The organism is Bradyrhizobium sp. LB14.3, from assembly GCF_040547985.1.
Classification (GTDB): Bacteria; Pseudomonadota; Alphaproteobacteria; order Rhizobiales; family Xanthobacteraceae; genus Bradyrhizobium.
Window position 1 is genome coordinate 112,847 of record NZ_JBEPQT010000009.1, and the last position, 54,034, is coordinate 166,880.

Sequence of the window (54,034 nt, forward strand, 5' to 3'; positions counted from 1 at the left end):
CGGCCTCGACGGCGACGAGCCTGCACGCGCCTTCATCATGGAGCAGGACCGCGAGATCGCCGAAAAATCCGGCCGGCCCGCGCTTGAGATCAAGAACCTCGAGCGCGTCGGGGCGAAGAAGAAATAGGCTCCGCTCGCGCGACACCTAGAGCATCGGCACAAACAAAAATGGCGGGCCTCAGCCCGCCGTTTTCGTTTGGATGGATGCCCGGATCGAGTCCAGGCACGCCTGAACTAGTTATCCAAAAAGCTCCGCAGCTTCCGCGACCGCGACGGATGCTTCAGCTTGCGCAGCGCCTTCGCTTCGATCTGACGAATACGTTCGCGGGTCACCGAGAACTGCTGGCCGACTTCTTCCAGCGTGTGGTCGGTGTTCATGCCGATGCCGAAGCGCATGCGCAGCACGCGTTCTTCGCGCGGGGTGAGCGAGGCGAGCACGCGCGTGGTGGTCTCGCGCAGGTTCGACTGGATCGCGGCATCGATCGGGAGGATCGCGTTCTTGTCCTCGATGAAATCGCCGAGGTGTGAATCCTCTTCGTCACCGACGGGGGTTTCGAGCGAGAGCGGCTCCTTGGCGATCTTGAGGACCTTGCGGACCTTCTCGAGCGGCATGCCGAGCTTCTCGGCCAGCTCTTCCGGGGTCGGCTCGCGGCCGATCTCGTTGAGCATCTGGCGCGAGGTGCGCACGATCTTGTTGATCGTCTCGATCATGTGCACGGGGATGCGGATGGTGCGCGCCTGGTCGGCGATCGAGCGGGTGATCGCCTGCCGGATCCACCACGTCGCGTAGGTCGAGAACTTGTAGCCGCGGCGGTACTCGAACTTGTCGACGGCCTTCATCAGGCCGATGTTGCCTTCCTGGATCAGGTCGAGGAACTGCAGGCCGCGATTGGTGTACTTCTTGGCGATCGAGATCACGAGACGGAGGTTGGCTTCCACCATCTCCTTCTTGGCCTGGCGTGCTTCGCGCTCGCCCTTCTGCACCGAGTGCACGATCTTGCGGAACTCGATGATCTCGAGGCCGGTCAGCGCCGCGAGCTGATGCACCTCGTGGCGGAGGTCCTTGATCCGGTCCTTCTCGTGATGGACGAAATTCTTCCAGCCCTTGGCCGACAGCTTCGAGACACGATTGAGCCAGCGCGGATCGAGCTCCGAGCCGGTGTAGTTGCGCAGGAAGTCTTCGCGCCCGACGCCGTGGCTGTCGGCAAGGCGCATCAGCCGGCCCTCGTGCGAAACGAGGCGCTTGTTGATGTCGTAGAGCTGCTCGACCAGACTGTCGATACGCGCCTGGTTCAGGCGCAGCGACTTCACCTCGACGATGATCTCGTCCTTGAGCTTGCGGTATTTGCGCTCCTGGTGCGGCGAGAGCGAGGGCCCGTGCGAGGTGCTCTCGAGCTGGTTCTGGATGTCCTGTTCCTGAAGCTTGCGCAGCTTCTTGTAGCTATCGGCGATCTTGTCGAAAATCTCGACGACCTTCGGCTTGAGCTCGGCCTCGATCGCCGCAAGCGACATCTGGTTCTCGAACTCGTCGTCCTCGTCCATGTCGGCTTCGGCGGCGGACTCCGCAGGATCCTTCGCGGCTTCGCCGGCATTGCCGGGCGCAGGCGCGGCGCGGAACGGGGTCGGCGACGGCGGTGCGGCGGGCGGGGCGACATGCGCGGGCGCGGCGCCAGTGACCTGGCCGCCTTCGGCCGAAGCTTCACCGGTCTCACCGCTGGGGCCGGCGATCATCGCAGTGTTCATGCCGGCCTTGGCTTCGGGACCGGCATAGGTCGCTTCGAGATCGATGATGTCGCGAAGGAAAATCTTTCCTTCGTTGAGCTCGTCGCGCCAGATGATGATGGCCTGGAAGGTCAGCGGGCTTTCGCAGAGGCCTGCGATCATCGCCTCGCGGCCAGCCTCGATGCGCTTCGCAATCGCGATTTCGCCTTCGCGCGAGAGCAGTTCGACGGTGCCCATCTCGCGCAGATACATGCGCACCGGATCGTCGGTGCGCTCGCCCGGCTCGCTCTTCTTGACCTCGGTGACGGCCTTCTGGGTGACTTCGACGAGCTCGTTGTCGGTCTCGTCCTCGCCGCCCTCGTCCTTGTCCTCCTCGCCTTCGCTATCGTCGGCTTCGGTGACATTGATGCCCATGTCCGAGAGCATCGACATGATGTCCTCGATCTGCTCGGGCGAGGTCTGGTCGGACGGCAAAACTTCGTTGAGCTGATCGAAAGTCACGAAGCCGCGCTTCTTGGCCTGCTTGATCATCTTCTTCACGGCCGCGTCGGACAGATCGAGCAACGGCGAGGGCGCGTCCTGGGAGTCCTTCTCCGGCGCGTCCGCTGCCTTGTCGTCTTTTTCCTTGTCCTTCGCCTGCAGCGTCTTTGCCTTGGTGGCCATCCATTGCTCCTAAACGCGTTTCACACAGACGTTCGCCGCGCCCGCGTGAAATCACTTGAACCTGTTGCTCGCTGCTCTCGCTTCGTCAGATCTCGACACGGAAAGGGCGGCGCGAACCTCTTGTCGCCACCCCCGACCTTATCTCTCGCCGGATTTGCCTAACGCTTCGTAGAGCCTCTTTGTCGCAGCGGATGCAGGTGTAGTGCCAACAGCAATTGCGCGGATTCATTCCTGACGCGTCTGTTCTGCCTGCGGCCGCCTGGTGGCCAAAGTGCTACAAGACCGTTAAGCCTCGATTAACCCTGTTTTTGCCGCCAAACCTCGGATTTGGCGAGTCTTTTAGCGGTCCCGGCCGCGGCCGTCCGCATGATTCTTTCATCACACGCTCTTCTGGAACCGGCCCGACAGCTCGCCAAAACCCTCGATCAGGGCTTCGGTGCCGTCGACTTCGCCTATCCGAGCCTTGACGTCACGCAGCCACGCCATACTGGCCTCGCTGGAATCCTCCCCCAGGGCCAGCTCGGCGTCTTTCAGCTCTCTAAGTAGTGAATGCCACTGCCGATGCAAGGCAACCAGCTGGTGCCAGGTGGAGAGAACGTCGTCCCGTGCGGCGCCCTCGCGGGCGCCCCACACCGCCGCGGTCGTGATGCTGCCATCAACCTTTTGAATAACCTGCGAAAATCCGCCCTTCTCGAGGTCGCCGCGCATCTTTTCGGCCTGCTCGCCGGGGTCCGGCGAGTGGTGATGGTCGTTGGCAAAGGCGGCGATGATGCCGGCCCTGAGCTTATGGGCCTCGGGATGGGCGAATTCCAGGGCCGCGACCTCTTCGAGATGGTCGTGCAGCAGCCAGGGGTGGTTGATCAGGCTCTGCAGGATCAGGGCTTCCCGGCGCGAGATGGCGCTGCGCTGGCTGCGCATGATCGGGCTTGACGCCAGCTGGGCGCTCGCCGCCTGGTAGGGCCCGGAGGGCAGCTGGATGGGACCGGGCGGGCCTCGGCGGCCTCCACCAAATCCTTGGCCACCAAATCCCTGGCCGCCGAATCGATTCGCGCTTCCGCCACCGCGGGGCTGGAACTGGCGACCGCCGGGGCCGGGGCGGAAATTGCCACGGCCGCCAAAGCCGCCGCGTCCGCCGTCGGGGGCAAAGGCGCGCTGGAGCCGCTCGGCAAGATCCTGCCGATAATAGCGCCGCACCACCTCGTCGCGGATGCCGTTGGAGAGATCCTTGATGCGCGCTTCCAGCGCGGCGCGGCGCTCGGGCGTTGCGAAATTGCCGCCTTCGAGCTCGCGCGACCAGATCATCTCGGCGAGCGGACGCGCCGCCGCGATCACCTCCTCGATCGCGCCGCGGCCGCCGGAGCGCACGAGATCGTCGGGGTCCTGCCCTTCCGGCAGCAGCGCGAACCGCAGGCTCTTGCCCGGTGCGAGGAATGGCAAGGCAAGATCCGCCGCACGATAAGCCGCCTTCTGGCCGGCGCGGTCGCCGTCGAAGCAGAGGATCGGCTCGTCCGCCATCTTCCAGAGCAGCGCGAGCTGGTTTTCCGTGAGCGCGGTGCCGAGCGGCGCCACGCTGCCGGCAAAGCCCGCCGTGACCATGGCGATGACGTCGACATAGCCCTCGACCACGACCAGGGCGCTGCCGTCATGGGTGGCTTTGCGCGCCGTCTGGTGGTTGTAGAGATTGTCGCCCTTGTGGAAGAGCGGTGTCTCCGGCGAGTTCAGATATTTGGCCGGAACGTCCTTCTCCAGCGCGCGCCCGCCGAAGGCGATGACGCGGCCGCGCAGATCCGTGATCGGAAACATCACGCGATCGCGGAAGCGGTCATAGGGCACCGGGATGTCGTCGCCGGCCACCAGCATGCCGGCCTCGACCATGTCGTCGACGGAGACGCCGAGCTTGCCGAGATGCTCCTTCAGCGCAAAGCGATCGGGTGACGCATAGCCCAGCCGAAACTGCAATTGCGTCGCGGGCGAGATCGCACGGTCGGCGAGATAGCCGCGCCCCTTGGCGCCGGCACGTGAGGCCAGCGTCTCGGCATAGAACTTTGCCGCGAGATCCATCACGTCATGCAGCGACTTCCGCCGCTGCTCGTGCCTGGCAGCATCGGGCGTCACCGCCGGCAGCGGCAGGCCCGCCATGTTGGCGAGCCGCTCCACGGCCTCGGCAAACGGCAGGCCGTCGGTCTCCATCACGAAGCTGATGATGTCGCCGTGCTTGCCGGAGGAGAAGTCATGGTAAAAACCCTTCTGGTCGTTGACGAAAAACGACGGCGACTTCTCCTGCTGGAACGGCGACAGCCCCTTCCACTCCCGCCCGGCCTTCTTCAGCTTGACGCGCTTGCCCACGACTTCGGAGACCGAAAGCCGGGCACGCAGCTCGTCGAGGAATTGGGGCGTGAAGCGCATGGGCTCTGGGTCTAGCGCGAATCAGCATGAGTCAGGGTGAAGGATCAGGGATATAGGTGCGACAGGGCTAGAAGTCAGGTTTCTCCGGGTTATGCAGGTTATTCGACCTATGCACAGGGCAGAAAATCTCTCACGCGAAGGAATGCCCACCCGGAACCCTAGACTGCTCTCGACGAGCAAACAGATTTTGGCTTTTCCAGTGGAATCCGAAATCGTTGACATCCGACGATTACGTTTGTATATACAGAAAACGATGAAGTCGCGGCTACGGCTTCAGACGTCATAGCAAACCTCATGCGCGGCAAGATGCGGTGTCATTTGGATGATTTGCCATGACGGAAGACTTGCAGCTGCTGTTCGCAGGCGTTCGCGACTTTGGATGGGATCCGAAGAAGCGCGCGTCCAACCTGCGGATTCACGGAATCGACTTCGAGGACGCGCGCGGAATTCTCGACGGCTACACCTTCATCCGCCGGTCGGATCGCAATGACGAAGTCAGGTACCAAATCTTCGGTTACGTCGCCGGGCGGGAAGTCGCGGCAGTCTGCGCGATCCGCGGGGCGGTCTGCCGGTTCATCTCGGTCCGGCGCGCGCGCGAAGACGAACGAAAGAAATATTATAACCGTTTCAAGGGACTTCCCAAGGAAGGGCAAGACTGACTGGGCCCGCGTCGACGCACTGACCGACGAGGACATCGCCAAGGCCGTCGCCAATGATCCCGACGCAGCGCCGATTGACATCGATTGGTCGGATGCCGTGCTGGTGATACCGCCGAAAAAAAAGGCCATCTCCATCCGCGTCGACGAGGATGTGCTCGACTTCTTCAAGCGCGATGGCGAGGGCTATCAGCGGCGCATGAATGCGGTGCTGCGCTCCTACATGGAACAGAAGTCGAAGCCGAAGAAGCGGGCCTGATCCGAGTAAATCCCGTAGAGATAAATCCCGTAGAGATAATGACGAGCCACTTGAACCCGACCCGGTTCCACGCTTCCATGGGCCATGTTCAGGACCTTTCGAGGCGGCCAGAGCGGGGGTTGGCGCATCACCTCGATTTCGCCCGTGACGGGCGAGCCCCTCGCCTTCATGCCGGCGCTGTCGGTCACCGACAGCGAGGCCATCTCGTTGCCGCTGGTGCCCTCGCGCAATGCCTGGCGGCTGGTCGGCGTCGCGAGCACGCTGCGCTACACCGAGCGCGCCGAACAGCAGCAGCTCACGTCCGTGCAGGCCGGCCTCGGCCGCCTGGAAGCAACCAGCGCGGCGCTGATCCCGATCCGCAAGTCGCAGGCCTGGTGGGAGTTGACCCAGGAAGAGCGCCGCAGGATCTTCGAAGACAAATCGCACCACATCGCGAGCAGCCTGCGCTTCCTGCCTGCGATTGCGCGGCAGCTCTATCACAGCCGCGACCTCGGCGAGCCCTTCGATTTCCTGACCTGGTTCGAATTCGCGCCCGCGCACGCCTCGCTGTTCGAGGAGCTGGTGGCGATGCTCAGGCGAACCGAGGAGTGGACCTATGTCGAGCGCGAGGTGGACGTGCGCGCGGTGAAGGAAGTGCTGTCGGCTTAGTGTTGAAGAAAACGACCGGTCTCGATGCGCGGCAGATCGGTGACCGGCCAGTTGTAGATGTAGGTCCAGGCCGGTGCAGTCGCGCCGTCCGCGCCTGTCACCTCGACCAGCTTGCGCAGATATTCGGTCGGCTCAGGAAAGCCCTCGCCGCAGGCCTCGTACATGTCGAGCTCGCTCAACAGCTCGTCGGGCACGTGAAGGCGAAAGAGCTCGCCGTGCACGATGTCCGAGGCCGCATCCGACAGCAACAGCCCAGGATAATGCTTCACCAGGATGAGCCGGCCGCGGCAGGTCGCTTCACTCAGGAAATCCGCGTGGCCCGCAAGCAGCCGCGCCATCGGATGGTCGAAGCCGCGCATCAGCGTGCCGTAAACGAAAAGACGATCGGAGGTCGTGGCCTTCTATAACCGTCAATCAGCGGCATGCAAATCGCAGCAGATCTACGAAACTTCCGCCTTCAGCTCCCGGCCGCTGCGCTGCTCGTCCGACACCACCCTGATGTTCACTTCCATGACGTCGAAGGCGTCCTGCGAGCCAATATAGGTGCCGTGCAGCGGGATCGCCTGGCGCGGGTCGCGGGCGACCGCAACGCGGATGAGGTCGCGGGTGCCGACGATGCCGTTGGTCGGATCGAACTCGATCCAGCCCGCGGTCGGCAGATAGACCTGCACCCAGGCATGCGTCGAGCCGCCGCCGACATGACGTTGCGCGATGTTTTCAGGCACGAAGATGTAGCCGGAAACGAAGCGCGCGGCGATGCCGAGCCGGCGCAGCGCCTCGATCATGAACAGCGCATAATCGCGACAGGTGCCGGTGCCGGACTGCAAGGTGTCGAGCGGATGCTGGGTGCCGGGCTCGTGGCGCTTGCGGTACTTGAACTGCTTGCGGATGGCGTGCGTCATGCCGCTCAGGATCTTGAAGGTCGGCGTCGGCGCGTCCTCGTCGAGAAAGCCGCGCGCCCATTCCGAGAGCTCGCCATCGGGATCGGCATAGTGCGGCGTCGTGTACTGGACCAGATCGGGATATTCCTCGTCGTCATAGACAAACGGGTAGAAGTAGGCCGCATCGTCCGCCGTCAGCGCGAACTCCTCCACCGGATTGTGTTCGACGGTGACGGACCAATCGAAGGTCAGGCAATCCGTGCGCTCGTCGAAATCGGCGATCGCGACCGAATTGCCGAACACGTCGTGGATCCAGCGCAGCGACATCGGCTCCGGCGAAATCTCGAGCTGAGAATCGAGCACGCGCAGATCGTGCCCGTCGCGCGGACGCAGCATGATCCTGTGCTCGCCGAACGCCACCGGGCGCTTGTAGCGATATTTGGTCTTGTGATGAATCGTCAGCAGCGGCATCGTCAGGCAATCATGGTGATGTCAGGCGGACCAATCTATAGCGATTCTCGTCCGATTTTTCGGGGTGACTGCTTTTTCCATAGGCAACCTGGATGGCTTTAGACACAATCAACGCGACCGATCAACTCCTCGGCGGGGGTGACATTCCGCCAGTGCATGAGGTGAATGCGCAAGCGACATCGCCCTTTTTGCTCACTTCGGATCACTACGGACGGATTTTGCCGCGCGCGCTCGGCGACCTCGGCGTCACTGAGGCCGAGCTGACGCGGCACATCGCCTGGGACATCGGCATCGCCGGCGTCGCCGATCGGCTGGCAAAAATGCTCGACGCACATCTGATCGCGCAGCGCTATTCGCGGCTGGTGATCGATTGCAACCGCCCGCCAGCCGCCGTCAGCTCGATCCCCGTCATTTCCGAAGCGACCGCGATTCCGCGCAACGAAGGCATCTCCGAGGGCGAGCGCGCCGCGAGGCACCGCGAGATTTTTGAGCCCTATCATCACCGTATCGATGCCGCGATCGACCGCCGCCTGCACGACAAGCGGCCGACGGTGCTGGTGTCGCTGCACAGCTTCACGCCGGTCTATGCCGGCGTCGCCCGTCCCTGGCACATCGGCGCGCTGTATAATCGCGACACCGTGCTGCCGCATCTGCTGCTCAGGCACCTGCGCAGCCAGGGCGATCTCGTCGTCGGCGACAACGAGCCCTATGCAGTGAGCGACCTCACCGACTACACCATCCCTGTTCACGGCGAGGCCCGCGGCCTCGTCAACACCGGCATCGAGATCCGCCAGGACCTCATTGCCGACCAATCCGGCCAGCAACAATGGGCCGAGCGGCTGGCAAGGATTTTTGCGGAGATCGAGGTGGAGCTGAGGGCGGAGCGGCTGGTCGATTAGCCCCGCGTCGCAACGATATCCTCGCCGATCGAGATGCGTATCGCCGCCGCAAAGGGTTCAGGGCCAACCGGCCCGATGGAGCTATTTCGCCCTGGTCAGCGCCAGCCAGATGCCGCCGCCGATCATGAGGCCGCCGGAGACGCGCGACATCAGCCGCGTGCGGCGGGCCGAGAAGAATTTCCGGGCGCGCCCGGCCGCGATGGCGTAGAGCGCATCCGTCATCGCAGCGGTGACCATGAAAGTCGCCCCCAACAGCGCGACCTGCGGGAAGTGGTCGCGGTTCATGTCCATGAACTGAGGAATGAAGGCGCCGAAGAAGATCAGCACCTTTGGGTTCGACAACAGCACCAGGAAACCTTGCAGGAAGAACCCGCCGCGCGGCGGCGCCGGCGGCTGGTCGACATTGACGCCCTCGACCGGCGCCCAGATCAGCTTGACGCCGAGCCAGATCAGATAGGCGGCACCGGCAAAGCGAACCCAGTCGAACCAGTAACCCATGGTCGCCATCAGCGAGGTCAGGCCGACCGCGACGATCCCGATGACGATGGCGAGGCCTACTTGCGCGCCGGCGACATTGGTCAGCGCCGCACGCGTGCCGTGGCGCAGGCCATTGGCGATGACGAGGGTGACGATGGGACCCGGCAGCAGCGCCAGCGCAATGCAGGCGGCGACGAAGGCGAAATAGGCTTGCATGGACATCATGGGGAGGACTCGCTGAGGGCAGTTTGCGGCATTAATGCATGGCACTCACTTTCCGTCCAGCGCCGCCATCACCCACGTCTTGATCTCCTGGGTTTCGAGGAACGCGAGTGCCGCGCGCTGCATCACGCCTGCTTCCCCACGTCCCTGCGTCGCTGCAACGAAAAGATCGCAGCGCCGCGAGACGGCGATGCCGATCGCGGCATGACGAGCGCCGTCGGGCATATCCAGATCGTAGCGCCTGGCACGGCCGTGCATCGCTCCGACGCCCACTTCCTCACCCGGCGCGACGGCCGCAAAGCGCGGACTGATCAGATCGATATCGGCGACACGATCCACCTCGTCGTCGTCAGCGACACCGCGGTCGCAATTGCAGAAGCCGCGTTTCGCGCGCAGGTACAGCTCAGCGCCGGCGCAGGCGCCATCGCAACGAAACGCGCGGCCGGCGGACCAGCCGTCGTGGGGGAACGGCCAGGCGATCTCGCGCCAGCGCGCTGTCTGTTCCGCCGGTGCCGGCGCGAGCTGATAGGCCCCGACACCAGACGCGCCGAGCGCAAACACCACAGCTGCGATCGCCGCCCCGCGCCGCATCGTCAGGTCTTCGGCAGACCGGCCGCCGCGCGCGCCGGTCCGGTCAGTTCGAGAATGTGCAGGCCGGTATTGGCGCGATCGACGATGTAGACGTAGCCACGATCATCGGTCTCGACATTGTTGGTCTGGATCGCGACCTTGCAGCGTTCGCCGCCCTCGATCGGGATGCAGCGTTTGTCGGTCGCGCTCGTGATCGACGGAATGAAGTAACCGACTTCCTTTGGATGATAGGGATCGCGGATGTCGAGCGCGCGCACCCCGGCATTGAAGAAGGCGATGAAGGCCATCTTCTTGTAATAGACCGGCGCCATGCTCTCGTTCGCCGAATGCGAGCCGAAGCGCCCGCCGCGCCGGCAGAACTGTCCGCTCGCCTCCGGCACGGTGTAGCTCGAGATCATCATCGGCCGCGTCTCGGTGGTGACGTCGGCGAACCACACCATCTGCCGCGCCTCGCCGCATTCATTCAAAATCGCCTCGTCCACGATCATGACGATGTCGCGGGTCTTGCCGTCCTTGTCCTCGGCAAATTCCGCGACGGGCATGTCGAGCATCGGAAACGTGGTATGCGCGCCGTTGAAGGCGGACATCGGCATGCGCGAAATCTCGGGAAAGCGCAGATTGTCCGGCGTCGGCTCCTTCGGCCCGTTCAAAAGCTTGTCGCGATCGACGATCTGCAGGATGCCGCCCTTGTTGGTGCCGTAGCCGAAATAGACGCGATTGCCCTGCGGCCCCGTCGAAATCGGCCCGTGCAATTCAGTGGGCACCGCGCCGGTCGAACCGGGCTCCTGACCGGGCAAGCCAAAATCCCTGATCTTCTGCGGATGCGCGGGATCGCTGAGATCATAGACCTGCGTCATGCGCCGCGTGCGCCAGTCCGGCGCGCCCGAGACGAGGAAGGCAATGCCGGTGTCGCACTCCCACCAGCTCTTGTGCGTGTCCTTCAGGCCGTCGATGCGCGTGACGAGCACCGGGCTTGCGGGATCGGCGACGTTCCAGATCTCATGCGCCTGGCTGCCGAAGGTGCGCAGCATGTAGACGGCGTTGGGATCGCCCTTCGGCAACGACTTGCCGTCGCAGATGCGCACCATTTGCGCGCCGCCGGATTCATACTTGCCTTCCTGTCCCGGCAGGTGCCGCAAATATTTCGGGCGCGCGGGATCGGTGACGTCGACGATCGAGGTGCCGTTCGGTTCGGCCTGCCCGGTCATCGGATTGACGGGAGCGGGCACATCGTCGGTGCCGCCGTGATGGCCGATATAGGCGATCCAGCGGTCGCCCTGGTGATGGATGGTCGGCTGATAGGCGCTACGCGCCTGGAGGTCGCTCGCACCGACCAGCTTCATGTTGGAAGCTTCGGGCGGCGCGCCGATGGTCTGCTTCTGCGCATGTGCCGCGGTGCTGCAGGCGAAAAGGACGAGGCCTGCGGCAGTCAAGACGCAACGGAACATCAAAGTCCTCCCGGAACCAATCTACGTTGGCTGAGATTTAATTCTAGCACAGCCATTTGCGCGCGCCAAAGACATCATCTTGACATGCAACTATTTGGTTGCCTATTATCCCCGCCATGGATGACGTCTTCAAAGCGCTCGCCGATGCGTCACGACGGTCGCTGCTCGACAGGCTTCACGCCAGGAACGGCCAGACGCTGAACGAGCTCTGCGAAGACCTCGCGATGACGCGCCAGGCCGTGACCAAGCACCTTGTGATTCTGGAAGAGGCCAATCTGGTCACGACCATCAGGCATGGCCGCGAGAAGCTGCACTATCTCAATCCGGTGCCGATCCATCAGATCGGCGAACGCTGGATCAAAAAATTCGAGCGCGGCAAGCTCGCCGTGCTGAGCGAGTTGAAACGCCAGTTGGAGAAGCGCGATGAGTAAGCCGCAATTCGTCTATGTCACCTACATCGAGACCACTCCGGAGACACTGTGGGAGGCGCTGACGTCGAGCGAATTCACGAGGCAGTACTGGTTCGGCGCCGAGGTGCAGTCGGACTGGAAGGTCGGTTTCCCCTTCGCGCTCCTGCTGGAGGGCGAGACCACCGATTCCGGCGAGATCCTCGAGGCTGATCCGCCGCGGCGACTGTCCTACAGCTTTAAGCACCAGAAATACGAGGAGCTGCGCGGTGAGCCGATATCCCGCGTCGTGTTCACGCTCGAGCCGTTCGGCTCGCTCGTCCGTTTGACCGTGCTGCATGACGGATTCATCGAAGGCGGGAAGTATCTCGGGGCCGTCTCCAATGGCTGGCCGGCGATCCTATCCGGGCTCAAAAGCCTGCTGGAAAGAGGCAAAGTGCTCGCCATTCCGCGCGCAGCCCTCAACAAGGGATTCGATGCAAAATGAACCTTGACCAATTCAAGCCGCTCACCGTCTACACCATCTACATTGCCTCGACGCCGGAAAAGGTGTGGGAAGCACTGACTTCGGCCGAGTTCAGCATGCAGTACTTCTTCGGCAATGCCGTGGAGGTCGAGTCGCGACTTGGCGGCGCGTTCATCGTTCGCACGCCCGATGGCGCCCTGCACATCAGCGGCGAGGTGCTCGCATACGATCCGCCGCGAAAGCTCTCGGTCACCTTCAACGTCAATTGGCCCGAGCTGATCGAAAAGCTCGGACCGACCCTGGTCACCTACGAGATCGAACCGGTCGGCGAAGCCGTTCGCCTCACGATGAGCGAAGGCCACGACCGTCCGCTCAGCGACGACATCCTCTCCGGCGGCCGCACCGGCTGGCCCGCAATCCTGTCGGGGCTGAAGAGCCTGCTGGAAACGGGCAAGGCGCCGCAGATCAAGACGGCGCCGCCGGTGCAGATGCTGGAAGCGTTGAAGGCGATGGGGATCAAGACACCGTAGCGGGCGGGCTCTGCGCCCTCATCGCTTCTTCTTCACCGCCGGCGGATTGATCTCGTCGATCTTGCGATTGCAATCCGCTTCCGAGTCGTGCGGTCCCGAGACAAAGGTCCCGCTGACCTTGATCGCGTACCAGCCCGACTCTACGCCGAGCCGAAGCGCTTCTTCTGTCTTGACGTGCCGTGGGGAGAACGTTTGCATCAGGGGTGCTTTCGGTTGGCGTTCGATCTCATGATCGAATCGCGGTGGAACCTTCAGGCGTCCGCGGCATGAGCCTGCCGCGTCCAGCTCACCCGCTGGAATGGGCAGTATGCGCAACGACCGCTGTTATGACGTCGGCGACGAGTCGACTTTACCGGTGCGAGGGAGTGAGGCGCTTCACGTCGCGCGCGAATAGTCGTGGCGCTGCGTATGCGCAGAGAAGACAGGCCTTTCCGACATTCCCGCACCGTGCGCGCAATCGCTGCAATTAGCTATCGCTTTCTCGCCCGCGCCGCGCTTTTGGAGCGCCAAATGCCGCTTTCGATCCAATAAGCGGTCGAAAGCCTTGTGTGCGACCGCTCAGTAGCCATGTTGGGAGCTTAGCCAAGGGAAAAACGTATGAAGCTCCGCGTCGGGTTTGAGATGCTGTACGAATTCCCGCAGCCCACGCCTATGCTCATGGTGTTGGGCACGCACTTCACGCGCGCCTCCGATGTCATCGTGCCCGACCTGCTGACCACCAGACCCTCGGTGGCGATCAGTCCCTATCGTGACCTCTTCGGCAATTGGTGCAGCCGCATCGTGGCGCCGGCCGGCGCCTTTCGCCTTGCCGGCGACGGCGTCGTGAGCGACAGCGGCCTGCCCGACCCGGTGTTTCCGAACGCGTCTCAGCACGCCGTCGAAGCGCTGCCGGCCGACACGCTGGTCTATCTGCTCGGCAGTCGCTACTGCGAGACCGATCGCCTGTCGGATATCGCATGGAAATTGTTCGAGCACACGCCGCCTGGCTGGGCGCGGGTCCAGGCCATCTGCGATTTCGTTCACCGTCACATCGCTTTCGGCTATGAACACGCGCGCGCAACCAAGTCGGCGCGGGAAGCCTACGACGAAGGCAAGGGTGTGTGCCGCGACTATGCGCATCTTGCCATCACGTTCTGCCGCTGCATGAACATCCCGGCGCGCTACTGCACCGGCTATCTCAGCGACATCGGCACGCCGAAGCCCTGGGCCGTGGGAGATTTCGCCGGCTGGTTCGAGGCTTATCTCGGTGGAAGCTGGCACATGTTCGATCCGCGCAACAATACGCCGCGGATCGGCCGCGTGCTGATCGCACAAGGACGCGACGCCGCGGACGTCCCGATCACCCAGACATTCGGTCCGAATACCCTGCTCAATTTCAAGGTATGGACCGACGAGGTTGCCTGATGACCGGCAGCAGCGCCGCCCTCAGCGCCGATGAATTTGCATCATTGGCCGAGATTAACTCGAACCGACCTCATCCGGCGCTCGCCGCCTAGCAACGGGCGAATAGCTCGCTGCCATTGCGTCCGGCTCCTGTTCCGCCACCGGCACCCGATCCGCCGATAAAGATGCCAGTTCGCGTGCCCGAGCACGGGCAGCGTCGCCACCGGGGCCCAAGAAATACGGCAGCGCCGAGACGATCAGCAGCATCACGATGACGGCGGCCCAAATCCGGTCAAGGCGCCCGACGGGGTCGGCAACGCCTTCATCCTGACCAAGCCGTTCCGGGGACGAGACCTCGCAGCGATGCTGCGGTCAGCGCTGTCGGCGCCGTCGCGATGAGATGACGACGTGCTCTACCCGAGCGCCCGCAGTTCGCGCCGCAGCACCTTTCCGGTCGCCGTCATCGGCAGTGTCTCCGCGAACTCCACGAAGCGCGGGTATTCGTGGGCGGCGAGCTGCACCTTGACGAACTCCTGGATCTCGCGCGCGAGCGCATCGCTGGCGGCAAAGCCCGGGCGCAGCACGATCCAGGCCTTGATCGATTCGGTGCGGATCGGATCGGGAATGCCGACCACCGCTGCCATCGCCACCGCCCGGTGCTTCATCAGCGTGTGCTCGATCTCGGACGGGCCGACACGATAGCCGGCGGTCGTGATGACGTCGTCCTCGCGGCTGACGTACCAGAAGTAACCGTCCTCATCCTGGATGCCGAGATCGCCGGTGAGCAGGAACTCGCCGGCATATTTCTTCGCCGTCGCGTCCGGATTGCGCCAGTACTCGATCATCGTGCACGGGCACGGCTGGCGCACGCCGATGATGCCGCGCTGCCCCCTCGGCTGCTCCTCGCCTGTGTCGTTGACGATGCGAACATCGAAACCCGGCGTCGCCTTGCCCATCGAACCGGGGCGGATCGGAAACAGATTCGCGTTGCTGCCGATCACGAGATTGCATTCTGTCTGGCCAAACACCTCATGCGCGTCGATGCCAAAAGTCTCGCGCACCCAGCCGAGCAGCTCGCCGCCGAGGGATTCACCGCCGGTGAAGATGCTGCGCAGCTTGACACCGGAATGCGTCACGCCGGCCTGCCGCATCAGTTTTAGCGCAGTCGGCGGCAGGAAGACGTTGCGGACACCGAGATCGGCCATCATCTGCATCGCCGCCTGCGGCTCGAATTTTCGCGCGCGGTGACCGACCAGGGGAATGCCGTGATACCAGAACGCGAACAGGCCGTTGACGAGTCCACCGATCCAGGCCCAGTCCGCCGGCGTCCACATGAGATCGCCGGGGCGCGGCAGGAAGTTGTGGCACATCTCGACATTGGGGAGATGGCCGAGCACGACGCGATGCGCATGCAGCGCGCCCTTCGGATTGCCTGTCGTGCCCGAGGTATAGATGATCAGCGCGGGATCATCCGCAGACGTGTCCATCAGCGCGAAGTCGGGCGATGCGGCCTTGATCGAATCCCAGAACGATTTCGTGCCCGCGGCTGCGCGCTCGCCGACGACATAGACGTTCTTCAGGTCCGGCAGGCGGTCGCGAATCTTCGAAAGCTTCTCCCAGCCGCCCTCGTCCGTGACGATCGCCTTGGCCTGTGAATTCGAAAGCCGGAACTCCAGCGCGTCCTCGCCGAACAGTGCGAACAGCGGGATCGAGATCATCGCCGAACGGAATGCCGCCATGTGCGCGATCGGCAGCTCCAGCGATTGCGACAGGAACACCGCGACGCGGTCGCCGCGAGCAAGGCCATCCGCCTTCAGCACATTGGCGAAGCGACGCGACATCTCCGCGACCTCGTCGAAGGAGGTGCGCGTGGTGACGCCGTTCTCGTCGACATAGACCAGCGCGAGGCGGCCGGTGCCGTCGGCATGGCGATCGCAGCAGGCCTCCGCCATGTTGAAGCGCGCCGGGACGTCCCAGCGGAAGTTGCGATAGAGCTCGTCGTAGGTCGCGGCTTCAGTGAGCATGAACTTGATCCTACCTCACGGTCGCGAAGAACTTGCGGACCTCGCCGACGTACAGCTCCGGCTGCTCGAACGCAGCGAAATGGCCGCCCTTCTCCATCTCGCTCCAATGCGTGATGTTGTGGAAGTTCGGCTCCATCCAGCGCCGCACAGGCGTGATGATCTCCCTGGGGAAGACAGCGACGCCGGTCGGCACCTTGACGACCGGCGTGGTGCGGCGCTTGCCAAAACTTTCCCAATAGAGCCGCGCCGATGAGGTCGCCGTCTCCGTCGCCCAATAGAGCATGACATTGTCGAGCAGTTCGTCCCGGGTGAAGATGTTTTCGGGATGGCCGTTGCAATCGGTCCAGGCCCAGAATTTTTCCAGAATCCAGCCCGCCTGCCCGCTCGGCGAATCCGTCAAGCCGTAGCCGAGGGTCTGCGGCCGCGTCGATTGCTGCTTCGAATAGCCGGAGTCGAGATCGACGTAATGCTTGAGGCCGGCGAGCGCCCGCTTCTCCTCCGGTGTCGGCTCGCCATCGACCTTCGGCGCTGCGTTGAAGGCGAGCGTGATGTGAATGCCGGCGCAATGCTCGCCGTCCTGCATGCCAAGCGAGGTCGTCACCGCCGAGCCCCAGTCGCCGCCTTGCGCGCCATAGCGCGCGTAACCGAGCCGGTCCATCAGCTTGGCCCAGGTCGCGGCGATGCGGTCGACGCCCCAGCCGGTGGTCTTCGGCTTCGCGGAGAAGCCAAAACCCGGGAGCGACGGACAGATAACATGGAAGGCATCGGCGGGATTGCCGCCATGCGCGGCGGGATCGACCAGCGGCGCGATCACCTTCTGGAATTCGACGATCGAGCCGGGCCAGCCATGGGTGATGATCAGCGGCAGCGCCGCCGGCTCCTTCGAGCGCACATGCAGGAAATGGATGTCGAGCCCGTCGATGTCGGTGGTGAATTGCTCGAAGCGGTTGAGCTTTGCTTCGCGCGCGCGCCAATCATACTCGTTGGCCCAATAGGTGCAGATCTCCCGGATCCATTTCAGCGGCGCGCCCTGGCTCCAGTCGTCGACCAGCTCCGCCTCCGGCCAGCGCGTGCGCGCGAGGCGCGACTTGAGGTCGGTGAGGATGTCGTTGCTGATGGCGATGCGAAAGGGTTTTATGGCGCCGGTCATCGGTTGCCTCCCGAGTTTCTTTCGTCATTCCGGGCGCGCGAAGCGCGATCCCGGAATGACGGCTCAGCCCGTCAGCGCGGCCTTCACCAGACCGCTGGCCTTGCCGAAATCCATCTGGCCGGCGTACTTCGTCTTCAACACGGCGATCACCTTGCCCATGTCCTTCATGCCGGCCGCGCCGGTCTCGGCGATCGCGTCCGAGATCGCTTTCTTCACGTCGTCGTCCGACATCTGCTTCGGCAGATAGGCCGAGATCACCGCGATCTCCTCGCGCTCCTGCGCGGCGAGTTCGGCACGGCCGCCCTTCTCGTAGAGCTCGACCGATTCCTGGCGCTGCTTGATCATCTTCTGAAAAACGCCGAGCAGGTCTGCGTCCGACAGCGGCGGCTTGCCGTTGCCGCGCGCCTCGATGTCGGCGTTCTTGATGGTCGAGTTGACCATGCGCAGCGTGGACAGCTTGCGCTCTTCCTTGGCCTTCATGGCCTCCTTGACCGCATTGTTGATGTCATCGCGCAGCATGATCGTGCTCCCCTAGAATATCCGACGCCTGATCTAGGCCGTTCGCAGCCCTGAGACAACCGGGGTTCCCAGCCATTCGACCAGCGCTCGCACCGTTGCCTCAGGCTGCTCCGGCTGCGGCAGATGTCCGCAATTCGACAGGACCACGACCTTTGCGCCGGCAATGCCCTCCGCCATCTCTTTCGAGAACGCGTTGGGGATGGTGTTGTCGGCATCGCCCGTCAGCACCAGCGTCGGGCATTTGATCGTCGCAAGCGTCGGCCGTGAATCCACCCGCGCGATGATCGCGGTCTGCTGCCGCAGATAGCCTTCGACGCCGACATCCTCGCCCTGTTCATGCACGAGCTGACGAATGCCGGCATCGTCGCGGCGCGAGGGATGCACCAGTTCGGGAAACATCTCCTCGCGAGCCGCACGCAGCTCGCCGCGCTTGGCCCGCTCCATCAGGCCGCGTCGGCGCGTGGTCGCCTCCTCCGTGTCCGGCCGCGCCTGGGTGTTGATCAGCGCGAGCCTGGCCACCCGCTCGGGCGCCTGGCGCATGATCTCGAGCGCGACGTAGCCGCCCATCGAATGGCCGGCGAGCGCGAAGCGCGGCGGCGCCTCGCTCAGCACCCGACGGGCGATCGCGGCCATGCTGTCGTCACGGATATGGTTGGCGACCATCACCGGGCCGAACCGCCAGAGCGACGGGATCACCGGGGCATAGATCCGGGCCGAGGACGCCAATCCCGGAACCAGCACAATCGGGGTTGTCTGGTCCATTATTGCCTCCCAAGCCCCGGAATTTGCCGGAAATTATGCCACCGAGCTTAAGGGCCCGAGGAGAGCTGTCAAATATGCAAAAACGCATGTGAATCCGCGCTTCTCCGCTTTGACGGCAGCGCCCGCGGGGACTATGAACCGGGCTTATGACACAATCCGAAAACGATACCGCCTGGCCGGACCACAAACCGACCGCGCTGTTGGTGCTTGCCGACGGCACGGTGCTTGAAGGCTTTGGTCTCGGCGCCGAAGGCCAAGCCGTCGGCGAGGTCTGCTTCAACACCGCGATGACCGGCTACGAGGAGATCCTCACCGATCCCTCCTATGCCGGCCAGCTCATCACCTTCACCTTTCCGCATATCGGCAACGTCGGCACCAACGACGACGACATCGAGACGGTGAACATGGCTGCGACGCCCGGCGCGCGCGGCGTGATCCTGCGCACCGCGATCACCGATCCCTCGAACTACCGCGCCACCAAGCATCTCGACCAGTGGCTGAAGGCGCGCGGCATCATCGGCCTCTCCGGCATCGACACCCGTGCACTGACCGCGCTGATCCGCAGCAAGGGCATGCCCAACGCCGTGATCGCGCACGCCAGGGACGGCGAGTTCGATCTGCATGGCCTGAAGGAAGAAGCGCGCGAATGGCCGGGCCTCGAGGGCATGGACCTCGTGCCGATGGTCACCTCCGGCCAGCGCTTCACCTGGGACGAGACGCCGTGGCTGTGGGAGAAGGGCTTTGGCCGGCAGGACCAGCCTGAGTTCAACGTGGTCGCCATCGACTACGGCATCAAGCGCAACATTTTGCGCCTGCTCGCCGGCGTCGGCTGCAAGGTGACGGTGGTGCCGGCAACGACCTCGTCCGAAGATATTCTTGCGATGAAGCCGGACGGCGTGTTCCTGTCGAACGGTCCGGGCGATCCGGCCGCGACCGGCAAATATGCGGTGCCTGTGATCCAGGACGTGATCAAGTCGGGCACGCCGACATTCGGAATTTGTCTCGGTCACCAGATGCTCGGCCTCGCGGTCGGCGCCAAGACGAGGAAGATGCATCAGGGCCATCACGGCGCCAATCACCCCGTGAAGGATGAGACCACCGGCAAGGTCGAGATCACCTCGATGAACCACGGCTTTGCCGTGGACGAGAGCACCCTGCCGACGGGCGCGACCCAGACTCACATCTCGCTGTTCGACGGCTCCAATTGCGGCATCCAGCTCGACGGCAAACCGGTGTTCTCGGTGCAATACCACCCCGAGGCCTCACCGGGCCCGCGCGATTCGCACTATCTGTTCCAGCGTTTCGCGGACCTGATGCGGCAGAACAAGAGCGCGTAAGGACCACGGCTCCCGTGCCCCGGGCGCAGTGCCATAGCGCGTCGAGACGCGCGTGAACGCGCTTTAGGCGCCGCTCTTAGCGGCGTGATGCGCTGCTGAACCGGGGCCCATGCCCGCGGCACTCTGGGTCCCGGCTCTGCGCAGCAACGCAAGAGCGCTGCAGCGCGTCCGGGACACGAGACCTCCAGAGGAACGCCTCCTCCTGCTTTAATGTTGTCTCGACACCTTCGTGCAGCAGGAGCCCCGCCATGCCCGCCGTCCGCGACAATGCCGAGCCGCTCGCCATCGTGTTCGAGGACGACGGGCTCGTGCCGAACAACATCCTCCCGTTCCTGGCCTACCAGGGCGCGGTGAAGCTCGATTCCAGACAGCCGGAAGAGACGATCGAAAGTTTGTTCGAAGCGAACGGCTGGGGCGGGACGTGGCGCAATGGGGTCTTCGACTATCTGCACTATCACGCGACGGTGCATGAGGTGCTCGGCGTTGCGCGCGGGAGCGCGCGGGTCCGCTTCGGTGGCGACCCCGGTCAGGAGCTGGAGATCAAGGCCGGGGACGTCGCGATTCTCCCTGCCGGCACCGGGCATCGATGCATCAAGGCGAGCGAGGATTTCTGCGTGATCGGCGCCTATCCGCCGGGTGCGAAGATGGAGATCACCCGGGCGACGCCGGAGAATCACGCGAAAGCGCTGAAGACGATTCCAAACGTCGCGCTGCCGCCGGCCGATCCGGTGACGGGCAAGAATGGCGCGTTGATGCGGTTGTGGCGGTAGTCGCAACGACGGTGCCGCAGGGTGGGCAAAGCCAAGCGTGCCCACCAAACGACTTGAACTGCAGATAGATGGTGGGCACGGCGCGCGAAAAGCGCGCCTTTGCCCACCCCGCCACAGCGTGCCCTACGCCTCGTTGGCGCCTTCCTGACGTGTGGCTTCGAACAGGAACCAGGTGCGGCGCTCGGTCTCGTCGATGAAGTTCTCGAGGATGCTGGCGCTGGCGACGTCGCCGGCCTCGTCGCACACCTCGTGCGCTTTTCGCATCGCGCTCGCGACGTGCTTGTTGTCCTGCATCAATTCACGCAACATCTCGCGCGGCGGGACGTAGTCCTCGTTGTTGTCCTTGATGGTCTGGAGTTTCGCGACCTGGCCGATCGACTTCAGCGTGGTACCGCCGATCTTGCGAACCCGTTCAGCGAGCCGGTCGGTGGTGGCGAAGATCTGGTCGGACTGTTCGTCGAGCAGCAAATGATAGTCGCGGAAATGCCGGCCGCTGATGTGCCAGTGGAAGTTCTTGGTCTTCAGATACAGCGCGAACGCATCGGCCAGAAGCACGTTGAGCGCCTCCGAAACCTTCTTGACCGCCTGAGGCGACAGATCGGTGGGGGTATCGAGGTCGGGCGAGACCTTGGTAGGGGCTTTGCTCACGGGAAACCTTCCTGTTAGGACGCGGACATTGACGGCGCGCCGTCGCACCCCTAACGCAGGCGGGCAGCGCCGGTTCCTTTGGCGGAACCGTTTGGCCGGGGCCCTCAGATACCATGGACGATTGGATCGATTATTACGACTCGACGCATACGATCTATGTCAGCAAGCTGCATCGCGACTTGCACTTCCAGATCATCGCGCGGGACATCATCGGCTATATCTCCTCGCCCGAGGCGACCGTGCTCGACTATGCCTGCGGCGAGGCGCTGTCCGCGAGCCAAGTGGCGGCGGCCTGCGGCAAGTTGATCCTCGCCGAGCCTGCGCCCGGCGTTCGCGGCCGGTTGATCGCGCGGTTTGCCCCGAACACGAAGATCCGCGTCCGCTCGCTCGACGAGGTCCGCAACATGCAGGAGCAGTCGATCGATCTCGCCGTGATGAACTCGGTCGCGCAATACATGACGCCGGACGAGCTCGATGCCGCGCTCCTCAACTTCCGACGTATTTTGAAGCCCTCCGGCAAGCTGGTGCTCGGCGACATCCTCCAGCCCAACGTCGGCATGTTCAGGGACGTCACAGCGCTGCTCAGCTTCGGCCTGCGTCACGGCTTTTTGAAAGATGCGCTGATCGGGCTGATCAGCACCGCGCTGTCAGATTACCGTCATCTGCGTACGCGCATCGGGCTGCAGCGCTATAGCGAGGACGAGATCACCGCCAGGCTCAAGGCCGCCGGCTTCGCGGTCCAGCGCGCTGACGGCAATATCGGCCACAATCGCTGGCGGATGACCTTCATCGCGCGGCCGCCTTTGGTGCGTTAAGCATAACGATTGCCTGGGGTGGCTTGTCGCACCCCGATCGGCAATGATCGCCACGGCCCGGTGGCGGAAGCGTCTACGCGAGAGCAGTGCATCGCTCTTCATCCTGGTTCAAATCCAGGCCGGGTCTCCAGCCTTCGCTGGCTTCGCCAGCTTCGGCCAGGCGAGCCATTTCGTAGCGAAGGCTGCCTCGACGAAGCCCGAAGGGCGAAGTCGGGCGTTGGCGCGCAATCGTCTCAGCTTCAACCCGCAGCAGGCACTTCGCACTCCGACAGCAGCTGAAGCCGGTCGGCATCCTTCGCTGCCGATTTCACCACCGCATCGAGCAGACCGGGGAAACGGGCATCCAGATCCTCGTAGCGCAGCCGCATGAAGCGGTTGGTGCCCGCCACGCGCGTCTGCATCAGACCGGATTCCCGCAGCTTCGCGAAATGATAGGCGAGATTCGACTTGCCGCTGAGCGCATTGAAGTCGCCGCAGCACAATTCGCTACTGACACCTTGCTGCTGGGCGAGCTGGTAGACGATCGCCAATCGGATCGGATCGCTCAGGCAATCCAGAACCATCGGCAGCTCGATCTGCTCGCGGGTGGGGTGGGGAGGCGTGCGGCTCATGGTCTGACGATCATAGCGAAATGGCCTCGATGTTCAATAGTTCTTGAACCAATTGACTCCTGCACCGGTCCAATTGATAGTTCAATAAACATTGAACATGGGGATTTTCCGATGAGCGTATTCTGGTTGGCCTTGGCGGCCTTTGCGATCGGCACGGAAGGCTTTGTCATTGCAGGACTTTTGCCGGCGATCGCAACCGACCTGTCAATTTCCGTCTCCGCCGCCGGCCAATTGGTCACCGCCTACGCCCTCACCTATGCCGTGGCCTCGCCAATCCTGGCGGTGACGCTGAACAATATCGACCGCCGCACCGTGCTGGCCCTGGCGCTATCGACCTTCATCGCCGGAAACCTCGCGGCGATGGTGGCGTCCAATTACGGCCTGCTGCTGGCCTCGCGCATGCTGATGGCGCTGGGCTCCGGGCTGTGCATGCCGACCGCGCTGGCCGTATCCGTGGCCGTCGCCTCGCCGGAGCGGCGCGGCCGCGCGGTGGCGCTGGTCACGTCGGGACTCACGGTTGCGACCGTCATCGGCGTTCCCCTCGGGAATCTCGTCGGCAGCCTCTTCGGATGGCGTGCGACCTTTGCCATGGTCGCCCTGATCGGCGCCGTCGCGCTCGTCGCCCTCCTGTTCGGCCTGCCCCGCGGCCTGCCGCGCAACACGGCCTCGCTCAGCGAGCGGCTGGCGGTGGCGCGTCACAGCAATGTCCTGATCGCGCTCGTGATCACGATTTTATGGGCGCTCGGCGGCTTCACAATGTTCACCTATTTCGCGGTCCCGCTGCGCGCGCTGGGCTTCGATGCCTCGCGCATCAGCCTCGCGCTCCTGGTGTTCGGCGCGGCCGCGGCGATCGGGAACATGCTCGGCGGCCTGTTGGCCGACCGGCTGGGCACCATCGTCACCGCGGCGCTCGGCCTGACCGGCATGGCCGGCGCGCTCTTCCTGCATTCGCTGGTGCTGAAATTCCTCCCCGGCCAGGCGCATTACGCGATCCTGGGCCCGATCTTCCTTCAGGGCCTTTCGGGCTGGGCGTTCTATCCGGCCCAGGTCGCCAGCATCATCCGGATCGACCCCAAGGCCTCGATGATTGCGCTCTCCCTCAACGCCTCGGCCATGTATCTCGGCTTCGCGATCGGCGGAGCCTTGGGAGGCGCCGTGCTTGCTTCATGGAGCCCGGCTGATCTCGGCTGGGTCGGCGGATTGAGCGTTTCGGCTGCCCTTCTGGTGCACCTTGCCCGTGGCTGGCAGGCCCGACCAAAACCGGTCAAAATTGCCGGTTGATGGGCGTTTTTCGGGGTTTCGCCGCCCCGAAAACTGGTCTAAGACCCACCCGCGCGCAGGGAGACCACCGCGCTCTCGGCCAAAGGGACGCGCAGCAAGCGCGCCCTTTTTTTGTGCCCAAATTCCACTTCGGCGAGAGTTGATGCCCAAACGTACAGACATCACCACCATCCTGATCATCGGCGCCGGTCCCATCGTGATCGGACAGGCCTGCGAGTTCGACTATTCGGGCACGCAGGCGGTGAAGACGCTGAAGGAAGAGGGCTACCGCATCGTCCTCGTCAATTCCAACCCGGCCACCATCATGACCGATCCGGAATTGGCCGATGCGACCTATATCGAGCCGATCACGCCCGAGATCGTCGCAAAGATCATCGAGAAGGAACGTCACGCCATCCCCGGCGGCTTCGCGCTGCTGCCGACCATGGGCGGACAGACTGCGCTGAACTGCGCGCTGTCGCTGCGCCGGCAGGGCACGCTCGAAAAGTTCGACGTCGAGATGATCGGCGCCACTGCGGACGCGATCGACAAGGCCGAGGACCGCCAGCTGTTCCGGGAGGCCATGACCAAGATCGGGCTTGAGACGCCGAAGTCGCGGCTCGCCAACGCCTCCGCTCTGAAGAAGTCCTTCCGCGACAAGTACCAAGCCGAACGCGCAAAGGCCTCGGGCGCGGCGCTCGCAGAGCTCGAGCAGCAGTGGACCCTCGGCGAAAGCGACCGCCGCAAGCGCTATCAGGAACATGCGCTCGGCCAGGCGCTGATGGCGCTGTCCGAGATCGGCCTGCCCGCGATCATCCGCCCCTCCTTCACCATGGGCGGCACCGGCGGCGGCATTGCCTACAACAAGGAAGAGTTCCTCGACATCATCGAGCGCGGCCTGGATGCGTCTCCCACCAACGAAGTACTGATCGAAGAATCCGTGCTCGGCTGGAAAGAGTACGAGATGGAGGTGGTGCGCGACAAGAAAGACAATTGCATCATCGTCTGCTCGATCGAGAACCTCGATCCGATGGGCGTGCACACCGGCGATTCCATCACGGTGGCGCCGGCGCTGACGCTGACCGACAAGGAATACCAGATCATGCGCGACGCCTCGCTGGCGGTGCTGCGCGAGATCGGCGTCGAGACCGGCGGCTCCAACGTGCAGTTCGGCGTCAATCCCGAAGACGGCCGCATGGTCGTCATCGAGATGAACCCCCGCGTGTCGCGTTCCTCCGCTCTGGCTTCGAAAGCCACCGGCTTTCCGATCGCAAAGGTCGCCGCCAAGCTCGCGGTCGGCTACACGCTCGACGAAATCTCCAACGACATCACCGGCGGCGCCACGCCGGCCTCGTTCGAGCCGACGATCGACTATGTCGTCACCAAGGTGCCGCGTTTCGCCTTCGAGAAATTCCCCGGCGCCTCCACCACGCTGACGACGTCGATGAAGTCGGTCGGCGAAGTCATGGCGATCGGCCGCACCTTCCAGGAAAGCCTTCAGAAGGCCTTGCGCGGGCTCGAGACCGGTCTCACCGGCCTCGACGAGATCGAGATCGAAGGTCTCGGCCGCGACGACGACAAGAACGCGATCCGCGCCGCGCTCGGCACGCCGACACCGAACCGGCTGCTCCAGGTCGCCCAGGCGATGCGGCTCGGCTGGTCGGACGAGGAGATCTTCAATTCCTGCAAGATCGATCCGTGGTTCCTCAGCGAGATGCGCGGCATCGTCGACATGGAAGCGAAGGTCCGCAAGAGCGGCCTGCCGGGCAACGCGTTCGGCATGCGCACGCTCAAGGCCATGGGCTTCTCCGATGCCCGGCTTGCGATGATCGCGGAGACGACCGAGGCGGAGGTGACGGCGAAGCGCCACGCGCTCGGCGTCCGCCCGGTCTACAAGCGCATCGACACCTGCGCGGCCGAGTTCGCTTCGCCCACCGCCTACATGTACTCGACCTATGAGGCGCCGTTCGCGGGTGCGCCTGCGGACGAGAGCGCGCCGTCCGACAAGAAGAAGGTCATCATCCTCGGCGGCGGGCCGAACCGCATCGGTCAGGGCATCGAGTTCGACTATTGCTGCTGCCATGCCTGCTTCGCGCTGCATGACGCCGGCTACGAATCCATCATGGTCAATTGCAACCCGGAGACGGTGTCGACCGACTACGACACCGCCGACCGGCTCTATTTCGAGCCGCTCACCGCCGAGGACGTGCTGGAGATCATCGCGAAGGAGCGCACCAACGGCACGCTGCATGGCGTGATCGTGCAGTTCGGCGGCCAGACCCCGCTCAAGCTGGCGCGCGCGCTGGAAGCCGCCGAAGTGCCGATCCTCGGCACCTCGCCCGACGCTATCGACCTGGCTGAGGACCGCGACCGCTTCAAGCGGGTGCTCGACAAGCTGCGGCTGAAGCAGCCGAAGAACGGCATCGCCTATTCGGTCGAGCAGGCGAGGCTCGTCTGCACCGATCTCGGACTGCCGCTGGTGGTGCGCCCGTCCTACGTGCTCGGCGGCCGCGCGATGCAGATCATCCGCGAGGAGAACCAGCTCAACGATTACCTGCTCGGCACGCTGCCGGAGCTGGTGCCGTCTGACGTCAAGGCGCGCTACCCGAACGACAAGACCGGGCAGATCAACACTGTGCTCGGCAAGAACCCGCTGCTGTTTGACCGCTATCTCTCCGACGCAACCGAGATCGATGTCGATTGCCTCTGCGACGGCAAGGACACCTTCATCGTCGGCATCATGGAGCACATCGAGGAAGCCGGCATCCATTCCGGCGACAGCGCCTGCTCGCTGCCGCCGCATTCGCTCGATGCCAAGATGATCGAGGAGCTGGAGCGGCAGACCCGCGAGCTCGCGCTGGGCCTCGACGTCGTCGGCCTGATGAACGTGCAATACGCCATCAAGGACGGCGATATCTACGTGCTCGAAGTCAACCCGCGCGCCTCGCGCACGGTGCCTTTCGTCGCCAAGGTGGTCGGCACGCCGGTTGCGAAGATCGCGGCGCGCGTCATGGCCGGCGAAAAGCTCGCTAACTTCAAGTTGAAGAAGGCGGACTTCAAGCATGTCGGCGTCAAGGAATCGGTATTTCCGTTCGCCCGCTTCCCCGGAGTCGACACCGTGTTGGGTCCGGAGATGCGCTCGACCGGCGAGGTCATGGGTATCGACCGCTCCTTCGCGGTGGCGTTCGCCAAGAGTCAGCTCGGCGGCGGCACGCGGGTGCCGCGCAAGGGCACGGTGTTCGTCTCGGTTCGCGAGAGCGACAAGACGCGCATCGCCGAGGCCGTTCGCGAGCTGCATTCGCTCGGCTTCAAGGTGCTGGCGACGTCGGGCACGGCGCGCTTCCTGACCGACCAGGGCATCCCGACCGAGAGGGTGAACAAGGTGCTGGAGGGCCGGCCGCACATCGTCGACGCCATCACCAATGGCGACGTCCAGCTCGTCTTCAACACCACCGAAGGCCCGCAGGCGCTCGCCGACAGCCGTTCTCTGCGGCGCGCGGCCCTCTTGCATAAAGTGCCGTATTACACCACTCTTTCCGGGGCCGTGGCGGCCGCGCAGGGCATCCACGCCTATCTGGGCGGGGACCTTGAGGTTCGGACCCTGCAGAGCTACTTTTCGGAAACCTGATCGCGAGCGGAAGGCCCACTTTCCGCTAAGTGACTGGCGATGAAGCCACAATGACCGGAGGAACTGTCCGGCCATTTGGTTGTTCAGTTCCGGCGCCAAGCCCATATGAACGTCCGGCGTCGAGCCCGGATAGACTGACGAATCAAGTTGCGTGCGCGCTGACATTTCGGGGCGCGCGCGACCGAAGGACGAGAGAAGAGATGGAAAAGGTACCGATGACAGCGAGCGGCTTTGCCGCGCTCGGGGAAGAATTGAAGAAGCGCCAGTCGGAGGACCGTCCGCGCATCATCGAGCATATCGCGGAGGCGCGCTCGCACGGCGACCTTTCGGAGAACGCGGAATATCACGCCGCGAAGGAAGAGCAGTCCCACAATGAAGGCCGCATCGCCGAGCTCGAGGACAAGCTCGCGCGCGCCGACATCATCGACATTTCCAAGCTGTCCGGCGACACAATCAAGTTCGGCGCCACCGTGACGCTGGTCGACGAGGACACCGAGAAAAAGAACGTGTGGCAGCTCGTCGGCGAGGTCGAGGCCGACGCCAAGAAGGGCCGCATCTCCATCACCTCGCCGCTCGCGCGCGCGCTGATCGGCAAGAAGAAGGGCGCCACCGTCGAGGTCAACGCGCCCGGCGGCTCCAAGGCGTATGAGATCACCAAGGTGGAGTGGCGATAGCGATTAGCCGTTGCGTGTGATTTGAAAAAGGCCGCGCACTGCGCGGCCTTTTTTGTTTCTGCATGTTGCTGGGAATGTGATGGGCTCGCGCCCCCACTCTCGTGTCCCGGACGCGCTGCAGCGTTCTTGCGCTGCTGCGCTGCGTCCGGGGCACGGGATCGTGCGAGCTACCTTCTTCCCCTCACGTCGAGCGGCACGGCCGCCTCGTATTTCGAGTTATGCAGCACGAGCGAGGTCCGCACGTTGCGGACGTGCGGGGCGGCGGTCAAATGGGTGACGAAATCCTGGAAGGTGGCCATGTCGGGTGCGACGCATTTCAGGATGAAATCGACTTCGCCCGACAGCATCCAGCACTCGCGCACCAGCGGCTCGGCACGGACGAACTCCTCGAAGGCGCGCAAATCAGCCTCGGCCTGGCTGGAGAGGTGCACTGCGGCAAACACCGTGACGTCGAAGCCGAGCTTTCGCGCGTCCAGGAGCCCGCGATAGCCGTGGATATACCCCTCCTCCTCCAAGGCCCGGACGCGGCGCAGGCAGGGCGGTGGCGAGATGCCGACGCGCCTGGCCAGCTCGACATTCGTGATTCGACCGTCGGCCTGAATCTCGGTGAGAATTTTCAGGTCGATCTCGTCTAGGTTCCGCGACACGTGATTGGAACTCCTGGCCTTTGCGGCGCTATTGGCGCGTTTATCGCAATCCTCATAGCGCAGACGGCCCGACCAGCGCAATTTTATTGCGCGTGCAGCGCAATCGACTTTTGTTCCTTGTTGGAAAAATCCGCCGACAGGGAATGCAATTCTTGCATAGCTCACCAGAAGGCTTAGATTAGCTCTGATATTTCAGCGCCTCCGCGAGGCCTCCCGGCACGTTCCGCGCCCGCGCTGCAATCCCCCGTGAAAGGCACCTGTCGAAATGTCCGCCGCTGTCCATGCAAAGGTCGTCATCATCGGCTCCGGCCCCGCCGGCTACACGGCGGCGATCTACGCCGCGCGCGCAATGCTCGAGCCGATTCTGATCCAGGGCGTCCAGCCGGGCGGCCAGCTCACCATCACGACCGATGTCGAGAACTATCCGGGCTTCGCCGACGTGATCCAGGGCCCCTGGCTGATGGAGCAGATGGAGAAGCAGGCGCTGCATGTGGGCACCCAGATCAAAACCGATCTGGTGGTCAAGCTCGACACCACGCAGCGGCCGTTCCGCCTCACCTGCGATAGCGGCGACGTCTATCTCGCCGAGACCGTGATCCTGGCCACCGGCGCCCAGGCGCGATGGCTCGGCATCTCCTCCGAAGAAAACTTCAAGGGCTTTGGCGTCTCGGCCTGCGCCACCTGCGACGGCTTCTTCTACCGCGGCAAGGAAGTGGTCGTGGTCGGCGGTGGCAATACCGCCGTCGAGGAAGCGCTGTTCCTGACCAATTTCGCCTCGCAGGTGACTGTGGTTCACCGCCGCGACCATTTCCGCGCCGAGCGCATCCTGCAGGACCGCCTGTTCAAGCATCCCAAGATCAAGGTGGTCTGGGACAACGCCATCGACGAGATCTGCGGCGAAGGCAATCCGGGCAAGGTCACTCATGTCCGTCTCAAGAACGTCAAGTCCGGCGCGCTCACCGAGCACAAGGCCGACGGTGTCTTCATCGCTATCGGGCATGCGCCGGCGACCGAACTGGTGAAAGACCAAGTCAAGCTCAAGCCGTCGGGCTATGTCGAGGTCGCCCCGAACTCGACCGCCACCTCGGTGCCCGGCCTGTTCGCCGCCGGCGACGTCGCCGACGAGACTTATCGTCAAGCGGTCACAGCGGCCGGCCTCGGCTGCATGGCGGCTCTCGAAGCCGAACGTTTCTTGGCCCTGCGCGCCAGCGAGCGCGCGGCAGCGGAATAAAGATCATGGCACGAACACGCGACGGATTCACGGATATGGACTGGGACAAGCTGAAGGTGTTTCACGCGGCGGCGGAAGCGGGAAGCTTCACCCATGCCGGCGAGCAGCTCGGCCTGTCGCAATCGGCGGTGTCACGCCAGGTCTCGGCGCTGGAGCAGGAGCTCTCGGTCTCGCTGTTCCACCGCCACGCCCGCGGCCTGATCCTCACCGAACAGGGCGACCTCCTGTTCCGCACCGCGCATGACGTGTTCATGCAACTGCAGGCGGCGCGCGCCAAACTGACCGACAGCCGCGAGCGGCCGAGCGGTGATCTCAAGATCACCACCACGCCCGGCGTCGGCATCAACTGGCTGATCCCGCGGCTCGGCGAATTCACCGCGCTCTATCCGGAAATCCGGATCTCGCTGATCGTCACCGACGAAGAGCTCGACCTCTCGATGCGCGAGGCCGACGTCGCGATCCGCACCCGCAAGCCGACGCAGCCGGATCTCATTCAGCGCAAACTTTTCGCGATGGGCTTCCACGCCTATTGCTCGCCTGATTACATCAAGCGCTTCGGCACGCCGCGCACGCTGGAGGAGCTCGATTCCCACCGCATCATCACGCTCTCCGACGGCACCTTCGCGCCGCATCTTCAGAACCGCAACTGGCTGGTCGAAGCGGGACGCAACGGCTCGGGTCCGCGCGAAGCCTATTTCAGGGTCAACAACATCCTCGGCCTCGTCCGCGCATGTCAGCAAGGCCTCGGCATCGCGGCGCTGCCGGACTATCTGATCGAAGAACAGAGCCGCCTCGTGCAGCTGTTCGGCGAATCGGATTCGATCCAGCTCGATACGTATTTTGTCTATCCGGAAGAGCTGAAGACGGTCGCGCGTGTGCAGGTGTTCCGCGACTTCGTGGTGAGCAAGGCGCAGCGCTGGCCGTCCTAATTTCCGCATGACTGACATGCGGCCTCGGCTGTTGCTGCAGGCCGCTCGTCAAGCTCATACTGCTTGCACGCTGAGCCTTCGCGTTGCGCATTTGTCCCCCTCCTCCAGTGGCGCGGGAGTTCAGTAATCCCTCTTGGAAGGTGATTGTGTCGGCCTCACGTGGCCAATACCTTAAGCCGGGCTCGTTCGAGCCCGGCTTTTTTTTGACCTCTACGGCTTTCGCGTTCCGCGAGTGTTGACAGTTCCATGCGTACCCCGCATCCTTTGCAAATGATCACGAAGTCGTGCGCAATTTCGTTCGAGGCAGCCGTCTCGAAAAAAGGCCCCCATCCGGGGACCTCGGATTTTTGCGCGCGCTAAACAAGCTTCGTCATCGCGAGCCAAACCCCGAAAGCCCCGCCGCCTGGACGGGGTTTTTTCATGTGCCTCGTCTCAGGTTTTTCCCGAGAAGGAGATGGAACATGACCGGACTACAGGAACATTTGCACGGGCTCTGGCTGCCGCTGGTGACGCCGTTTCGCGACGGCGCTCTCGACGAAAGGTCGCTGCGGCGGCTGACACGGCATTACAGCGAACAGGCCGTTGACGGCTTCATCCTGGGGGCGACCTCCGGCGAAGGCATGACGCTGCGCGACGCCGAGCTCGAACGCCTCGTCGCCATCGTGCGCGACGAGATGACCACCGGCCCCAGCAGGCTTCCGATCTGCCTCGGACTATCAGGCGCTGACACGGCGCGGCTGAAGGACCGCCTCGATGAAACCGCGGACTGGCCGATCGACGGCTATCTGATCGCGAGCCCCTATTATGTGCGGCCGTCGCAACGCGGCGTGCTGGCGCATTTCGAGGCGCTCGCCGATCACGCCGCCTGGCCGCTCGCGCTCTACAACATCCCCTATCGCACCTCGGTCAACATCACCAACCAGACGCTGCTGCGGCTTGCCGAGCATCCGAACATCATCGGCCTGAAGGATTGCGGCGCGAGCCGCGAGCAATCCATCGCGCTGCTGCGCGACCGTCCCAAGAACTTTCGCGTGCTGACCGGCGAGGACGCGAACTATTTCGAGGCACTCCGCGACGGCGCCGACGGCGGCATCGTGCTGTCAGCCCATCTCGAGACCGCGACGTTTGCGGCTGTGTATGCCGAGCTGAAGCGCGGCAACCACGATGCGGCGCTGGCGCGCTGGCAGGAGGTCGCGGAACTGACGCGCCTGTTGTTCACTGAACCCAGTCCCGCGCCGGCAAAGTATTGGCTGTGGCGCACGGGCCTCGTCGACAGCCCCGAAGTGCGCCTGCCGATGGTCGAAGTCGGCAGCGAACTCGCCGCCCAGCTCGACCGCGAGATCGAGCGACGGATGCAAGTCGCGGCGTAGAGCTTCCTCTTTCGATCCACGCACGCTCGCCCTTCTCCCTTGCGGGAGAAGGGAAGACGCACCGTGGTTAACCACGCGCCAACGGCCTTCGCTGCTGCCGCATGGCGCATCCACGGCTCGTTTACGCAAACGCGCCTATCGTTTTCATTCACAGTCTTCAAAAGGGGGAATAACCATGGGGCAACGCATCCGCCCGCCGGCGGCAGATATATTCGCGTCCGCCGATCTGTTGCGCGGAATTCTGGTGGTGTCGTCGTTCGGCTTCTGGGCGGTGATGCTCGGCCTGATGCCGGTGCTGGTGTTTCGGGTCTGGCTCGCCTGACACGGAGCACGTCCGGATGGTTAATCCGTGGGTTAGACTTGTGTTCGAATGCGCGCGAGATTGCGACCCGGAATCTTAAAGCATCCCGCCTATCGTTCATGCCCATAAGCGAAGAAATCGCGGGGGCGTTTGTGAATAGTCATAACGAAGTGGCGTCGCATTACGACGCGGGACAGCAGGGTTTTACCACCGAGGACATTCTCTGGGCCGCCGGCATCTGGTCGGTGATCCTCACCCTGTCGCCGGTGATCGTATTCTACATGCTGATGGTGGCCTAGCTTTCATAGTGATCTCCGGAAACGCAAAACGCGCGGAGATCCGCGCGTTTTTCGTCCGGGGAATGATTTATGGAAATTATGCCGCCTGCTTGTGCATTGCGCCGGAAGCCGACGCCGTGCCGCGAATAGCCTTCACCGAACGTTCGATCGCCGCCCACAGCCTTGCGATTTCCTGAGCCGCACGGCTCTCGGCCTGATATTCCCGCGCGCCTTCGCCGTGGCTCAGCGCCATCAGCAAATCCGAACGGTTGGTGATCTGGCCGCCCCACACCGGGGCCCGGAATTTTGCCAGCGCTTCGCGGGCGATGGTGACGATCGGGCTTTCGGACTCGTCGCGGCGCGCCGGCGCGCCGTTGAGCACGACCGCGTAGGGCTTGCGGGCCGCACGGCACATCTGGATCGTTTCCTGCACCGCGTTGACGTCGAACACGCCGGGACGGGCGGGAATCACGACCATGGTGGCATTGCGGATGGCGTCGTCGACGACGGCCGACAGGTTCGGCGGCGTGTCGATCAACACCCATTCATAACCGTCGCGCTTGGCAGCGGAGACGATGCCGCTGACCGAGTTCACCGCGGACTTGATCGGCGGCTCGTTGGTGCCACGCAGCTTGTGCCACAGCGTGAGCGATCCTTGCGGATCCGCATCGACGAGCAGGATCGGCTTGGTCGCCTTGATCTGCGCGGCGAGATGCGCGGCCAGGGTACTCTTGCCCGAGCCACCTTTACGCGATGCAAAAACAATAACGTTCATACCTCTGCCTCCAGATTGACCCCAGGCAGCGAAAATGAATCACCGCGGTGATTCGGGAAAGAAAAATTTATCGTAAGTTATGCTGGAGCCATGAAATAACAAAGCAGGTTGGCTTTTGAGTCACACTGCTGCGTGCGACGGACAGCGACCAACTGCAGCGGACCGCGCTTCACCCCAGCAATCGTGCGTTTTTTGAGCAGGCGGGCGGGAAAATGCGGAATGCAACCTGGCCGCGCAAACCGTTTCGCGATTCGTTTACATCCCGCGTGGTCGCAAGCGTCCGCAAGCGGAGGCGAACAAAAGGAGTCCAGTGGCTGGTGTGGGGCTGATGACCCGGCCATTTTGACTCAAGGCCGTCGAACGAGGGGCCGGAAACGCAAATGCCCGGGACTTCAAATGCAGTGCGCGCTTTGCCCGGGCATGATCGCGCTTCAAAAAGGGAACGCGGTGCCGCGCCCTCAGCTTTCGCTGGGTTTCTTCTTCTTGGCCACCTTCGGCGCCGGCTTGGTGGTCTTCTTCGCGGCTTTGGGCGCGATGCTGGTCGGCTTGCCGGCGCGGGGCGCGGCCGCCATGCCGGGCTCCGGTCCAGGCCGGAAGAACGCCCGGCACTGCGGCGAGAGCTGCGACTTCTTCTGGATCATGCAGGCGGTGATGGCGTCGACGTTCGGAACGAAGTCGCCGCACAGCCGCATCGCATCCGGCGTGCAGGCCTGCTGCTCCTCCTGGGAGTAGGCAAAGCCTGCACCCGGGTGGATCAGGACGGCCAGGGCGATCCCCGAGATCGCAGCAGCCATGTATTTCATCATGGATGTCTTAAAGCGGAACGCCGGCATTGATCCCCCAAAATGTCGAGTCGGACGGAATAGTGGGTGAATGGGCGTTCGTTGGCAACCGAGCGGAGATGCGAAAGCCGGAACGTGTGCGGTCTCGGCAACAGGGTGGCCTCGCGAACAAAAACGCGAAAACAACCCCATGCACAGTAGCCAAGTCACGGCGATTGCTGGCATTTCAAATCTTAGGATTTAGCGAAATGCAGTTTGACTCGTCGGGCAAAACAGGGGCATCATGTCATCATCACAGCATGTGCGTGGGGTGGTCGGCTTGCTCCTGCGCTGGTCGAAAGCGGGAGCGGATTGCATGGAGCGAAATGAGGCGGACCTGCCGCTGTCGGGCGTGACGGTGGTCTCGCTCGAGCAGGCGATTGCGGCTCCTCTGGCCAGCCGGCATCTTGCGGACTGGGGCGCGCGGGTCATCAAGATCGAGCGGCCGGGCGATGGCGATTTCTGCCGCGACTACGATCACGTGATGAACGGGATGTCGAGCCAGTTCGTCTGGACCAACAGGTCGAAGGAGAGCCTCGCCATCGACATCAAAAGTCCGGACGGCCAGAAGGTGCTCGACGCCTTGCTGCCGCAGGCCGATGTCTTCATTCAGAATCTGGCGCCCGGCGCGGCGGAGCGGCTGGGCCTCGATGCCGCATCGCTCGTGCGGAAATTTCCCCGGATCATCGCCTGCGACGTTTCGGGCTATGGTGCGGGCGGACCCTACAGCAACAAGAAGGCTTACGATCTCCTGGTCCAGTGCGAGGCCGGCGTCCTCGCCATCAACGGCACCGAGGCGGAGCCTGCGAAGGTCGGACTTTCGGTGGTCGACATCGCCACCGGCATGTACATCCTCAACGGCGTGCTGATGGCGCTGTATCGCCGCGAGCGGACCGGCAAGGGCACCGCCTTCCAGGCCTCGCTGTTCGATTCCATCACGGACTGGATGAGCTATCCCGCCTTCTACACCCAGAGTGCGGGCCGGCCTCTGCTGCGAACCGGGGCAAAGCATGCAACGATAGCGCCGTACGGCCCTTTCCGCGTCGGAGACGGCAACACGATCTTCTTCGGCATCCAAAACGACCGGGAATGGCGATCGCTGTGCGCCATTGTCCTTGGCGATGCGGCATTTGCCGACCACCCCCGCTTCCGCACCAATCCGCTACGCATGCAGAACAGGGACGATCTGCAAACACATATCGAGCAGCGTTTTGCAGCGATGACCAGCGACAAGGTGCTGCGGCTGCTCGACCAGGCCTCGATCGCCAACGCGCATCTGAATTCGGTGGAGGCTTTCCTGGAGCACGAACAGCTCCGCTCCCGCTCCCGGGTGCAAACGGTTGGCTCACCGTGCGGACCGGTGATGAGCTTCCTGCCGGCTCTCACCATTCCGGGCCTGTCGCCCCGGATGGATCCGGTGCCTGACGTCGGGCAGCACAACCAATCCATCCTCAGCGAACTCGGTCTCGCAAAGGAGACATGACGATGGCCCCTCAGCGGCCGACGCGGGTCTATCTGGCCGTTCCCGCGCATCGCTCCCGTCTCGTCGCCAAGGCAGCTGCCTCGGCCGCGGATGCGGTGTTCATGGACCTCGAGGACGCCGTGCCGCCGTCCGAGAAGAGTGCGGCGCTGGAGGAAGCTGCGCGGTCGCTGTCCTCCCTGGATTGGGGCAACAAGATCGTCGCTGTCAGGATCAACGCCGTCGACAGCCCCTTCATCGCGCAGGAAATCCGCAAGCTAGCTGCGCTCCCCAGGCTGGATTCGGTGATCGTGCCGAAGGCGGAGCGCGCGAGCGACATCGCCGCCATTGCCGATCAGCTGCGCGCGTCCGCGCCCGGTCGACCTTCGCCTGTGACGCTCGAACTGCTGATCGAGACCGCGCTGGGTCTCGTCAATGTCGACGCGCTCGCCGCCTCGCACCAAAGCGTCGCCGCCCTTCATCTCGGTGTCGGGGATTTCGCCGCCTCGATCGGCGCCCGCTCCTCGGAAATCGGCGCGTCGCCGGAAGGCTACCGGCACGTGGGCTCCGCCCTGAGCGGCTATGCCTCCGCCCCGCTCGACCTGTTCGCCTATCCGATGATGCGCCTGCTGGTGGCCGCGCGCGCGTTCGGCCTGCGCGCCATCGACGGTCCGTGCGGCGCGTTCCGGGATGCCAAACTGACTGAAAGCAGCGCGCTCAAGGCCGCCGCCATGGGTTTTGACGGCAAGCAGGTGATCCATCCCGACCAGATCGAACCGACGCTGCGGGCGTTCGTCCCGTCCGACACCGAGCTGGCACACGCGCGGCGGGTCGTCGAGGCCATGGAGCAGGCCGAGGCGCAGGGCCAGGGCGCGGTGACACTCGACGGCAAGATGATCGACTATGCCAATGTGCGGATGGCGCGCCGGATCATCGGGCTGGGGTCTTAGCGGCGCATGGCCACGATGTTGATCGTCGCGCCGGTGTTTGCGCTGATCGCGGCGGGCTATGCCGCGGTGCTGTTTCGCTTCGTCTCCGAGACCGCGCACAAGGGCATCTCCGAATTCGCCTTCAGCATCGCCATACCTGCGCTGCTGTTCCGCACCATCGTCGTGTCGGAATTTTCCGGCGTCAGCCCGTGGCGGATGTGGGGCGCCTATTACGGAGCGCTCGCGCTCACCTGGATCGCGGCGCTGGCCCTCTCGGCGCTGCTGCGGAAGCGGCGCGAGGATCGCGAGGACGGAGTCGTGTTCGCGATCGGCTCGGTCTACGGCAACATCGTGATGCTCGGCATTCCCCTGACGCTGTCGGCGCTGGGCAATGAGGCCGCGGGCCCGATGGCGCTGATCCTGTCGGTGAACACGCCGCTGCTCTGGCTCTGCGGCACGCTGCAGATGGAGCTGGTCGACCGCAAGCAGACCGCCTCGGCCGCGTCGCTGATCCTGCCGGTGCTGCTGGATCTCTCCCGCAACCCGATCATGCTCGCGATCGGCCTCGGCCTGCTCTGGCGTCTCACCGGTCTCGGCCTTCATCCCGTCGTCGACAGGACCGTCGAGCTACTGGCGCAGGCGGGATCGCCGGCCGCGCTGATCGCGCTCGGCATCAATCTGTTCCGGTTCGAGGTCAAGGGCGAGAAGCTCGGCATTCTCGTGATGAGCGCGCTAAAACTACTGGCGATGCCGGCGGCCGCGTTCGTGCTGGCAAAGCTGCTCGACCTGCCGCCGCTCGCGGCCGGCGTCGTCGTGCTGTTCGCGGCGATGCCGACCGGGGCGAACGCGTACATCTTCGCGGTCCAGTATCAGCGGCTGGTGAACCCGGTGTCGGGCGCGGTGGCCCTGGGCACGCTGCTGGCGGCGGTGACGCTGCCGGTGGTGGTGTGGGTGGTGGCGGGGTGAGGTAGCACTTACGAGGCCCTCCTGGCGACTTCAGCCGGGATACCCGGAAAATAGGCCTCCTTCTGGGGTCGGAAAATCACCACCAATCGAATACTTATATATATTCATAAATTTACATTTTGGATATATATAACTATTCGTAGTCTCCTATTTGAATACATATAAGTATTCGAAATGAACCTCTATGTATACGGATGACTTGCCAAATGAGCGTCAAAACCATCGTTCAGCAGCAGTACCGCAACATCGTCGACACGGCCGCCGCAAGCGCTGCCAGTCTGAAAGCACCGCCGGAAGGCTGGCTGCGCACGGTCCGCAGCGCGCTGGGTATGTCGGGGGCCGACGTCGCAAAGAAAATGGGCGTCACCCGCGCACGCGTCACCACGGCAGAACGTGCGGAACTCACGGGCGGCATCACCCTGAAATCAATGCAAGCCACAGCAGAGGCGATGGGGTGCCGCTTCGTCTACGCGATCATTCCGGCCTCAGGACATGTCGAGGATCTCATTACGGCTCAGGCTCGAAAAAAGGCCATGGCAATCGTCGGCACGGCCAGCAAGCACATGGCCCTCGAAAACCAGAAACTGCCGGACGACAAAATTGCTCAGGAAGTCGAACGTCTCACCCGTGAGATCGCGCTGGAAATGCCTTCGAATTTCTGGAGCGATCAATGATCGATCTCTGGTATCCCGAGGGAGCGACACCGCTCGACCCAAACGAGCTTGGCGGACTGAAGCATAAACACATCACAACGCAAGGCGAACTCGATCAATTGGAACAGGCCAACATCGAGTCCGGCTTGCGTTGGCTTGGTCGCCAGAGAGCTCACGTTCTGACCGACGACTTCGCCATCATTTTGCACAAACGCTTGTTCGGCGACGTCTGGGACTGGGCGGGAACGTTTCGAAAGACGGGGAAAAACATCGGCATCGATCCCATCCGTATCCCTGTAGCGCTTCGAACCCTCATGGATGACGCCCAGTTTTGGGCTGATAACAAAACCTACTCGCCTTCCGAAGCTGCCATTCGATTGCACCATGGCCTCGTCAAGGTTCACCCGTTTCCGAATGGTAACGGCAGGCATGCCCGTATCATGGCCGATGCTGTTCTGAACCGCGTCTACAAGGCAAAACCAATCGATTGGGCAGGCGGACATGATCTTCAAAAGATGAATGAGCGGCGTACCGCTTACATCGCGGCTCTCAAGGCTGCCGACCAGGATGACATTGGTCCTTTGATGAAGTTCGTTGGTCCGCGAGGTGATCTCTAAAGCGCGATGTGATTGGGATGAATCGTCATCGTGCTTTGTGCAGTTCAATGCCAGCGGCTGGTGAACCCGGTGTCCGGGGCGGTGGCGCTGCTGGCGACGGTGACGTTACCGGTCGGGCGGTGAGTGATCCGCTCAGGCGGCCCAGTCCACAATCGCGTCAATGAAAGTCTGAGCCTGGCGGATCGCGTCCCCCCTCGTCGCACAGACACCAACCGATACGGTCCGGCCCTTTCCGACCGTCCACTGCCAACCGGATAAATAGCTCATTTCAATGATGGAGAAGCTGACGCCGCGATGTTCCACGGAGGACCTCCGCTGACATGTTGCTGTGCGAAAAGACTGCGCGAAATGATGAATGCGGTCTAGCGGGGACGGCCGACAGACGTGGTTTCGGCTAGGCTTCAGGAATCGTAACAGAAGCTCGGCCCGACAGATCGAGCAGCACTGTCATCGTCATTGTATAACCTTCAGGTGATGAGCCTGATGACTGCCGAAAGGGCTATTGAACACGCTGGCCCGCGCGCCAGGCCATCTCCCAGAAGTCTGCCTCGAGTCGGGTGGCTTCCTTGAAGATCGCAATCAGCTCTGCCTCGCGGGCCGGCGTGGCGTAGAGATCGGCGAGATGCTCCATATGCGCCCGCGCTTTGGCAGCGACCTCCTGGTACGGCACGCCGGCGTACTCGGCGATCCAGACGCGGTAGGCGTTCGTCGCAGCGTCCGCGAGGGGGAGCGAGGCGAGCCGCGTTGCGATCTCCGCGTACCCGATCACGCAGGGGGCAAGCGCCACCTTGAGAGCCAGCAGGTCGCCGCGCATTCCCGCGTCGAGCACGTAGCGTGTATAGGCCAGCATCTCGGCCGCCGGAGGGGCCTGTTCAAGGTCGGTCGGGGACAGACCCCAATCGGCACAGAGCTTCACATGCAGGTTCATCTCGACGTCGAGGATGGCCGAAAGGCCGGCCGCTGCTTCACGCATGTCGGCAAGTCTGGGCGACTTGTAGACCGCGAGCGCGTAGGCGCGAGCAAACTCGATGAGGAACAGGTAGTCCTGAACGAGGTAGTGACGAAACGCCGCTTCGGGGAGCGAGCCGTCTGCCAATCCGTTCGTGAAAGGGTGCTCGGTGTAAGCCCGCCACTCAACGGATGCTTCTGTCTTGAGACGCTCGAAGAAACTCACGATCTTTTTCGCCTGGCTTGCTTGTCCATGAACGCCTTTGGTTCGCTACCGATAGCGCATTGCGATCCGACGAGCTACGGTGACCGCGCACAAAACTGGCTTTGAGCAGCGTTACCGATAGGGCACTCTCCGCGTCGAGAGTTGTGTGCACTGTCAGCGTGATCCGACGGCGCATATCTTCGCGGTGCAGTACCAGCGGTTGGTGGTCGGGCGCGGTCGCGCTGGGCACGCTGCTGGCGGCGGTGACGTTGCCGGCGGTGGTGTGGGTGGTGGCGGGGTGAGGTAGTGGGCTCGCTGCGCAGGTAGTTGAACCCAAGCGAAATTGGAGAGCTATACGCTCCGGACAATAGGGCTCATCAACGCCAAGTCGACCAGAGAGCCCGCTAGTACGAGCTCACGCCTCATTAGCCGATCGTCGCAAAATTTGCCCGAAGCGACGAATATCGGCAATTGTGCGAAGGTAACTACATGACGTGTCTTTGGTTGCCAAGAAAGCTCCACCGGCCTCTTTGTCAAGGTGGAAGCCTTGCCTCACCGCTTCTCGAAGGACATCCCGCACCTCCTCGGTGCAAATCTCGCCGTCCGCGGTAAACCGAAAGCGTTCCATCAAACGGCGATCCTCCGCCTTCGCTGCTTCCTCTTTTAAGCGAGTTACGATGCTTGGGAGGTAGCCCCGATCCTGCTCCAAGGCGAAATACGCATCGCCCAAACGTTCAACCCATTCATCCCCGTACGGAGACAACGCTTCCGCAGCCGCTCGAATTTCCGAGTCGTAAGCAATCACTGCGTGCCATTTGTTCTTGGTTGCTCCTGACAACAGTTCTGTTTTTCGGCTGTCACTACTGCGGGCAGGAGGATTTGACCCGTGCGCGCCTTTTTGCTCATCACTGAGTCTCGGCAAGCGCATCTCGCCTGCTGATGTTGAGCTTTTTCTTCTCACCCAGCGGACGCAAAGCATGACGCCGGACACCAAAGCGACTGCTCCCGAACCAGCGCTATTGATCGAGCCTAGATTCATCAGAGCGATGGTTGTGCTGGAAAGACCAGGGCCGCTTCCCATGATTCCCATCTGGAGAACAACACCGCCGATGATCAGCGTAGCCAAGCTGATAAAAAATACGCGCTTGAGTGTATCCTCTCCAGTCATTCTTTAATCCTTCAAAAGAATGGTTCGTGATCTCCAGTGCCAATCCTGCAAAGCAGCCATAAGAACTCGGTACCATCTCTAAGGCGTACGCTCTTGAGCTACTTCTCGAAAAACTCCTTATACATATCTTGACCTAGACTTCCGTACTGGCTGGACTTGTAGCGAGAAAATTGAAATTTGCCTAACGCGACCGGATCAAGCTTGTTCTTGTACCAATCAAAGGAGTGAAGTTTTTGATGCTGCACGAGCAAGCGCAGGCAAACGATAAAGCCATTTAATATTGTCGTTGTGAGCATCCTGCCCTTTATTTTCTTATCGGCCGTCCATCGGTCAGAAGGGAGGCTTGCCTTGATCGCACTGATAAACAAATTCACTTCTGTCGCGCAGAACTTGACGTACTCGGACGCTAACGGCTCCGTGGGCTCATCCACGAGCTTCTTTTTGTCTGACTTAGTCCAAGCCTTGAATAAGGAATCTTCTCCGCTCAATTTGGTTATAGGTTTGACACCGTAGCTTACGATCGTCGTAGTTTTTATTTTTCCCTTGTCGAAGAAATATCGCTCAAACTCTCCGCCAAGTGCACCCTTGTCATTCAAGGCGTTGACGACCTGACGCGCGATAGAATCTTGAGAGAACGGCTGCAACAGAATGCCAATTGCCTGCTTGAGATCAGATCTCGCATTCGTCTGTGTGGCGTTGATCTCGAGAAAAAGCGTCGCCTCGAACTTCGATCGATCCGGTCGCGATAGGCCAGGGGGATAAATTACGCCAGTCACTAAGAGGTTTTGCTGGAGCCTCAGCAGACTGATGGCGTTCTCATCTCGACCTCCTTCATAGTAGGAAAAGACCCGATGCTGCCCGTCGATTAGACCGATCGAGTTATATTCAAACGGCAGTTGTATATTGCCTGGCTCGGTTTGCGTAATTTGAGCTGGCTCAATCGTTTTGCCATTGTCCCGTGTCAGCTGTGTGCTGCTTGGAAGCGTCACAATGATATTATTTATGAAAACTCGCTTCTTGCCCAAAAGATACTTGCGAATGGCCTCAATTTTCGTGCGACTGATCATTCGCTGATAGAGGCCGTCTTCGTCGCCCCAACCGTCCTTTCTCAAGACGTAGCAACGCTCAAGGAGCGCGGCCGGGGAGACATAAAACGAAACCACTTTGAAGTTCTTGGGAAAATGCGATTGCCCCTCAGGCAAAATTGACCCTTTGTAGGACGCGCTTGAAGTAGCAGCCGGCGAAATCACGCCGACGCCAATATCCTTCTGCGACAGTCCAAGGAAATTGAATAACTCGTAACGTGCAGATTGCTTTACGCGGTCGGTGATAGCTTTGAAGTAGCGAACAATATGGTAGTCGAGATATTTGACGCCAGGCACCTCTTCCTTCAAATCACTTGAGATCGGATAGCGCGCGCAATAGACGATCACTACTCGGAAGTGGTGCGGCTGAAATTTTGGATCTTTGGCTGCCTTGAGATCCGGAAAGGCCGCGTCCATGAATTCCAGAAATGCGGGAACATCCTTGTTGATCTTGTCGTAAAGCACCTTCTTCTTTTTGAGGTGACCAGAGATCTCCCCGCTCTGGTGGACCGTGCATTCGCTCAGAACGATCACGTTCTCACGAATCAGCACGTCGTCAAAATCGCTTGTGGTGCCCCCGTAAGTGAACTCCTTGTCCGATGCCGACGGGACTCTTTCGAAACCGCACGTCGCGAAAATGGACCGAATCTCCCGAAAATGCGTACGCTTTATGCGCAACTGGGATTTCTCTGTGAGAGAGAGCTTTTTCGCCTTCGCCTTTTTCTTCTTTCTTGTCGTTTTGGCCATTGCGCTAGCGCCTACGTTTCGTGGCCTGCTTCCATTCCTCTGGAACGGTAGCAACCTTTTCGCCTATTTGAGGTGTGCGAGTAGGCTTGCCGCTATGCCGGATTTTTAAGGTGCCCTTCAAGAGCTGCTTTACTCGTTCCTTAGCAATCTTCAGGAACGCGCCATCTTTATCGATGCCGACCGCGTGCCGGCTGTGCTTCATGGCGGCGATCGCTGTGGTGCCCGTGCCCATGAACGGATCTAAGACAGTGTCGCCCGGATCGGTTAGAGCGAGCACACATCGCTCAACCAACTCGACTGGAAACTGACAGGGATGGATGGTTTTCTCTGGGTGATTTGCCTTTACATTCGGGATGTCCCAAACAGGATCGTTCTGAAAGTATTCCTCGGCTGAAAACTCCCAATAATCCGAGGGATTCTTGCCTAGCGGATTTCCGCTAGGCTTTCCCGAGTCCTTTGCGCGCGCCTTCGGATGTCGCTTACCCGGATAGAGTTGCGGCACTCGAACGGCGTCTAAATTGAAACGGTGATCATCTGATTTGGTGAACCAGAGGATTGTTTCGTAACGTCCAGAAAGTCGCTTCTTCGAATGGAGGCCGAAGTTGAAGCGCCAGATAATCCTGTTCCGGAGCTTCATGCCTCTTCGCTTGAAGCTGTCGTAGGTGTAAATGTCGATGGGAAATATTTCGCCGTCCTTTACGAACGATCCGACCTGCCAGCAAATGCTTCCGTGATCCTGCAGGGCGTCAACTGATGCTCCGATGATCTTGTCCAGCCATTCAACATACTCTTCGAACGTCAGCTTCTCGGAACGCTCATAGATCTTGCCGATGTTGTACGGCGGCGACGTCACAATTAGATCGAATTTAGTCTTCGGAAGCTTCCGCAAGACTGAGAGCACGTCGCCTTTGTGAAAGGTCGCAGTTGGTATGATTTTCGGTGAAGTGACTTGCAGCAATTGATCAGCCCCGAATCAAAGACGTCGGGGAGTATTGCTGATTGCATCCCAGCCAGGGCGCAATAAGCACTTATTTCATTCCCCTTGCGGGGGCTAGCTTCGCCGATCCCCCGTTCCCTCAAGTGGAGAGAACCACATGGTCAGCAAACTCACAACTTGCAGTCGTATATACTTTCGATGAACGCAAGGATGCAGTCGAGGTGGCGCCCAGATTCACCACTAGCACACGGGGGACAGATCAGACGTAACTGTAAGATTTATCCGCCCAAGGTAAGAGCGAGTCGAACTAGTCCAGTAAAATGGGCACTTCCAAGTCGTGGGTGAGTCGGCTTTTGGAATAACAGCGAGTCGAAATCGCGGATTTCAGAATAACGGCGAGTCGATGTACTTCGGCCTCCCTCTAAGCCATTCTATTGTCTACGTTTCTTTCTGCTTGGCGACCGGCCGCCTGAACGGCGGCGCCGGTTTGCCTACTCGCCGGCGAGCGGGACTGAACTCATGATCGCGTCGTAGGAGATCGGGGTCCACTTTCCGGTGGCGCGGTCGAACTCCACGAACTCCCCACCGAGCACGGAGAATATCCGGAACTGCGAAAAGCAGGCGAAGGCTGCATCCCGATCGATCAAGCCCTCGCCGCCGGAGAAATGCCTGACGAGGATCGGGCCGAAGGCGAATATTCCGACAGTGCGGTAGCCGCGAACGAGCCACTCGTTGCTGGTAGTTCGTTCGTCGATGCTCCGTGCGCAGCTTTCCGGAGTCGGAGCATAGCCGCCCGATATGATCTCGCCGGTCGACGGATCGAATGAAGTGCCGTCGTCGTTGGCCCCAACGGTGACGACCGAGTCGTTCGAAGGGATATCGACAATGATACCGATGCTGCCACCGGCATTCGCATCCGCGGGGTGCATGTCGTCACGCTGATAAGGCCCGACGTCGCCGGCCATGATCGTGCTGAAGGAGAGCGGCACGTCGGCCAAACTGGCCGCCTGCCGAAGGTCGTCAGGAAAGACCAGGCCAGGGTGGTTGCTCATCAGCGTCGAGAAATGGATCAGCAGCGCCTGGCGCTCCCGGAGGAACGACCGGATTGAGAAGTCGGTCTGGTCGGGCGGCGTGGCATTGGTGGTGTCTTGAGTGTTCATGGGGATCCTTCTTCGGACCGTTGATATCGTCCTCAGGTTCCGGTCAGGCCTTGGGAAGGACCCCAGGAATTGGGGATCGTTGTATTTAGGAATCTGCAGACTTTGCCCGGGGCATTTTGGCGTCAAAGCCAAAAATATTTTGGCGTTCCTGGCAGACCTTTCGGGCCCGGACATGGTCCGCCTTCCTATTAATAGAAATCGCGATGTTAACTCTCGAGGACCGGCCCAAAGCTCCCAGACTTGCAAATGTTCCCTATTTGTTCTAATATGCTGGCATATCCGAGTACCCCCTCCGCCTGGTGGAAAGCGAACCCCGACGCAGCATTCTGAACGACCTTAGGGTCATTCGGGATTTCACCCGGGTATGCCGGCAGGTCAGGATTCTCGATCCGGACACCGGCTTGGTCGAACCGCCGCAGCGGGACGATCTCGAACCCGCGAGCTGACCGTGTCCGCAGCGCCCGACATTTCTCCGCCGCCATTGGTCGAACTGGATATGGCCGCTGACCAGGCCATCGCGGCCTGCGGAGGCAACGCCCGGGAAACCGTCAAGGCGCTGCTCGTCGCCAACAATTTTCTCGAGGTGCAGCTCGCCGAATTGCGAGCTTCCGTCTCGGCCGGATATTCGCGCGGCCGGTTCTATCCCGCGCGCGATCGCAAGGACTGACCAATGAGCGAGGTCACCTACTACGTTGCGCTCCCCTTCATCGCTGCGGACGACGGGGTCGCCGCCGGCGAGGCCATCGAATGCTTCAACCCAACCGCCGCGGTCATGAAGGCCGAGGCGCTGTCGCGCAAACCGGGCCACATCGGCGCGCTTGCCTTCAGCCGGACCGGCGATCCGGCCACCGGCGACTTCGGCGAGGCGGCGGTGATCCGGAAGTTCGGCGACGTGCCCGAGGACCTGAGCGCGCTTTGAATTCGGACGCGAGGCTTCCGGGCGAGCAACACGGTTGATCGCCCGGAAGATTGCTCACTACCACATCATGACCCGCGGCGGACCTGATTTCTCGCGTAGCTGGAGATCCCTCAGGACTCCCGCAGGCGTCCGAACGTTGCCCACGGACGTGACCATCAGCGGCAACAGTTCGATCAGCAGCGGCAATCCGGTGATACCGAACGACCTCAGACGGGCCTCTTCCTCGGCCTGGCGGTGCCGATCCTCCCACGGTGCGTTGGCATCTTCCCAGAACCACGTTTCGTCCTGGTGCTTGATCCAGTCTGTCGGTGGGACCTGCTGCGGCCGCTGTCCGTCGCGCAGGCGCCAGAGTGGAGCGTAATCTCGCGAGAACAGCACCTTGCTGCCGTCCGGCTCCGTCCATGCGCCGTAAACGAAGTTAAGCCGGTGCGGCAGAAACGGCGGCAGCGGATCGCGAGGAATGGAGATCTCCTCGCGCGTGCAGATCCCACAGCGATTATCGGTGATGATCTGCACCGGGGAATCGCGCCCACGGCCGAAGTCGGCTGTCAGCATGGCAAGGCGACGGGGTCCGGCGAAGCTCCCGCGGAAACGAACGGTGGTCCCCGCCATTCCGGAAGCGGGCCAATCGCCGGTCGCCTTCCAGCACTGCAGGATGATAGCGAACTGATCTTCGATGGCGCCGGCGTCACCGGTCAGTCTGGACGCCAAAAGGACGTACAGCGCCTCCCCGGCCGTGATGTCGAGAGCCCGGGCGAGCTTCAACGTCAGGTCGGCGCTGCGGCTGCGGAAGTCCTCGCGGGGAAGGTCTTGGTCGAGCGGCACCGGCGGCTGGGCGGAGTGGGCAAGCTCCAGTTCGTGCCAGTCGCGATAGCCGAGCACCGTAGCGAGGCCGTTCTGAACCTTCGACAGCGGTAGTCGATCTGCGAGCAGCCGAGCAATCCGTTTCGCGGCTTTTTTGGGTCGGTCGAGATTGGGATAGTGGAAGCGCATGACAGTCCTCATCGCGGGCGCGCGATATGGCGAGACAGGTCCACTTGGCCTCAAAGCGCCCTAGAAAAGGATGTCCATTGAGGGTTTGTTTGCGATTATTCTGTCCTGCCCCGAAGGCTTCGACGCTGCTCGAAGAATTCGACCGCTGAAGACGGTCTAACGTCCCGTTGAAAATTGCGTCAGCGACGAAGAAGGCTGAACGATCAGGCAATAGCCGCGTCCGGAAGCTTGAGTACCGTCAAGACCTCGTCGTCCGGAAGTAAAAACGACTGCTCTTCGACTTCGTGCCGATCACAGCCTTTGAAGTCAAACCAGGCGTCCGCCGGCATCTTGCGGGGGAAATTCTGCTCGGGGGCACCGTTGAAGAGCATGTCCGCAGCAAACGTCTGACGATCCAGCGCCTTGGTCGGCCACTTCCACCACGGCTGAATCATCGGCGCAGACTCGAACCAACGCCTTTTGGTCTTGTTGTGGCAGACGATCATCATCGGAAAGCGATTAAGGAGCGTCATCTTGAACAAGGTCGCAGTCAGGCTGGCGCAGAACTCATTGCTGAGGTCGCGCGCGGCTTCCAACGTGAGCCTTTTCATCTTCCGCAGACGAGGATCCACCATGTAGGTAGGCAGGATGAGATCGGAAGCAAAGCCGTCCGCTTGCCGCTCCGGGTTCAAGGCATCGTTAGCGAAATTGCAGACGTCACTTTCGCCGCAGAAGAGAACGCGACCGCGATGGTGGTGCCAATGACCTAGTTCGTGCGCCAGCGAAAACCGCCTGCGTTCCGGGCTACTGCGGCTGTTAACGGAGATAACGGCACGGCGTTTCGAGCCAACGATAGTCGCCTCGCAATTGTCGATAGGGCGATAGTTGACCACGGCGCCACGGGTCCACGCGATCGCGTCTAGATCGATTTCCTTCGGTTCGGCAATACCAAGCTCGAGGAGCATCCGTTCCGCAGGTGTCAGAGCCGCGGTCATTCTTCGCCTTTTTCTTCGGCCTCATCTTCGAGCGCCTGAAGTTGGGCAAGATCGTCAACGATACCGGCTTCGTCGCGATCGGACAGCTTGCCGCCTTTTCTCGCCGCCATCATGGTGTCGGCGAGGCCGCTGCTACGCATCCCGACCAGCCGCTGGCGGGCCTTGTCCAAGTTGAGCGGCGTCACGATGCTCCCTTCTCGATAGGCCTTCGCCTCGTTCTTGGCGCGTTCGAACTTCATCCTTGCGGCACGCGCCTTCGCGCGCTCGATCGCTGTGTCAACGCGAGCGACCGCCTTGTCAAAATCGTCGCCTCCCTCAGCAAACTCTTCCCGGAGATCCTTCTCGGACGCGTCGAGGATGCTGTCATCAATCGCTTTGCTGACCTTGGACAACCGCTCGTTATCGCTTGGCACCTTGCTCATAACTGCCATCCTTCCGGATAGTGTTTGGCCGCGATCCTACGAATTTTCTTGATGAGGTAGTCGAGGCGGTCCTGCGTCACGCCGGCGAATTCGCGCAGTTCCTTGCCCCTCATGTCCTCTTCCCAGCCGAGCAGGACCAAACTGACCTCTTCATCGACCGCATAGAGAGGCCCGAGCACGGCCCAGACCTCGGCGGCACGCCTTTCCTGTTCAGCTTGAATGACCTGGTCTTCGGCGCCAGGCGTGCCGTCCTCGAGATCGTCATCAACTTCATCCTGTATTGCTCCGCCAGCGATTGGCACATGGCGCTTGAGTCCCTTGCGCCTCCTGCTCGCGATGTTCCGCATGGAGTGGGCGAGGAAGGCGATGAATGGCGTGGTGCGGGGGCACCTTTTCAGTTCGAACATGGCGGCGCAGACGGCTTCTTGGAGCAGGTCGCCGGGTGCGAAGTCGGTCCCTGTCAGATGCCGCTGTTCAACTTTGGCGAGCCGGGCGCGATCGAGATCCGTTAGCCCGTCCACGGCAGCGACCACCTGCTCATAGCTCAGGTGTTCCACGTCCGGCGTCGTCGGATCCGCGATGGCCGGGTCAGTCACGTCGTCCATGGCTCCATACTACCTATGCCGGGCGCGGCATTGTTTCGGACAAAAAATATTCGAGTCCGAAAAGCCCCTCTCGCGGGCATCACTCTATAGAGGCGCCGATTTTCGAGACGATCCCAGGCGCAAGGTAATCGAAAAACGGTGTTGGAACAATGAATTACATCGCAGAACGGGCGCAGTTGCGCCAATCGCAGCTGGTCGGCCTCATCGAGGAGGTCTGCCAGTACGTGGAGCCATCTCCCTATCAGCGCGACATGGCGAAGCAGCGGTATGAAGGCGTCGGCGACTGGCTTGCCCGGTCGGATGACTGGCTGTTGGCGTCGATCGCAATTCGGCTCCAGGGGTCGGTTGCCATCGGCACGGCCGTGAAGCCGATCGGAGCCAACGAACACGACGTCGACCTGGTCGCACACGTCCCCGACCTCGACCTCGCAGTCTCGCCGGCGCTGCTCAAGCAGCGGATCGGCGACCGGCTCCGCAGCAACGGCAATTATGCCGGGCTGCTGGTCGAGATGCCGCGGTGTTGGCGCCTGGACTATGCCAACGAATTCCACCTCGACATCACGCCCTCGATCCCCAATCCGGAATGCCGCCTCGGTGGGGAGCTCGTTCCCGACAAGACGCTGAAAATATGGAAAGCGTCCAATCCTCAGGGCTACCGCGCCAAGTTTGAGCGGCGGGCAGCGCTTCTGCCGCGCATCCGGTCGGTGTTCGGTAAGGCTTTCGACAGCGCCCGGTCCGACGCGCAGGTCGAACCGTACCCCGAGGAGAAGCGGCTGAAGGGCATCCTGCGCCGCATCGTGCAGATCGCCAAGCGCCACCGTGACGTCCATTTCATCGATGACTACCAAGGGCTCGCACCGCTCTCGATCATCATCACGACGCTTGCGTCGCGGGCTTACGAAACGTGTGTCGGCAACTTCGAGTACGACCACGAACTCGACCTGATCGTCGACGTGCTCCGCCGGATGCCGCAGATGCTGCAGACCACCACGATCGAGGGCCGTCTGGTGTGGTGCCTGTGGAACCAGACCACTGCCGGCGAAAATTTCTGCGAGAAGTGGAACAGGCATCCCGAGCGGGCGACCGCCTTCTTCGAGTGGCACGGCAAGGTCGTTGCCGACGTCGAGCACCTCGCGGGCGCGCGGGGTCTCGACCAGGTGCGCCGGCTCCTCGGCAACATCTTCGGCACGGCGCCGGCGAACAAGGCGATGGATTCCCTGACAGAACGCGTCGACACCGCGCGCGCCACGAACCGCCTCTCGGTCTCGCGGCCCGCGGGCCTGATCGTGGGCACCGCGGCAAGCGCGACCCCGGTTCGCGCCAACACCTTCTTCGGCGATGGGCCGTGACATCATGCGGCTCGGAAGACCGAAAGCGCTCACATTAGCGCAGCAATACGTGAACCTGCAGGGCAATCCTCTCAGCGCAGGCGCCGGCACCCTACGAGCCGGCGGCTTCACGTGGGCGTACGCCACGTCGCCAACGCCGTTGAGTCGGGACTACCTGATCCGGATCGAGATGGCTTGCGACGCATCGCCCAGGGTCTTCGTCGACGACCCTGACATCGGGCTGCTCGCCGGCGGCCGCGACCTTCCCCACATCTACCGCAACCCAACGCGCCTCTGCCTTTACTTGCCGGGGACGCGAGAATGGCAGCCGTGGTTGCGGCTCGACCAGACCATCGTGCCCTGGACGTCTCTCTGGCTGTTTTATTTCGAAGACTGGCTGGAGTCAGGAGAGTGGAAGGGCGGCGGCATGCATCCGGGGGAAGCCTCTCGCACCCGGCAGGGCCGGCGTCGGCTGGGCATCCGCCGGCCCGACGAATGCGAGATTGGAAACGAAGAATGAGCGACGAAACGCGCATCTACAAGATCCTGTCGATCGACGGCGGCGGCATCCGCGGCGTGTTTCCCGCGGCCCTCCTCGCCAAGCTGGAAGATCATCTGAGCTCGCCGGTCGGGTCCTACTTCGACCTGATCGCTGGCACATCGACCGGCGGCATCATCGCCATTGCCTTGGGCCTCGGGCTGTCGGCCAAGGACATCCTGAAGCTTTATGAGGAACGGGGACCGGCGATCTTCGATCAGCAGCACGGTCTGGTCGGCAACTTCGTTCGGCAGCGGCTTCGCGGAGCCATGCATTGGTTTGGGACCAAATACTCGTCACAGGCGCTGCACAACGCCATCGCCGACACCCTCGGCGAGCGCCGGCTCGGCGAAAGCCGCACCCGTCTGGTGATTCCGGCATGGCATCCGATGCTCGAGCGCGTCTACATCTATAAGACGGCTCATCACCAGCGGCTCGAGACCGACTACCGTGTCCGAGCATTGGATGCGGCGATGGCGACGGCGGCCGCGCCTACATTCCTCAAGCCCCACATGACGGACGACGCGATCGAACTCGTCGATGGCGGCGTCTGGGCGAACAACCCGATCGGCGTCGCGACGATCGAGGCCGTCGGGATGCTGAACTGGCCGGCGGACAGGCTGAAGATCCTCAGCATCGGCACCATCGACGACGTGAAGGCACCGCCGCGGTGGAAGGGCAAGCTTCCGATGGCATCCTCGATCGCGCGCCTGTTCATGGCGGGCCAGTCGCACAGCGCGCTCGGGACGGCCAAGATCGTGACCGGCGACGGCCATGACCACCGCGCGATCTGGCGTATCGACCAAACCGCGCCCGCCGGCCGCTACACGATGGATGACGCCGAACGCATCGCCGAGATGAAGAACCGCGGGTTCACCGAGGCCCGCGAACAACTGCCCGAACTGCGGCGCCACTTCTTCGACCGCGAGGCCGAGCCCTTCGTTCCCTTCCACTCACTCTGACCGGCGAGGACGCCATGCCCAAGAACATCCTGATCTTCTCCGACGGCACCGGCCAGGCCGGCGGCCTGCGTCCGGACGAGAACCGCTCCAATGTCTACAAGCTGTACCGGGCGACGCGCTGCGGCCCCGACACGGCGATCGACCCGCGGGAACAGCTCGCCTTCTACGATGCCGGTCTCGGCTCCCAACCGCCGGGCGGCGCGCTGTTTGTCACGCGCGCCTATCGCTGGCTGCACAATGTGGCGAGCCAGGCGACCGGCCTCGGCATCACCACCAACATCATCGACTGCTATGCCGCCATCATCCGGATGTGGGAGCCGGGCGACCGGATCTTTCTCTTCGGGTTCAGCCGAGGCGCCTACACGGTCCGCTGTCTTGCCGCCGTGCTGGGCCAGTGCGGCGTACCGACGACGATGTCCGACGGCTCGCCGTTGCGGCGCGATGTCGGCACGACTACCCGCATCGCACGCGAGGCCGTAAAGAAAGTGTACCAGCACGTCAGTTCGCCGAAGGACACCAAGTACCTGCCTCAACGCGAGGCCTTGGCAACGCACTTTCGCCAGCAATATGGTAGCGACGCCGTCGGCGTTGCCAATGCCGTTCCGTTCTTCGTCGGGGTGTTCGACACAGTCGCATCGCTCGGCAGCTACGCCCTTTCCGCCGCTCTGGTAAGTGGCGCCGCCGGCGTCATCGTCGCCTTAAGCTTTGCGCAGTCATTTTTCTTGTTTCCGTTCCTCCCGCCTTCCTATGGGCCGCCGGGGGCGCGGCGGTTGCCGCGGGAATAGGCTACGTCGCCACGCACCTGAAGTCCGCCGTGGGCCTCCCCGGCTATACGTTCTGGCAGACGTTGCACCTCGCCTCGCCGAAGATGAAATTCTACGACCTGCACCTGAACAATGCTGTGTGGTACGCGCGCCACGCCATGTCCATCGACGAAAACCGGGCTGACTTCGCGCGGGTTCCTTGGGGCGGTTCGCACAACAAGGGTCCGGAGCGTCCCGATGAAATATCCGGACTGGCTGCAGCAGGTCTGGTTTGCCGGCAACCATTCCGATGTCGGAGGTAGTTATCCGGAAAACGAAGCGCGGCTTTCCGACATCTCTCTCGGATGGATGGTGGTGCGGCAAGGAATCTGCCCAAGGGCAAGACACCCGACGGCTTCGGCATCAAGGTAGACGACAGTTACCTGAAACTGCATCCGGATCCGCTCGGTCCACAGCACGACGAGCGCGAGCCAGGCTATCTGGGCGGCCGCTTCAAATGGGAAAAAGGTCTGCGCGAAGTTCAGGAGGAAGCGATCCTGCACTCGACCGTTCTCGATCGGCTGGCTGCCAAAGATGGTGTGCAGCACTACTACGAACGGCTCACTTACCGTCCCGAAAACCTCAAGAACCACTTGAAGGCGAAACAATATTACACGCCGAAGACTAACGCCGACGACAGTCCGCGCTCAGAATCACGGCCTGATGTCGCGACACCTGCATGAGTTAGCGGATCTACGCTTGGGCCGTCCGTCTCGCTCGCTCGAAAGCTTGCGTCTTTTCCCGGACAGGGGTTTCGGGGGAATTAGCATAATCCTTAAACTGCGCTTCCCATTCCCGGGCGGAGACCAATGCCAGGTCGGCGGGAATGCTCGCACCATCACCCTTCCGAAGCAAAACGGCGGCGGTCGCGTGAAACGTTGCCGGGAAGCCGCCGAAGCCGCCGAGAACATCGCAATCAACAAATCCAAGCCCGGCA

Annotated in this window: 60 protein-coding genes and 2 pseudogenes (2 of these 62 cut by a window edge); 34 read left to right on the forward strand and 28 right to left on the reverse strand. The window is 62.4% G+C overall.

Annotated features, from left to right (window positions below; genetic code table 11):
- Positions 1–127, forward strand: the 3' portion of a protein-coding gene (locus ABIB00_RS18795) for a hypothetical protein (protein WP_007596614.1). It extends 110 nt beyond the left edge of the window; 127 of the gene's 237 nt are visible here — the last part of the coding sequence; the start codon falls outside the window, past its left edge; its stop codon occupies positions 125–127.
- Between the two features lie 107 nt (positions 128–234).
- Here the strand turns inward: ABIB00_RS18795 and rpoD are convergent, their stop codons facing one another.
- Both rpoD and dnaG read right to left on the reverse strand, forming a co-directional pair.
- Positions 235–2,385 (reverse strand): RNA polymerase sigma factor RpoD, encoded by a 2,151-nt coding sequence (gene rpoD / locus ABIB00_RS18800; protein WP_247339343.1) that lies wholly within the window; start codon positions 2,383–2,385, stop codon positions 235–237.
- A 378-nt stretch (positions 2,386–2,763) separates the two neighbouring features.
- Positions 2,764–4,791: a DNA primase gene (gene dnaG / locus ABIB00_RS18805; RefSeq protein WP_354105376.1), complete on the reverse strand. Its 2,028-nt coding sequence runs from the start codon at positions 4,789–4,791 to the stop codon at positions 2,764–2,766.
- Positions 4,792–5,123: 332 nt separating this feature from the next.
- On the opposite strand from dnaG, the gene ABIB00_RS18810 reads away from it, so the two are divergent.
- The 3 genes from ABIB00_RS18810 to ABIB00_RS18820 all read left to right on the forward strand — a co-directional run bounded on the left by ABIB00_RS18810 (position 5,124) and on the right by ABIB00_RS18820 (position 6,354).
- On the forward strand, positions 5,124–5,450 hold the full coding sequence (locus ABIB00_RS18810) for a BrnT family toxin (RefSeq protein WP_247339340.1): 327 nt from the start codon (positions 5,124–5,126) through the stop codon (positions 5,448–5,450).
- Between the two features lie 34 nt (positions 5,451–5,484).
- On the forward strand, positions 5,485–5,706 hold the full coding sequence (locus ABIB00_RS18815; RefSeq protein WP_456664613.1) for a BrnA antitoxin family protein: 222 nt from the start codon (positions 5,485–5,487) through the stop codon (positions 5,704–5,706).
- Between the two features lie 84 nt (positions 5,707–5,790).
- Positions 5,791–6,354 carry a chlorite dismutase family protein gene (locus tag ABIB00_RS18820; protein WP_247447596.1) on the forward strand — a complete coding sequence of 188 codons (564 nt, stop codon included), beginning with the start codon at positions 5,791–5,793 and terminating at the stop codon, positions 6,352–6,354.
- Here the strand turns inward: ABIB00_RS18820 and ABIB00_RS18825 are convergent.
- Positions 6,351–6,713: a gamma-glutamylcyclotransferase family protein gene (locus ABIB00_RS18825; protein WP_354105377.1), complete on the reverse strand. Its 363-nt coding sequence runs from the start codon at positions 6,711–6,713 to the stop codon at positions 6,351–6,353. The genes ABIB00_RS18820 and ABIB00_RS18825 overlap by 4 nt on opposite strands.
- Before the next feature lie 81 nt (positions 6,714–6,794).
- Positions 6,795–7,706: a transglutaminase family protein gene (locus ABIB00_RS18830; RefSeq protein ID WP_354105378.1), complete on the reverse strand. Its 912-nt coding sequence runs from the start codon at positions 7,704–7,706 to the stop codon at positions 6,795–6,797.
- A 92-nt stretch (positions 7,707–7,798) separates the two neighbouring features.
- Between ABIB00_RS18830 and ABIB00_RS18835 the strand changes: the two genes are divergently transcribed.
- Positions 7,799–8,605 (forward strand): N-formylglutamate amidohydrolase, encoded by an 807-nt coding sequence (locus ABIB00_RS18835; RefSeq protein WP_354105379.1) that lies wholly within the window; start codon positions 7,799–7,801, stop codon positions 8,603–8,605.
- A gap of 81 nt (positions 8,606–8,686) precedes the next feature.
- On the opposite strand, the gene ABIB00_RS18840 is transcribed toward ABIB00_RS18835, so the two are convergent.
- From ABIB00_RS18840 to ABIB00_RS18850, 3 genes are read right to left on the reverse strand one after another with little or no spacing between them, the layout of a single operon-like run.
- A complete protein-coding gene (locus ABIB00_RS18840; RefSeq protein WP_247447600.1) occupies positions 8,687–9,307 on the reverse strand; it encodes a LysE family translocator in 621 nt (206 codons plus the stop codon).
- Positions 9,308–9,352: 45 nt separating this feature from the next.
- Positions 9,353–9,868 carry a hypothetical protein gene (locus ABIB00_RS18845; RefSeq protein WP_354105380.1) on the reverse strand — a complete coding sequence of 172 codons (516 nt, stop codon included), beginning with the start codon at positions 9,866–9,868 and terminating at the stop codon, positions 9,353–9,355.
- Positions 9,869–9,897: 29 nt separating this feature from the next.
- On the reverse strand, positions 9,898–11,343 hold the full coding sequence (locus ABIB00_RS18850) for an LVIVD repeat-containing protein (RefSeq protein WP_354105381.1): 1,446 nt from the start codon (positions 11,341–11,343) through the stop codon (positions 9,898–9,900).
- A 116-nt stretch (positions 11,344–11,459) separates the two neighbouring features.
- Here ABIB00_RS18850 and ABIB00_RS18855 point away from each other — a divergent pair, with 116 nt between their 5' ends.
- From ABIB00_RS18855 to ABIB00_RS18865, 3 genes are read left to right on the forward strand one after another with little or no spacing between them, the layout of a single operon-like run.
- Complete coding sequence (locus ABIB00_RS18855; protein WP_354105382.1) at positions 11,460–11,774, forward strand: ArsR/SmtB family transcription factor; 315 nt, start codon at positions 11,460–11,462, stop codon at positions 11,772–11,774.
- Positions 11,767–12,237: an SRPBCC family protein gene (locus tag ABIB00_RS18860; RefSeq protein ID WP_354105383.1), complete on the forward strand. Its 471-nt coding sequence runs from the start codon at positions 11,767–11,769 to the stop codon at positions 12,235–12,237. Before ABIB00_RS18855 ends, ABIB00_RS18860 begins: the two co-directional genes overlap by 8 nt.
- Positions 12,234–12,746, forward strand: a complete 513-nt coding sequence (locus tag ABIB00_RS18865) for an SRPBCC family protein (RefSeq protein ID WP_354105384.1) — start codon at positions 12,234–12,236, stop codon at positions 12,744–12,746. The genes ABIB00_RS18860 and ABIB00_RS18865 overlap by 4 nt, the downstream gene beginning before the upstream one ends.
- 18 nt (positions 12,747–12,764) lie before the next feature.
- On the opposite strand, the gene ABIB00_RS18870 is transcribed toward ABIB00_RS18865, so the two are convergent.
- Positions 12,765–13,061: a hypothetical protein gene (locus ABIB00_RS18870; RefSeq protein WP_346730916.1), complete on the reverse strand. Its 297-nt coding sequence runs from the start codon at positions 13,059–13,061 to the stop codon at positions 12,765–12,767.
- A 282-nt stretch (positions 13,062–13,343) separates the two neighbouring features.
- On the opposite strand from ABIB00_RS18870, the gene ABIB00_RS18875 reads away from it, so the two are divergent.
- Positions 13,344–14,150, forward strand: a complete 807-nt coding sequence (locus ABIB00_RS18875; protein ID WP_354052514.1) for a transglutaminase-like domain-containing protein — start codon at positions 13,344–13,346, stop codon at positions 14,148–14,150.
- A 54-nt stretch (positions 14,151–14,204) separates the two neighbouring features.
- On the opposite strand, the pseudogene ABIB00_RS39100 reads toward ABIB00_RS18875, so the two are convergent.
- From ABIB00_RS39100 to ABIB00_RS18895, 5 genes and pseudogenes are all read right to left on the reverse strand, one after another.
- Positions 14,205–14,414: pseudogene (locus ABIB00_RS39100) on the reverse strand (hypothetical protein); the annotation flags it as partial.
- Between the two features lie 128 nt (positions 14,415–14,542).
- A complete protein-coding gene (locus tag ABIB00_RS18880) occupies positions 14,543–16,153 on the reverse strand; it encodes an acyl-CoA synthetase (RefSeq protein ID WP_354105385.1) in 1,611 nt (536 codons plus the stop codon).
- 10 nt (positions 16,154–16,163) lie between these two features.
- Positions 16,164–17,303 (reverse strand): epoxide hydrolase family protein, encoded by a 1,140-nt coding sequence (locus ABIB00_RS18885; protein ID WP_354105386.1) that lies wholly within the window; start codon positions 17,301–17,303, stop codon positions 16,164–16,166.
- Positions 17,304–17,366: 63 nt separating this feature from the next.
- Entirely contained in the window at positions 17,367–17,822 is a 456-nt protein-coding gene (locus ABIB00_RS18890; RefSeq protein WP_247339316.1) for a GatB/YqeY domain-containing protein, read from the reverse strand.
- Between the two features lie 33 nt (positions 17,823–17,855).
- Positions 17,856–18,596: pseudogene (locus ABIB00_RS18895) on the reverse strand (alpha/beta fold hydrolase); the annotation flags it as partial.
- Between the two features lie 134 nt (positions 18,597–18,730).
- Here ABIB00_RS18895 and carA point away from each other — a divergent pair.
- The gene (gene carA / locus ABIB00_RS18900; protein ID WP_354052506.1) at positions 18,731–19,921 is read left to right on the forward strand and encodes a glutamine-hydrolyzing carbamoyl-phosphate synthase small subunit; all 1,191 of its coding nucleotides are present in this window, start codon (positions 18,731–18,733) and stop codon (positions 19,919–19,921) included.
- A 248-nt stretch (positions 19,922–20,169) separates the two neighbouring features.
- The gene (locus ABIB00_RS18905; RefSeq protein ID WP_354105388.1) at positions 20,170–20,691 is read left to right on the forward strand and encodes a cupin domain-containing protein; all 522 of its coding nucleotides are present in this window, start codon (positions 20,170–20,172) and stop codon (positions 20,689–20,691) included.
- Positions 20,692–20,814: 123 nt separating this feature from the next.
- On the opposite strand, the gene ABIB00_RS18910 is transcribed toward ABIB00_RS18905, so the two are convergent.
- Entirely contained in the window at positions 20,815–21,339 is a 525-nt protein-coding gene (locus ABIB00_RS18910) for a Dps family protein (RefSeq protein WP_354105389.1), read from the reverse strand.
- Positions 21,340–21,452: 113 nt separating this feature from the next.
- On the opposite strand from ABIB00_RS18910, the gene ABIB00_RS18915 reads away from it, so the two are divergent.
- Positions 21,453–22,154 (forward strand): class I SAM-dependent methyltransferase, encoded by a 702-nt coding sequence (locus ABIB00_RS18915; RefSeq protein ID WP_354105390.1) that lies wholly within the window; start codon positions 21,453–21,455, stop codon positions 22,152–22,154.
- Positions 22,155–22,393: 239 nt separating this feature from the next.
- On the opposite strand, the gene ABIB00_RS18920 is transcribed toward ABIB00_RS18915, so the two are convergent.
- The gene (locus ABIB00_RS18920; protein WP_354105391.1) at positions 22,394–22,765 is read right to left on the reverse strand and encodes an ArsR/SmtB family transcription factor; all 372 of its coding nucleotides are present in this window, start codon (positions 22,763–22,765) and stop codon (positions 22,394–22,396) included.
- Between the two features lie 111 nt (positions 22,766–22,876).
- Between ABIB00_RS18920 and ABIB00_RS18925 the strand changes: the two genes are divergently transcribed.
- The 3 genes from ABIB00_RS18925 to greA all read left to right on the forward strand — a co-directional run bounded on the left by ABIB00_RS18925 (position 22,877) and on the right by greA (position 28,327).
- Positions 22,877–24,046, forward strand: a complete 1,170-nt coding sequence (locus ABIB00_RS18925) for an MFS transporter (protein WP_354105392.1) — start codon at positions 22,877–22,879, stop codon at positions 24,044–24,046.
- Positions 24,047–24,188: 142 nt separating this feature from the next.
- A complete protein-coding gene (gene carB / locus ABIB00_RS18930; protein WP_354105393.1) occupies positions 24,189–27,653 on the forward strand; it encodes a carbamoyl-phosphate synthase large subunit in 3,465 nt (1,154 codons plus the stop codon).
- A gap of 200 nt (positions 27,654–27,853) precedes the next feature.
- Positions 27,854–28,327 (forward strand): transcription elongation factor GreA, encoded by a 474-nt coding sequence (greA, locus tag ABIB00_RS18935; protein ID WP_247339301.1) that lies wholly within the window; start codon positions 27,854–27,856, stop codon positions 28,325–28,327.
- Between the two features lie 167 nt (positions 28,328–28,494).
- Here the strand turns inward: greA and ABIB00_RS18940 are convergent, their stop codons facing one another.
- Positions 28,495–28,974, reverse strand: coding sequence for an Lrp/AsnC family transcriptional regulator (locus tag ABIB00_RS18940; RefSeq protein ID WP_247339296.1), 480 nt, complete (start codon positions 28,972–28,974; stop codon positions 28,495–28,497).
- A gap of 265 nt (positions 28,975–29,239) precedes the next feature.
- Between ABIB00_RS18940 and trxB the strand changes: the two genes are divergently transcribed.
- The 5 genes from trxB to ABIB00_RS18965 all read left to right on the forward strand — a co-directional run bounded on the left by trxB (position 29,240) and on the right by ABIB00_RS18965 (position 33,104).
- Positions 29,240–30,205 (forward strand): thioredoxin-disulfide reductase, encoded by a 966-nt coding sequence (gene trxB / locus ABIB00_RS18945; RefSeq protein WP_354105394.1) that lies wholly within the window; start codon positions 29,240–29,242, stop codon positions 30,203–30,205.
- Positions 30,206–30,210: 5 nt separating this feature from the next.
- The gene (locus ABIB00_RS18950) at positions 30,211–31,134 is read left to right on the forward strand and encodes a LysR family transcriptional regulator (protein ID WP_247320655.1); all 924 of its coding nucleotides are present in this window, start codon (positions 30,211–30,213) and stop codon (positions 31,132–31,134) included.
- A 461-nt stretch (positions 31,135–31,595) separates the two neighbouring features.
- Positions 31,596–32,504 carry a 4-hydroxy-tetrahydrodipicolinate synthase family protein gene (locus ABIB00_RS18955; RefSeq protein ID WP_354105395.1) on the forward strand — a complete coding sequence of 303 codons (909 nt, stop codon included), beginning with the start codon at positions 31,596–31,598 and terminating at the stop codon, positions 32,502–32,504.
- A 175-nt stretch (positions 32,505–32,679) separates the two neighbouring features.
- Positions 32,680–32,826, forward strand: a complete 147-nt coding sequence (locus tag ABIB00_RS18960) for a hypothetical protein (protein ID WP_247339292.1) — start codon at positions 32,680–32,682, stop codon at positions 32,824–32,826.
- Positions 32,827–32,924: 98 nt separating this feature from the next.
- Positions 32,925–33,104 carry a hypothetical protein gene (locus ABIB00_RS18965; protein WP_027565323.1) on the forward strand — a complete coding sequence of 60 codons (180 nt, stop codon included), beginning with the start codon at positions 32,925–32,927 and terminating at the stop codon, positions 33,102–33,104.
- 76 nt (positions 33,105–33,180) lie between these two features.
- Here the strand turns inward: ABIB00_RS18965 and ABIB00_RS18970 are convergent, their stop codons facing one another.
- On the reverse strand, positions 33,181–33,858 hold the full coding sequence (locus ABIB00_RS18970; RefSeq protein ID WP_007596685.1) for an AAA family ATPase: 678 nt from the start codon (positions 33,856–33,858) through the stop codon (positions 33,181–33,183).
- 458 nt (positions 33,859–34,316) lie between these two features.
- The gene (locus ABIB00_RS18975) at positions 34,317–34,691 is read right to left on the reverse strand and encodes a hypothetical protein (protein WP_354105396.1); all 375 of its coding nucleotides are present in this window, start codon (positions 34,689–34,691) and stop codon (positions 34,317–34,319) included.
- A 304-nt stretch (positions 34,692–34,995) separates the two neighbouring features.
- Here ABIB00_RS18975 and ABIB00_RS18980 point away from each other — a divergent pair, with 304 nt between their 5' ends.
- The 5 genes from ABIB00_RS18980 (at position 34,996) to ABIB00_RS19000 (ending at position 39,303) form a co-directional block, all read left to right on the forward strand.
- Entirely contained in the window at positions 34,996–36,162 is a 1,167-nt protein-coding gene (locus tag ABIB00_RS18980; RefSeq protein WP_354105397.1) for a CaiB/BaiF CoA transferase family protein, read from the forward strand.
- Between the two features lie 2 nt (positions 36,163–36,164).
- Complete coding sequence (locus tag ABIB00_RS18985; protein WP_354105398.1) at positions 36,165–37,088, forward strand: HpcH/HpaI aldolase/citrate lyase family protein; 924 nt, start codon at positions 36,165–36,167, stop codon at positions 37,086–37,088.
- A 6-nt stretch (positions 37,089–37,094) separates the two neighbouring features.
- Complete coding sequence (locus ABIB00_RS18990; protein WP_354105399.1) at positions 37,095–38,033, forward strand: AEC family transporter; 939 nt, start codon at positions 37,095–37,097, stop codon at positions 38,031–38,033.
- A 206-nt stretch (positions 38,034–38,239) separates the two neighbouring features.
- Positions 38,240–38,707, forward strand: coding sequence for a mobile mystery protein A (locus ABIB00_RS18995; RefSeq protein ID WP_354105400.1), 468 nt, complete (start codon positions 38,240–38,242; stop codon positions 38,705–38,707).
- Entirely contained in the window at positions 38,704–39,303 is a 600-nt protein-coding gene (locus ABIB00_RS19000) for a mobile mystery protein B (RefSeq protein WP_354105401.1), read from the forward strand. Before ABIB00_RS18995 ends, ABIB00_RS19000 begins: the two co-directional genes overlap by 4 nt.
- A gap of 499 nt (positions 39,304–39,802) precedes the next feature.
- Here ABIB00_RS19000 and tenA read toward each other — a convergent pair whose 3' ends face one another.
- The 5 genes from tenA to ABIB00_RS19025 form a co-directional block, all read right to left on the reverse strand.
- On the reverse strand, positions 39,803–40,477 hold the full coding sequence (tenA, locus tag ABIB00_RS19005) for a thiaminase II (protein ID WP_354105402.1): 675 nt from the start codon (positions 40,475–40,477) through the stop codon (positions 39,803–39,805).
- Between the two features lie 394 nt (positions 40,478–40,871).
- The gene (locus ABIB00_RS19010) at positions 40,872–41,624 is read right to left on the reverse strand and encodes a hypothetical protein (protein ID WP_354105403.1); all 753 of its coding nucleotides are present in this window, start codon (positions 41,622–41,624) and stop codon (positions 40,872–40,874) included.
- A gap of 98 nt (positions 41,625–41,722) precedes the next feature.
- Positions 41,723–43,456, reverse strand: coding sequence for a DGQHR domain-containing protein (locus ABIB00_RS19015; RefSeq protein ID WP_354105404.1), 1,734 nt, complete (start codon positions 43,454–43,456; stop codon positions 41,723–41,725).
- Positions 43,457–43,460: 4 nt separating this feature from the next.
- Complete coding sequence (locus ABIB00_RS19020) at positions 43,461–44,414, reverse strand: DNA-methyltransferase (protein WP_354105405.1); 954 nt, start codon at positions 44,412–44,414, stop codon at positions 43,461–43,463.
- A 470-nt stretch (positions 44,415–44,884) separates the two neighbouring features.
- Entirely contained in the window at positions 44,885–45,553 is a 669-nt protein-coding gene (locus tag ABIB00_RS19025; protein WP_354105406.1) for a hypothetical protein, read from the reverse strand.
- Positions 45,554–46,001: 448 nt separating this feature from the next.
- Here ABIB00_RS19025 and ABIB00_RS19030 point away from each other — a divergent pair, with 448 nt between their 5' ends.
- Together ABIB00_RS19030 and ABIB00_RS19035 are read left to right on the forward strand one after the other, a co-directional pair.
- Positions 46,002–46,220, forward strand: coding sequence for a hypothetical protein (locus ABIB00_RS19030; protein WP_354105483.1), 219 nt, complete (start codon positions 46,002–46,004; stop codon positions 46,218–46,220).
- A gap of 3 nt (positions 46,221–46,223) precedes the next feature.
- Positions 46,224–46,472, forward strand: coding sequence for a hypothetical protein (locus ABIB00_RS19035; RefSeq protein ID WP_354105407.1), 249 nt, complete (start codon positions 46,224–46,226; stop codon positions 46,470–46,472).
- A gap of 57 nt (positions 46,473–46,529) precedes the next feature.
- Here ABIB00_RS19035 and ABIB00_RS19040 read toward each other — a convergent pair whose 3' ends face one another.
- The 4 genes from ABIB00_RS19040 to ABIB00_RS19055 all read right to left on the reverse strand — a co-directional run bounded on the left by ABIB00_RS19040 (position 46,530) and on the right by ABIB00_RS19055 (position 49,466).
- Positions 46,530–47,465, reverse strand: a complete 936-nt coding sequence (locus ABIB00_RS19040) for a hypothetical protein (RefSeq protein ID WP_354105408.1) — start codon at positions 47,463–47,465, stop codon at positions 46,530–46,532.
- Positions 47,466–47,668: 203 nt separating this feature from the next.
- Positions 47,669–48,439, reverse strand: a complete 771-nt coding sequence (locus tag ABIB00_RS19045) for an ImmA/IrrE family metallo-endopeptidase (protein ID WP_354105409.1) — start codon at positions 48,437–48,439, stop codon at positions 47,669–47,671.
- Complete coding sequence (locus ABIB00_RS19050; RefSeq protein WP_354105410.1) at positions 48,436–48,861, reverse strand: hypothetical protein; 426 nt, start codon at positions 48,859–48,861, stop codon at positions 48,436–48,438. The genes ABIB00_RS19045 and ABIB00_RS19050 overlap by 4 nt, the downstream gene beginning before the upstream one ends.
- Positions 48,858–49,466: an RNA polymerase sigma factor gene (locus tag ABIB00_RS19055; protein ID WP_354105411.1), complete on the reverse strand. Its 609-nt coding sequence runs from the start codon at positions 49,464–49,466 to the stop codon at positions 48,858–48,860. The genes ABIB00_RS19050 and ABIB00_RS19055 overlap by 4 nt, the downstream gene beginning before the upstream one ends.
- A 149-nt stretch (positions 49,467–49,615) precedes the next feature.
- Here ABIB00_RS19055 and ABIB00_RS19060 point away from each other — a divergent pair, with 149 nt between their 5' ends.
- The 7 genes from ABIB00_RS19060 to ABIB00_RS19090 all read left to right on the forward strand — a co-directional run bounded on the left by ABIB00_RS19060 (position 49,616) and on the right by ABIB00_RS19090 (position 53,780).
- Positions 49,616–50,815 (forward strand): nucleotidyltransferase domain-containing protein, encoded by a 1,200-nt coding sequence (locus tag ABIB00_RS19060; RefSeq protein WP_354105412.1) that lies wholly within the window; start codon positions 49,616–49,618, stop codon positions 50,813–50,815.
- A 49-nt stretch (positions 50,816–50,864) separates the two neighbouring features.
- Positions 50,865–51,314 (forward strand): type II CBASS E2 protein, encoded by a 450-nt coding sequence (locus tag ABIB00_RS19065; protein ID WP_354105413.1) that lies wholly within the window; start codon positions 50,865–50,867, stop codon positions 51,312–51,314.
- Entirely contained in the window at positions 51,311–52,294 is a 984-nt protein-coding gene (locus ABIB00_RS19070) for a CBASS cGAMP-activated phospholipase (protein ID WP_354105414.1), read from the forward strand. The genes ABIB00_RS19065 and ABIB00_RS19070 overlap by 4 nt, the downstream gene beginning before the upstream one ends.
- A 14-nt stretch (positions 52,295–52,308) precedes the next feature.
- Positions 52,309–53,079, forward strand: coding sequence for a phospholipase effector Tle1 domain-containing protein (locus tag ABIB00_RS19075; protein WP_354105415.1), 771 nt, complete (start codon positions 52,309–52,311; stop codon positions 53,077–53,079).
- 83 nt (positions 53,080–53,162) lie between these two features.
- Positions 53,163–53,360: a hypothetical protein gene (locus tag ABIB00_RS19080; RefSeq protein ID WP_354105476.1), complete on the forward strand. Its 198-nt coding sequence runs from the start codon at positions 53,163–53,165 to the stop codon at positions 53,358–53,360.
- Positions 53,296–53,469, forward strand: a complete 174-nt coding sequence (locus tag ABIB00_RS19085) for a phospholipase effector Tle1 domain-containing protein (protein ID WP_354105416.1) — start codon at positions 53,296–53,298, stop codon at positions 53,467–53,469. The genes ABIB00_RS19080 and ABIB00_RS19085 overlap by 65 nt, the downstream gene beginning before the upstream one ends.
- Positions 53,403–53,780 carry a hypothetical protein gene (locus ABIB00_RS19090; protein WP_354105417.1) on the forward strand — a complete coding sequence of 126 codons (378 nt, stop codon included), beginning with the start codon at positions 53,403–53,405 and terminating at the stop codon, positions 53,778–53,780. The genes ABIB00_RS19085 and ABIB00_RS19090 overlap by 67 nt, the downstream gene beginning before the upstream one ends.
- Positions 53,781–54,013: 233 nt before the next feature.
- On the opposite strand, the gene ABIB00_RS19095 is transcribed toward ABIB00_RS19090, so the two are convergent.
- Positions 54,014–54,034: the 3' end of an ATP-dependent DNA ligase gene (locus tag ABIB00_RS19095; RefSeq protein ID WP_354105418.1), read on the reverse strand. It continues 537 nt past the right edge of the window; only the last 21 of its 558 coding nucleotides appear in the window; its start codon lies off the right edge, out of view — the gene reads right to left on this strand; the stop codon is at positions 54,014–54,016.

Excerpts from the sequence above, each read along its gene's own strand:
- ABIB00_RS18985 (WP_354105398.1), top strand. The coding sequence starts at position 36,165 with ATGGCCCCTCAGCGGCCGACGCGGGTCTATCTGGCCGTTCCCGCGCAT.
- ABIB00_RS18920 (WP_354105391.1), bottom strand. The coding sequence starts at position 22,765 with ATGAGCCGCACGCCTCCCCACCCCACCCGCGAGCAGATCGAGCTGCCG.
- rpoD (WP_247339343.1), bottom strand. The coding sequence starts at position 2,385 with ATGGCCACCAAGGCAAAGACGCTGCAGGCGAAGGACAAGGAAAAAGAC.
- ABIB00_RS19010 (WP_354105403.1), bottom strand. The coding sequence starts at position 41,624 with ATGACTGGAGAGGATACACTCAAGCGCGTATTTTTTATCAGCTTGGCT.
- ABIB00_RS18980 (WP_354105397.1), top strand. The coding sequence starts at position 34,996 with ATGGAGCGAAATGAGGCGGACCTGCCGCTGTCGGGCGTGACGGTGGTC.
- ABIB00_RS18950 (WP_247320655.1), top strand. The coding sequence starts at position 30,211 with ATGGCACGAACACGCGACGGATTCACGGATATGGACTGGGACAAGCTG.
- ABIB00_RS19085 (WP_354105416.1), top strand. The coding sequence starts at position 53,296 with ATGAAATATCCGGACTGGCTGCAGCAGGTCTGGTTTGCCGGCAACCAT.
- ABIB00_RS18880 (WP_354105385.1), bottom strand. The coding sequence starts at position 16,153 with ATGCTCACTGAAGCCGCGACCTACGACGAGCTCTATCGCAACTTCCGC.
- greA (WP_247339301.1), top strand. The coding sequence starts at position 27,854 with ATGGAAAAGGTACCGATGACAGCGAGCGGCTTTGCCGCGCTCGGGGAA.
- ABIB00_RS19040 (WP_354105408.1), bottom strand. The coding sequence starts at position 47,465 with ATGCGCTTCCACTATCCCAATCTCGACCGACCCAAAAAAGCCGCGAAA.
- ABIB00_RS18835 (WP_354105379.1), top strand. The coding sequence starts at position 7,799 with ATGGCTTTAGACACAATCAACGCGACCGATCAACTCCTCGGCGGGGGT.
- ABIB00_RS18855 (WP_354105382.1), top strand. The coding sequence starts at position 11,460 with ATGGATGACGTCTTCAAAGCGCTCGCCGATGCGTCACGACGGTCGCTG.
- ABIB00_RS18995 (WP_354105400.1), top strand. The coding sequence starts at position 38,240 with ATGAGCGTCAAAACCATCGTTCAGCAGCAGTACCGCAACATCGTCGAC.
- ABIB00_RS18810 (WP_247339340.1), top strand. The coding sequence starts at position 5,124 with ATGACGGAAGACTTGCAGCTGCTGTTCGCAGGCGTTCGCGACTTTGGA.
- ABIB00_RS18975 (WP_354105396.1), bottom strand. The coding sequence starts at position 34,691 with ATGCCGGCGTTCCGCTTTAAGACATCCATGATGAAATACATGGCTGCT.
- ABIB00_RS18830 (WP_354105378.1), bottom strand. The coding sequence starts at position 7,706 with ATGCCGCTGCTGACGATTCATCACAAGACCAAATATCGCTACAAGCGC.
- ABIB00_RS19080 (WP_354105476.1), top strand. The coding sequence starts at position 53,163 with ATGAAATTCTACGACCTGCACCTGAACAATGCTGTGTGGTACGCGCGC.
- ABIB00_RS18865 (WP_354105384.1), top strand. The coding sequence starts at position 12,234 with ATGAACCTTGACCAATTCAAGCCGCTCACCGTCTACACCATCTACATT.
- ABIB00_RS19075 (WP_354105415.1), top strand. The coding sequence starts at position 52,309 with ATGCCCAAGAACATCCTGATCTTCTCCGACGGCACCGGCCAGGCCGGC.
- ABIB00_RS18970 (WP_007596685.1), bottom strand. The coding sequence starts at position 33,858 with ATGAACGTTATTGTTTTTGCATCGCGTAAAGGTGGCTCGGGCAAGAGT.
- ABIB00_RS18850 (WP_354105381.1), bottom strand. The coding sequence starts at position 11,343 with ATGTTCCGTTGCGTCTTGACTGCCGCAGGCCTCGTCCTTTTCGCCTGC.
- carA (WP_354052506.1), top strand. The coding sequence starts at position 18,731 with ATGACACAATCCGAAAACGATACCGCCTGGCCGGACCACAAACCGACC.
- ABIB00_RS18820 (WP_247447596.1), top strand. The coding sequence starts at position 5,791 with ATGTTCAGGACCTTTCGAGGCGGCCAGAGCGGGGGTTGGCGCATCACC.
- ABIB00_RS18925 (WP_354105392.1), top strand. The coding sequence starts at position 22,877 with ATGAGCGTATTCTGGTTGGCCTTGGCGGCCTTTGCGATCGGCACGGAA.
- ABIB00_RS19000 (WP_354105401.1), top strand. The coding sequence starts at position 38,704 with ATGATCGATCTCTGGTATCCCGAGGGAGCGACACCGCTCGACCCAAAC.
- ABIB00_RS18915 (WP_354105390.1), top strand. The coding sequence starts at position 21,453 with ATGGACGATTGGATCGATTATTACGACTCGACGCATACGATCTATGTC.
- ABIB00_RS18860 (WP_354105383.1), top strand. The coding sequence starts at position 11,767 with ATGAGTAAGCCGCAATTCGTCTATGTCACCTACATCGAGACCACTCCG.
- ABIB00_RS18890 (WP_247339316.1), bottom strand. The coding sequence starts at position 17,822 with ATGCTGCGCGATGACATCAACAATGCGGTCAAGGAGGCCATGAAGGCC.
- ABIB00_RS19060 (WP_354105412.1), top strand. The coding sequence starts at position 49,616 with ATGAATTACATCGCAGAACGGGCGCAGTTGCGCCAATCGCAGCTGGTC.
- carB (WP_354105393.1), top strand. The coding sequence starts at position 24,189 with ATGCCCAAACGTACAGACATCACCACCATCCTGATCATCGGCGCCGGT.
- ABIB00_RS18905 (WP_354105388.1), top strand. The coding sequence starts at position 20,170 with ATGCCCGCCGTCCGCGACAATGCCGAGCCGCTCGCCATCGTGTTCGAG.
- ABIB00_RS18965 (WP_027565323.1), top strand. The coding sequence starts at position 32,925 with ATGCCCATAAGCGAAGAAATCGCGGGGGCGTTTGTGAATAGTCATAAC.
- ABIB00_RS19015 (WP_354105404.1), bottom strand. The coding sequence starts at position 43,456 with ATGGCCAAAACGACAAGAAAGAAGAAAAAGGCGAAGGCGAAAAAGCTC.
- ABIB00_RS18875 (WP_354052514.1), top strand. The coding sequence starts at position 13,344 with ATGAAGCTCCGCGTCGGGTTTGAGATGCTGTACGAATTCCCGCAGCCC.
- ABIB00_RS19050 (WP_354105410.1), bottom strand. The coding sequence starts at position 48,861 with ATGAGCAAGGTGCCAAGCGATAACGAGCGGTTGTCCAAGGTCAGCAAA.
- ABIB00_RS19070 (WP_354105414.1), top strand. The coding sequence starts at position 51,311 with ATGAGCGACGAAACGCGCATCTACAAGATCCTGTCGATCGACGGCGGC.
- ABIB00_RS19035 (WP_354105407.1), top strand. The coding sequence starts at position 46,224 with ATGAGCGAGGTCACCTACTACGTTGCGCTCCCCTTCATCGCTGCGGAC.
- ABIB00_RS19055 (WP_354105411.1), bottom strand. The coding sequence starts at position 49,466 with ATGGACGACGTGACTGACCCGGCCATCGCGGATCCGACGACGCCGGAC.
- ABIB00_RS18990 (WP_354105399.1), top strand. The coding sequence starts at position 37,095 with ATGGCCACGATGTTGATCGTCGCGCCGGTGTTTGCGCTGATCGCGGCG.
- ABIB00_RS18885 (WP_354105386.1), bottom strand. The coding sequence starts at position 17,303 with ATGACCGGCGCCATAAAACCCTTTCGCATCGCCATCAGCAACGACATC.
- ABIB00_RS19090 (WP_354105417.1), top strand. The coding sequence starts at position 53,403 with ATGGATGGTGGTGCGGCAAGGAATCTGCCCAAGGGCAAGACACCCGAC.
- ABIB00_RS19025 (WP_354105406.1), bottom strand. The coding sequence starts at position 45,553 with ATGAACACTCAAGACACCACCAATGCCACGCCGCCCGACCAGACCGAC.
- ABIB00_RS19045 (WP_354105409.1), bottom strand. The coding sequence starts at position 48,439 with ATGACCGCGGCTCTGACACCTGCGGAACGGATGCTCCTCGAGCTTGGT.
- dnaG (WP_354105376.1), bottom strand. The coding sequence starts at position 4,791 with ATGCGCTTCACGCCCCAATTCCTCGACGAGCTGCGTGCCCGGCTTTCG.
- ABIB00_RS18840 (WP_247447600.1), bottom strand. The coding sequence starts at position 9,307 with ATGATGTCCATGCAAGCCTATTTCGCCTTCGTCGCCGCCTGCATTGCG.
- ABIB00_RS18960 (WP_247339292.1), top strand. The coding sequence starts at position 32,680 with ATGGGGCAACGCATCCGCCCGCCGGCGGCAGATATATTCGCGTCCGCC.
- ABIB00_RS18955 (WP_354105395.1), top strand. The coding sequence starts at position 31,596 with ATGACCGGACTACAGGAACATTTGCACGGGCTCTGGCTGCCGCTGGTG.
- ABIB00_RS18825 (WP_354105377.1), bottom strand. The coding sequence starts at position 6,713 with ATGCGCGGCTTCGACCATCCGATGGCGCGGCTGCTTGCGGGCCACGCG.
- trxB (WP_354105394.1), top strand. The coding sequence starts at position 29,240 with ATGTCCGCCGCTGTCCATGCAAAGGTCGTCATCATCGGCTCCGGCCCC.